Genomic DNA, 49,742 nt, shown 5'->3' on the forward strand with positions numbered 1-49,742 from the left:
TTTTAAAACAAGTTGGTCTTACTTTAGACGATATCGGCTTAGTCGAACTCAACGAAGCCTTTGCGGCTCAAAGTTTAGCTGTAATTCGCAAACTCGGACTTAATGAAGAGATTGTTAATGTTAACGGTGGTGCGATCGCTTTGGGACATCCCCTCGGTTGTACTGGTGCAAAACTTACAGCTACCTTATTTCACGAAATGAAACGGCGTAGCGTCCGTTATGGTTTGGTGACGATGTGTGTAGGCGGGGGAATGGGTGCTGCGGCGGTGTTTGAGAATTTGATGATTTAATTTTCTTTTTTTAACGCAGAGGGGCGCGAAGGTTAGCGCAAAGTTACGCGGAGGGTTTTTAAGGAAGATTTGCTCTTACTCTCTGCGCCTCTGTGCCTCTGGGTGAGATTTTACAACCTTTATTTATATGGGTGAAAGCATAATGAACTTTATTCATCCAATCATAATAGTTTCAACGCTAGTTTTTCTATTACTATTGCTTGGTTATATCGGTGTTCCTTTGTGGGTTTGGTCGCTTTATTTTGCAGCATTACTAGTAACTGTTCGCGCCCCTATTTGGACTTGGGTGATTTTTGGTGCGATCGCTCTTATTTTCAATATCCCAATTATCCGCCAAAATATCATCACATCACCGTTAATCAAAGCTATTAAAGCCTTTAACTTATTACCCAAAATCTCTGATACTGAACGCGCAGCTATTGAAGCGGGTAATGTTTGGGTAGATGGGGAATTCTTCTCAGGTAAACCAAATTTTCAAAGAATTAATCAAGAACCATATCCTTTAGTTACACCAGAATTGCAAGCGTTTCTTGATGGCCCCGTTGAACAGGTTTGTCGCATGGTGAGTGATTGGGAAATTTACCGTCGCAAAGATTTACCGCCGGAAGTTTGGGATTATCTCAAACAAGAACGCTTTTTAGGGATGATGATTCCCCAAGAGTATGGCGGTTTGGGATTTTCTAATTTCGCCTACAGTAATGTGATGACTAAATTAGCATCGCGTTCTTTTACTCATGTTGCAACTGTGGGCGTAACTAACTCATTAGGCCCTGCAAAATTATTACTCCGCTACGGAACAGAAGAACAGAAAAATTATTACCTACCCCGTCTCGCTAGGGGTGAGGAAATTCCTTGTTTTGCGCTAACAGAACCGACAGCGGGGTCAGATGCAGCTAGTATTAAGTCAGAAGGAACGGTATTTAGAGGTGATGATGGGAAACTGTATCTCAGGTTGAATTGGAAGAAACGATATATTACCTTAGCTGCGATCGCAACTCTTTTAGGACTAGCTTTTAAATTACGCGACCCGGAAAATTACTTAGGCAAAGGTAAAGAAGTTGGCATTACCTGCGTTTTAATCCCCACGGACACACCAGGCGTAATTATGGGTAGAAGACATGACCCAATGGGTGTGCCTTTTTACAATTCTCCTACAGAAGGACATAACGTTATTATTCCTGTTGAGCAAATTATCGGCGGTGTGGAACAGGCTGGTAATGGCTGGAAAATGTTGATGCAAAGTCTAGCCGCAGGTAGGGGAATTAGCTTCCCGGCTAGTTGTACGGGTGTGGCGAAGTTAGTAGCGAGAGTTACCAGCGCCCATGCTGTGGTACGACAACAATTTGGTTTATCGATAGGTCGGTTTGAAGGTGTGGAAGAACCTTTAGCGAGAATTGGCGGTTTGACCTACTTAATGGAAGCAGCGCGAACTTATACCTGTGGTGCGGTAGATAAAGGCGAACAACCTGCGGTAATTTCTGCGATCGCCAAATACAGTTTGACGGAAATTTCCCGCAAAATCATCAACGATGGTATGGATATTATGGGCGGTGCGGGAATTTGCCGAGGCCCCAGAAATTTATTGGCAAATATTTATACAGCAACTCCAATTTCCATTACCGTCGAAGGTGCAAATATTCTCACCCGCACCTTGATGATTTTTGGACAAGGGGCGATTCGCTGTCATCCTTATGTTTATCAGGAAATTACAGCCCTAAGTCAATCAGATGTGACTGCTTTTGATCAAGCTTTCTGGCATCATTTAGGGTTGACGGTGCGTAATACTTTCCGCGCCAAACTTCTCTATCTTACCCGTGGGAATTTAGCAGCTTCACCAGTGTCAGGTGCGACAGCTAAATATTACCGCAAATTACAGTGGGCTGCTGCTACCTTTGCCTTACTGACTGATATTGCCATGTTTTCCTTCGGTGGAACCTTGAAGCGACGAGAGAAACTGACAGGAAGGTTTGCGGATATTCTCACTTGGATGTACTTAGCTACAGCAACCCTAAGACGTTTTGAAGCCGAAGGACGCAAAGCGGAAGATTTACCTTTTGTGCATTGGGCGATGCAATATGCTTTTGCGCAGATGCAGGAAGCGTTTGAGGGGATTTTCCAAAATTTATTTGTACCAGTATTAGGTAATTTCTTGACTTGGTGGTGGCGACTTAATCCCATTGGTTCATTACCTGATGACAAACTTGGTGCTGAAGTTGCGCATAAATTACAAACTCCTGGACAAATACGCGATCGCCTCACCGCAGGTATTCATATTCCCCGCAGCAGCGATGAAGCATTAGGACGTTTGGAAAAAGCTTTTACCTTGTTATCCCAAGCTGAACCACTACTCAAAACTATCAAAAATGCTAGCCATGCAGGGAAATTACCACAGCTAAAACCCGATGAGTTAATTTCCGCAGCCTTGAAAGCTGGGGTAATTAGCGAGAAAGATGTTGAACTCATCTGTGAAGCTGAATTTGCCCGTAATGATGCGATTCAAGTAGATTCGTTTAGCTTAGAGGAGTATATGCAAGGAAGTCAAAGCTTTGGAGATAAAGTAATTAAACCACAGATCCTTTTCTAGGAGCACGGCACCGACAATCTTCTGGTATGTACAATCATCTTACTGATGCCGTGCCCCTACCGCGTGGTCTATTTACCTAAAAATTGCTGTAATTGGGCGATCGCTTCTTTGTGAAAATGGAATGATACTATGTAGTTGGCTCAGACTTAACAGCCGCCTGCTCTGCACCAGTTTTTATCCGAGTGTTAGTGCCTTTGCGAATGCGATCGCTCTTACGCACACCACCAGCCTTGACATATTCGGCGCTGTCTTTGCCGTATTTGCCTGCAACTGACATCAGCATATTTTCACACAAAACGCTCAAGCTTTTTTCTAGCTGTTCAATATCAGTTCTAGAAGCATCAATTACAGACAGAGCATTGTTGTGGGTGTTGAGCTTGTTGCGTAATTGCTCAATTTGTTGTTGCATATTTTGCAGGTTGTTAGAATCGCCAAAGTTAAGATTCGGATCGATAGTTTGCATTCCAGAAACTCTCTGTTGAGCTTTTTCAAGAATGCGAGATGAACGTTTGGGTAGGGTCATAGATTATACTCCTGATGAAATTTTCTCGTACAGCACGGCGTAAAAAAATCAACTTTGTTTTGAATTTTGAACTTCGCTTCGCAGTACTACTGTTAGCTTGTCTTAAAACAGCAATATTCCGGCTCAGGGAAAATCACAAATATTTGGCTTTTTTTAACAATTATTTAGGAATAAATTCTGTAATTATGCGTAATCGATAGCGATCGCCCCTTGGAGTTCCCCAACTTGGTGCAGTCTCTTAGCGCAGAAAATCAACTCGTTGGTTATGAATGCGATCGCCTTCTCTATGAATGAGTACTCATTGATAGACAACCCGATCACGTTGGTCATGAATGCGATCGCCTTCTCTATGGATGGGAACTCATTGATAGACAACCCGATCACGTTGGTTATGAATGTGATCGCCTTCTCTATGGATGAGCGCTCATTGATAGACAACCCGATCACATTGGTTATGAATGCGATCGCCTTCTCTATGGATGAGCGCTCATTGATAGACAACCCGATCACATTGGTTATGAATGCGATCGCCTTCTCTATGGATGAGGTAATTTTTGGAAAGAAGGCTGATTTGGTGTAGATGCTGCATCGGCTGGTGATAGAAATCGCAGTGAAGAGATGGAGTGCGAATCTTACAAGGTTAAGCGATCGCATTTTCTGAGTAGTGAACCGCGATCGCATTTTGTTGAGCAGAGATCGCATTTTCTGGAGTAGTGAACAGCGATCGCATTTTGTCGAGCAGTGATCGCACTCAATACTTTTGAGACTAGATGAATAGTACCAATTATTCACAATTACACCACTAAACCTGTAAATTACGAATTACGAATTATTTCCACCATCGCGCTACATCTATAATGGCACGGGCAATTTCTGCCGTTGCAACTTCACCACCTAATGCAAAGATAACTGGAAACAATGCCTTGATATCTGACAGTAAATTAGGGCGAGTGCGAAGAGATAGCTGATGAAGCGTATCTTGCCAGAGGGGGAAAAGTTTAGCAGATGGTATTTGTGACAGACCGGAAGCTATGATAGTCAGAGCTTTAGAACGAGAATTTTTATCATAAATTTTTCTTGCCGCAGTCAGCGCTTCTGGTAACACTTCTGGTGTTTTATTAGCTATCGAACTTAGGACATCGGCCAGATTTGACTCATCCTGAATCGCCCTTGCTATAGTCAGCGCTTCTGGTAAAACTTCCGGTATTTTGTTGGCTATCAAACTTAAAGCATGAGCGCGATAATAATCATTCTGAGTTGCCCTTGCTGTAGCCAGCGCTTCTGGTAAAACTTCCGGTATTTTGTTGGCTATCAAACTTAAAGCATGAGCGCGATAATCGTGATCCTCAATTGCTCTTGCAACCGCTAGTACTTCTGGCAATACTTCTGGAAGTCGCTCGGCTATTGTAGAAAGGAGATAGACGCGATCATAATGATCTTGAATTTCCTTGGCAGCTGCAAGTATTTCTGGCAAAAAGTGTGGCGGCACTTTTTTGACTATGGTAGCAAGGGTCTGGGCACGTAGATCTTCCTCCTGAATCGCCTTCGCCGCAGCCAGCGCTTCTGACAATACTTCTGGCAGTTGATCGGCTAAGGCTATCAGAGTAGAGGCACGTAAATTCATTTCCTGAATTGCCCTGGCCGCAGCCAGCGCTTCTGGCACTACTTCTGGTACTTTATCGGCTAAGACTACAAGGGCAGAAGCACGTAAATTTGCTTCTTGAATCACCTTGGCCGTAGTCAGTGCTTCTGGCAATACTTCTGATCGTTTGTCTGCTATTGCTACTATGGTAGAGATGCAAGAATACTCATCCTGAATAGCTCTCGCTGTAGCAAGAGCTTCTGGCAAAATTTCTGGTAGTTTATCTGCTAGGTTAGAAAGAGCAGAGGCACGGTAATTTTTATAATGAATCGTCCTGGATGCTGCTAGTGCTTCAGGTAAAACTTCTGGCAGTTTGTCAGCTATTGCAATTAAAGTAGAAGCACGAAAATAATCATTCTGAATTGCCCTTGATGCAGCCAGAGCTTCGGGTAAAACTTCTGGTAGTTTGTCGGCTATGGCTTTCAGAGCAAAAGCGCGAGAATTTCTATTCTCAATTGTTCTAGCAGTTGTCAGTGCTTCTTGAAACAGTTCTGGCAGTTTAGCAGCTAAGGCTATTAACGCAAAAGCACGAGAATTTTTATTCTCAATTGTTCTAGTAGCTGCTAATGCTTCTTGAAACAGTTCTGGTAGTTGATCTGCTAAAGCTATCAGGGCATCAGCACGAGAATTATTATTCTGGATAGCCCTAGTTGCCGCCAGGGCTTCGGGTAAAACTTCTGGTAGTTTTTTGGCTATCGCAATTAAGACATCGGTGCGATTTGACTCATTATGAATTGCTCTTACAACCACTAGCGCCTCTAACAACAACTGTGGCGGTAGTTTGTCAATTAAAGCTCTCAGAACATCAGTGCGATTTGACTCATCTTGAATCGCTTTAGTTGCCGCTAGTACTTCTGGTAACTGCACAGGCGATAGTTTGTTGACTAGAGCTTTTAAAGCATCAGCGCGAAAATACTCATTCTCAATGGTTGTAGACGTAGCCAATGCTTCTGGCAAAACTTCGGGAAGTTTGCCAACTAATGCACTCAAAGTATAGACGCGATCTCTCTCATCCTGAATCGCCCTAGCAGTAACGAGTGCTTCTGACAGTGCTAGTCTTTCTAAATTTGGCGGCAAATAGTTGACTAACTCTGCAAGGGCATTCACTTTCTCTTTTGGTTCTGGGTTTTGCAGGGCATAAGCTAATCCTTGTTCAGGAGTCCACACCTTTTTTTGAACCAGCGCCACCAGCAATTTTAATGGTAAATTAGCTGCCAAACTATTAAGAGAAGCCGTAATCAAAGCATAGCGACACTGCAAACTCACCACTAGTGGCAATGTTGACTCATCCCAATCCACTTCTGCTAATTCCCAAGCATGAGATATATCTGTGATGTAACCCCCAGTTTGCCCCAACTTCTCCCGCGCTTCAAACCAGCCATTATTGCCAGTTGCCGACTCCTCCCGCAATAAAGAGTGAATTTCTTCAACCCGTCCCGCTTTCTCTAAATGCCATACTAAACGCTGATGAATGTAACCATCATCAAGCAAGGTATGCCATAAATTATTGTGGGTTTTCTGCCGATACTTCTCCAACAAAGCAGTATGAGCATCAGCAAGTTTTAAACCTAACCCTGGCAAATCTCCTATCCGCTTTGGCTGTGGCACAGCAGTTAACAAATTACAGGCTAAATCATGGAATAAGTCATGTAACCGATAGGTAGGCGTACCATCAGCAAGGGGTACTCCTGTTAATAACAATGCTTTATTCCGTAAATATTGCAATATCTTGGCAGCATCACGCTCATCCATTGCCCACAGTGTCGCCGCCATCACCTTATTAATGTTCACATCCTCCGGCAACACCCCCAACCAAGCAAAATGCTGCTGCTTTTCTTGAGGCATTCGCTTGACACTCAAGTTTAATGATGCCGTTAAACTCAGGCGTTTTAAACTCGCCTCATCGGTAATTTCCTCTGCTTCCGGTCGGTCAAAACTGGTTAATCTGGCTACCTCTTGCCGAATATCCGCCAATAGTTCATCCCAAGTCGTACCACTAGCAACTTCGGCGGCTGCAAGTTCCAACGCTAGGGGGAGATAACCAACACCTTGAGCTAAATTTTCGGCTGACTGACGTTCTTTACCTGTAATTTCGCGTCTTAATTTCTTCGTCAGCAATGCCATCGCCTGACTTGGTTTCATGATATCCAGGCTGTAGGTATTGGCTGCTAAAGCTTCGGCAATTGCCCCTTCACGAGTTGTGACTAAAATCTGACACCGCAGCCCACCCACATTAAACGCTTGGGCATCTTGCGTATTCCAAGCATCATCCACCACCAGCAACACAGCTTTGTCATAAAGCAGCGTCCGTAAATGATTAGTAGTTGCTTCTACACTGGTAGGTTTAAAGCTATAGTCTCCTAATGCTTGCACCCAGCCACTAATTAAAGACAGCACATCAGGCTGTTGACCTAATGTAGCCCACAAAATCCCATCACAAAACCGAGTTTGTATTTCTGCATCTACTGCTAAAGCTGCGGCTAAGGTCGATTTACCCACAGAACCCAAACCGTGAATCGCCGTAATTACCAAAGTGCGATTATCTTCTGTGAGCAGGCGAGTCTTTAAATCATCGCTGTATTCTGGGCGTTCAACAAAGTGTGCAGGTAATGGTGGCGCTTGAAATATCGCCAGTTTAGTTTGGGGAACAACAGCAACACCCTCATCTTCAGTGTAAATCGCTTCTAGTTCTTTAGATTTCTTTGGTTTGTTGCTTTGCCATACCTTATTAAACTGTATCAGGTTCTTTTGTTTATCCCTTGACCATAGCTTTAATGTAAAGTGCCATAATCGAGAACCCTTGATTTGGGTACGGTTATCTTCCAGAATTTTGACAAAATCCTTGAGCAATTTCAGCGCTTCGCGAATTTGCTCTGTAGTTAACTTATCTGGATATTTGTCTTTTTGCGTCAACCACTCCAAAGTATGCAGAGTTGTTTTTATAGTCAGCTTGGGGTTAGGGCTATCTGCTTGTTTCCAGTCGTACTCAATCTTAAAGTCATCCTCAAATTCCCCAGCCACAAAACTAAGCAACGCCTCTAACAGACGCTTGACTCGCTTTTCATGATCAGGGCCTTTACTAGGTTCTCGCGCCATTGCATTGCCAAAATCGACCAGAAAGTTTGGGGCTACCCCAGTTTAAAACTACTACCCCAAGCTTCTTGAATCCTGATTTTAAAGCATTTCCCCAGAGTTTGGGGTATTTGCTTAAGGACACAACCCCAAAGAGATGCTTTAGCTACCAACTCTTTGAGGTACAAACACATGAAACGCCAACGCCAAGATATTCTCGGTAAAACTATTGCTTTGTTACTGGCAATGCAACTATTCCTAATTGGCTTACAAGCCAAAACCCGTATTGACCGGTGAAAAGGTAATAGTCTGTCAATTTTGTTATTGAGGGGTTTTTGGTAGTGCGGGCATCTTGCCCGCGTGAGCGAGACGCTCACACTACTGTCCCTCATTTCGACCCTGACAGACTAGTAATTAGTAATTGCGAAAGATTACACGGTAGGCGCACGCCGCTATTTATACGTGTCAACTTAAGCTAAAAGCTATATACAGCGCGTGTTGTACAAAAACCCTCGCCCTCATCCCCTCACCCCTTCTCCCCCAGGAGAAGGGGAATTAAATCTCTTGCTCCCCTCTCCTGCTGGGAGAGGGGCTGGGGGTGAGGGCAGAACGTTGTCGCCAAGAGGGTTTCATGTTAAGTTGACACCAATGGCCGCTAGTAACATAGTCAAAGTTCTTCTGCTTCCTGCTTTGTTCACAGAACTATTTCCCGTGTCAACTCCGCGTTAATTGGTTTAACCAGATAAATCCGCAACATATGCCAGATAATAGCGGTAATCGCTGGTACTTTCCGCCAGAACTTGAGAAACTTAGAGCGATCGCTCTTGTTAATCTCTGCCAATTTCTGATTATTTTCAAAACACTGTTCTAATCGCCAGAAAAATTCCGGGTGATTAGTATCTAAAATCAGGGGAAATGCACGGGCGGCGGTATTATTCGTCTCGCGAATCACTTGCTGATTATACTTGCGTGGATGTATACCGATGGATTGGTAAAAACTAGCGCGTTCAAAGACTGTAATTGTATGGGTAACAAACACCGTCAGCAAAAAGAACCGCACCCACAACCGTGCTTTCCAGTTCTGCCATAATTTTGGTTGTGACCTGAGTAATGCTTTAAAAAAATCTCCATGTCGATTCTCATCCTGACACCAACTCTCAAATTTTCGGAAGAGGGGATAGAATTGATATTGGGGATTTTTCTGCAAATGGCGATACATTAAAATATAGCGCCAGTACCCTATTTTCTCCGATAGGTAGACTGTGTAAATAATCCACTCTGGCGGAAAAAATGTATAGGTACGACTTTTGGTCAGATAGCTCAAATCTAAGGAAAGATTAAAATCAGCCATTGATTTATTGAGAAAACCTGCATGGCGTGCTTCATCTCTTGCCATTAATTGGAAAGCTTCTGCCAAAATTGGGTTCTTTTTTTTCAGGCGGCGCGACAGTTCTTTAAACAATAAAAACCCAGAAAATTCGGAAGTACAAGAACGTTCTAAAAAGTCAATAAAAGAACGTCTTGTTTCTCCTTGAATACTATCCCAACATTGTTTAAATTCATCATCTCGCACAAAATGATGGCGGTTATAATCAGCCCTTAGCTCCTCAACAATTGCTAATAACTCAGTCTCATTGGCGGAAATATCTAACTTCTCCATTGCGGCGAAGTCAGTAGTATAAAACCGGGGTGTTAATAATGTTTCCTGCACAGGCGCTTTAATACCTGGCTTCAGCATCTGCGGCTCCGGCGTTTCCAGGGACTTCACCATGCGAATCCTTTAGTAAGTTAATCTCCCAATAGTTATATAAGCATAAAATATTGTTCTGAATAGTTAAGTTCTGCAAATGGGAGGGTTGACGGTTGACACTTCGAGTGAGCTTCAGTGCGGCGCTGTTAACTGTTGACTGTTGACTGTTAACTGTTGACTGTTGTCCCATGCTCAATGCCCCATGCCCATTAATATGTGCCTACACACACAGACAAAGATAAAGAAATATTAATAGCTTAATAGTTATACAAAGAGAAATAGTTAAATAATTTTGGGAGAAAGAAAAATGGCAGCGATGCCTTAGGGCAAGAACCATTGGTTCTAAGCATCGGCATGATATGTGCTGGATAGAGTGATGCGAATCCTGCCTTACCCCAGAATAACAATTCTCAAGCTCTGGCATTGACTGTGAACTGTGGCTCATTTGCCGAGAGTGCTGACGATTGAACATGAAGGAAGCACAAATCTTCAACACCTGCGTAAGTCCTGAGTTCAATAAGTTATTCGATTCACACATGGGAAAAATGCGGACACAAGAGCAGATGAGCGCCTACAGCAGCAGGGTATCTCCCCATATCCTGATTGCTGAGTTTCGGCTCCGCTCAACTACCGCGCAGTCGAAGCATATCCCCATACAAGCAAAAGCCGCAAGGTCGCATTGTCGCATTACTTCGGAGGTTTTGATGGTTTTTCTCTTACCTGGTGTCAAATTCGATCTGGAGATGATCCAAAAGTATGATGCACCTGCACCCAGATACACCAGTTACCCACCTGCTACTGAATTAAGCGAAGCATTCACCTTAGATGATTTACAAAATGCGATCGCAGCTTCAAATCAAAGAAAAACGCCCTTATCTTTATATTTCCACATCCCCTTTTGTCAAAGTGCTTGCTACTTTTGCGGCTGTAATACGGTAATTTCTAACAACAAGAATATTGCCAAACCTTACCTAGTGAATTTGGTTAAAGATATTCAGCAAACCGCAGCTTTAATTGATTCTGAGCGCAAAGTCCTGCAAATTCATTGGGGTGGCGGTACGCCTAATTACTTAGAGCCTGAGCAAGTAGAATTTATCTGGAAACACATTACCCAACACTTTACTATTGACCCTAAAGCGGAAATTTCTATTGAGATTAATCCCCGCTATGTAGATAGAGACTACATTTTATTTCTGAGAAATATTGGGTTTAATCGCATTAGTTTTGGCATTCAAGATTTTAATCACGAAGTTCAAGTAGCAATCAATCGTATCCAGCCGGAGGAAATGCTATTTGATGTCATGAGTTGGATTAGAGAAGCTCAATTTGAAAGTGTAAATGTAGACTTAATTTATGGTTTACCTTACCAAACCCGGCAAACATTTCGGGAAACAATCAAAAAGACAATTGCATTAGATCCTGACCGAATTGTAGTTTTTAATTTTGCTTATATTCCCTGGATTAAACCAGCACAAAAAAATATTCCCGAATCAGCCTTACCCCTACCCCAGGAAAAGTTAGAAATTCTCAAAATGACCATCGAAGAATTAACCAATAATGAGTATATGTTTATTGGGATGGATCATTTTGCTAAATCTAACGATGAATTAGCGATCGCGCAACGCAATGGCACTCTGAAGCGGAACTTCCAAGGCTACACCACCCACGCGGAAACGGAACTTTTTGGGTTTGGTGCTACCTCTATCAGCATGTTAGAAGATGCTTATTTCCAAAATCACAAGCAACTGAAGGAATATTATCAGGCAATTTCTACGGATACTTTGCCTTTGAGTAAAGGTATCAAACTCAATCAAGATGACATTATTAGACGGGATGTCATCATGAGTATTATGTCTCACTTTCAGTTACATAAACAAGACATTGCTGATAAATATCAAATCTGTTTTGATGAATACTTCGCCCACGAATTAGAGATATTAAAGCCTCTAGAAGCTGATGGGCTAGTTAGCATCTCAAAAAACTACATTTTAATTACAGACATTGGTCGCTTGCTGGTGAGAAATATTGCTGTGATTTTCGATAACCACATGAGAGCGAAAGGAAAACACTTCTCACGCGCAATATGAATTAAAGCCAGCAAAGGCCAAATTGTAGGAGCGGGGTCACCCGCCCTTACAAGTTACAAGTTTGGTAAGTTAATGATTGGGATGTTTTTTATTTGCAAGTCGCTAAAAAGTATTACTTCCAAATTTACATGCTCTCAAAAAGTTACTTAGTAACAGCCAAAGGAATCATCTCATCAGCGGATATAACTTCCCAAGCAGTACCTTTGTAACCATAATCAAAAATATCTGGATGTAACAATTCTGCCAAAATTTCTAGAGAATCTACTAACCTTGGCCCTGGACGGTTGAAATAAGAATTACCATCAGTAATGTAGACTCTGCCACTTTGGGCAGCATGGAGTTCTTGCCACTCTGGACGTTGAGTTAACAATCGCGCTTCTTGGCGAGTGCGCTGTAAATCCCAACCACAGGGCATAAAGATAATCACATCTGGATTAGTGATTAGGAGTGTTTCCCAACTTATAGTAGCCGATGGTTGACCTGAGGCGCTAAAGAGAGTTTGTCCTCCTACCAAGTTGACTAATTCAGGAATCCAATTAGCGGCTACCATTAAAGGTTCTATCCATTCGATGCAGGCGACAGTAGGTAATTCTGTTAAAGACAGTCCTTGGATTTTTTGTTGACAAATCTTAACGCGCGCTTCGAGATTTTCCAGCAACTTCACCGAGTCAACTTCAAAGATGTTACCGATCCGCTCGATATCCTGCCAAACATCTTCCAGTAAATTGGGCTGCAAAGAAATAATTTGTGGTGAGGTGTCAATTAGATTGGCAACTGCCTTTTCTACTTCTTGCAGACTCACGGCACATACATCACACTGGTCTTGAGTCACAATATGGGTGGGCTTGACTTGCTCGAGAACCTCAGTGTTGATTTCATAGATACTCAAAGCTGATTGCAATAAATTATTCACCTGATTGTGAATTTCTTGACTGGCGGCCTTGCTATTTAATCGGGCTGCGGTACAAATAGGGCGATTTTGAATTTCTGGAGGATAATCACATTCATGCGATCGCCCAACAATAGCATCAGTCAAACCCAGTGCTGCTAAAATCTCCGTTCCACTGGGAATGAGAGAGACAATTCTTACACTGTTATCTTTCATCGCTCCACCTCTGCAACAGCTGCTCTAATTCAATTGTCGCAAAATATATGCGGTAGCGTATCTCTATCTAAAGGAATACCCCAGTTGGTATTGTCAAGATTGAGCCATAAACTGAGATGTCTGGGTAAAATATTAATCGTCAAAAGGCTTGAATTTATCCGTGAATGATGATAAAGATTTAAAAACCATCTCTGATGTGCGTTCGCTAACTCGCAATAGCGTTTTATGTCTGAAGCAACGTTTGAAGGCATAATGATACACGATCGGGGAATAATTGTAACTGCTAATTATGTCCTGGCAGAAATGACTGGTTATAAAGTTGCAGAACTGATCGGTAAAAATAGCCAAGAACTGATTGCGCTAGAATCACAAGAGTTAATGAAAAAAAATATACTTTCTGGCTCAGAGATTCCTTGTGAAGTCATTGTAGTTAGAAAAGATGGTTCTACCTTTTTGGCAGAACTCCAAGGCAAAGTTATTTCTTACGCAGGTCAAAAAATGCATGTTGTGGGGGCTAGAGATATTACAGAGTGCAAACAGTCCCAAGAGTTGTTACAAATCCGAGAACATGCTCGCAGAAAACAAAGCCAAACACTGGTGCAACTAGCAAGAAGTAAGACATTTCAACAAGGTAATCTCAAGGCAGCCTTCCAAGAGATTACAGAAGCGGCTGCACGTACAATTTCAGTACAGCGAGTAGGCGTTTGGTTATATAACCAAGACCACTCAACCCTAGAATGCATCGATTTGTATGATGTCAGGACAAAACAACACACCTGTGGCTTATCACTGCTAAAAGCCAATTACCCTAATTATTTCCAAGCCTTGGAAGCAGAACGTAGCCTTGCCGCCGACGATGCCATCAACGATAGCAGAACGCAAGAACTATCTCAGTCTTATCTTTGTAAATTAGGAATTGCATCTTTATTGAATGCGCCAATTTGGCTGGGAGGTAGGTTAGTTGGTTTAGTCTCCCATGAACACTGCGGAGAAGTTCGTCAATGGACATTAGAAGAAGAGAATTTTGCCGGCTCGATTGCAGATTTTGTCACCCTTGCCATAGAAGCCAGCGAACGCAACGCCGCAGAAGCCGCACTACGTCAGAGTGAAGCGCAATTTCGGGCAATATTTGAATGTTCTTCTATCGGTATCGGACTGATAGATATGCAAGCACAAATAGTTGATGCGAATCCAGCATTATGTCAAATGCTAGGTTACAGTCGCGATGAATTATGTGGTAAGCAGTTCACAAATTATGTTTCCCCACAAACCGGAGATTTAGAGCTTTTAGAACAATTGATTGTTGGAATTAGTTCAGATCCGCAAAAGTTGCTGGAAAGACATCGCATTGAAATGGAAAGGCTATTTTTACATAAAGAGGGAGGGTTAGTTTGGACTCAGCTATCGGTTTCCGTTATCCCCGATAGTTATGGTAAACCAGAGTTTTTCTTAACTATGATTGAGGATATTACCGAACGCAAGCAAACAGAATTAAAATTGCGTGCATCTCAAGCTGCGGCTGAAGCCGGTAGTCGTGCTAAAAGCGAATTTTTAGCTACGATGAGTCACGAATTGCGTACACCTCTAAACGCAATTATGGGATTATCGCAATTGCTGCAACAAGAAATGGTAGGGCCCCTCAATGAAAAACAAAAAGAATATATTAGTTGTGTATATAGCAGCGGCGAACATTTATTAGCATTAATCAACGATATTCTTGATTTATCGAAAGTAGAAGCAGGTAAAGAGGAACTTTTACTATTACCTTTATTAGTTACAGATATATGTAACTCTGTAATTTCTACCGTTGGCGATCAAGCGTTAGATAAAGGATTGCAAATCAAGAGTATAATTGCTCCCCAAGCTGATATTTGCGTTGCTGATGAGCGACGGATTAAGCAAATGTTACTGAATCTGCTGACTAATGCGATTAAATTTACTGCTAAGGGAGAGGTTTCTTTAGAGGTGGAAAAAGTCAGCGATGGAATTACGTTTACAGTTGCAGATACGGGGATTGGGATTGATGCTAATCAATTTCAATTTTTATTTGAACCTTTTAAACAGCTTGATAGTCGCTTAAATCGTCAATATGAAGGTACTGGTTTAGGTTTAGCTTTAACGCGCAAATTAGCACGGTTACATGGTGGTGATGTGAAAGTAGAATCTACTTTAGGTAAAGGCAGTAGATTTACCATTTTTCTCCCGGATCAACCATATTCGGTGGATGAGGATAGTAGATGTTAATAATTCAAAATTAAAGACATTTATAAGTAGGGTGTGTTGTCGCACAGCGCAACGCACCAATGCATAATTAATAATTTAAGGTGCGTTAGCTTACTGAATAACACACCCTACCAATAATTTATATTTACTTAGATGAATTCATACCAATTTAAATAGTGTTTGCGGCACATCAATATATTCTAGAGGGCATGGCAATGCCAATGCCCCTACCATCTGTCGCATTCTTTTTTCAAATTGGTATCACTGTTTTAACTACCAACTTTTAACACCACCAGGACTATTACTGCCATTATTACTATCAGGCCACGTACGCGCCCCGCCTACTACTATTTCTAAATCGCGATCGCTGAGTTCTGTTAAGTTTGGTAACTGTTTAATTGTGTTATTTTGTGTTTTTGTTAATCGCATTGTTGATTGATATCTCTGGATACATTTGTTTATAAATTAACGTCATTTTTTACAGATTGAAAAGACTTAGAAGCGCTTATTTACAGAATTTTTACGCTGATAAGCATCTTTATAAGAAATATTTTTTCTTGCCGTAAATTTACTAGGAATTTAGGCATACTTGTTTTTTTTGAAAAGTTAGATTATATATCTTTATATTATTATGATAATTTCTTTTTCATTTTTACATGCGGAATATCCGCTTCTATAAAGATTTCTCCTTCGGGTATAAAACCTAAATTTTCATATAAACTTTTGATATATGCTTGGGCATGAACTACAATTTCGGGGATATTTTGATTAGCAATAACTTTTATTGCTTGTTCCATCAGTTGTTTAGCAATACCTTTTCCTCTGGCGTGAGATAAAACAGCGAGTCTTTCTATTTTGGCTGTTTGATTATCTAAATATCTAATTCTCGTAGTACCGACAGCTTCCTGATTTAAATAAGCAATTAAATGTTGAGATGTTTCATCTTTACCATCAAATTCTAGGGCAGAATCTACTCCTTGTTCTTGTTGAAATACGGCGATTCTAATTGATTTGATTGCTGTAAATTCCTCTGGAGATTCAACTGTTTTAATGATTAAATCTCTGTTTGCCATTTCTCTGCGTTCTCTGTGTCTCTGTGGTTCAATAAAGCAAAGTTAAGGGCGGGGAAACCCCGCCCCTACGTTAATCTGCGCCTTCGATTGGTGCGAAACCTTGGCGTTGAATGTTTTCTGTGATGGTGCGCGGTTCTAGGAATTGTAGCAGGTAGTCGGGGCCGCCTGCTTTGGAACCAACCCCAGAAAGATTGAAGCCACCAAAGGGTTGACGGGCAACGATCGCACCTGTGATGGTACGGTTAATGTATAAATTCCCGACTTCAAATTCTTGCTGTGCTTGCTGGATGTGGGATGGGGTGCGCGAATACAGTCCCCCGGTTAAAGCATAGTTAGTACCGTTAGCTACGGCTAATGCTTCCTCAAAGTTTTTGACGCGAATTACAGCGAGTACAGGGCCAAATATTTCTTGTTGAGCAATTATCCCATTGGGCGGGACTTCACTAAAGATAACCGGGCCGATAAAATATCCTTGTGCTGGTGCTGGTAACTCTAAAGCTAATTTTGCTTCTGATTTCCCTTTTTCAATATACTCGCGAATGCGATCGCGGGCGTTGGCATCAATTACCGGGCCGACTTGGGTACCGGGTAACTCGGTTTCGCCAATATTTAAGGATTTTGTGGCTTCTACTAACCTTTCCACAAAGCTATCATAAATTGATTCCAGGACAATCACCCGCGAACAAGCAGAACATTTTTGTCCGCTATAACCAAAGGCTGATTGCACTACCCCGACAACAGCTTGGTCTAAATCGGCACTTTCATCCACAATGATGGCATTCTTCCCACCCATCTCAGCAATGACTCGCTTCATGTGCTTTTGACCGGGTTTGAGGATAGAAGCTTCTGCGTAAATTCTACAACCAACTTCTTGAGAGCCAGTAAAAGCAATTACATGGGTATCGGGATGATTTACCAAATATGCACCAACTTGGGAACCTTTACCGGGTACATATTGATAAACATCTTGGGGAATCCCTGCTTCTACTAAAATTTCTGTGAGTTTGGCGGTAATTACCGAAGATGTTTCTGCCGGTTTGAGGAGAGTACAATTACCAGCAACTAATGCTGCTACAGTCATACCACATGCGATCGCTAACGGGAAATTCCAAGGCGAAATTACTACTGCAATTCCTCGTGGTTGGTAAATATAACGGTTGGTTTCTCCCGAAACATCATAATTTACCCCTTTATCCAACCGTTCCATTTCATCGGCGTAGTACTTACAAAAGTCTATCGCCTCAGAAACCTCTGCATCTGCTTCCTTTACCGGCTTCCCAACTTCCAACACAATCCAAGCCGAAAGTTCAGCGCGACGTTGTTCCATCAAATCCCCAGCTTTGCGTAAAATATCCGCGCGTTGCTTCGCTGGAGTTTTCCGCCAAGCAGGAAAAGCCGCCTTTGCTGCTTTCATCGCCTGTTCAGCTTGTTCAATACTAATCAGTCCAACCTTACCAATTACCTGACTAAAATTAGAAGGGTTGAGAGAATCAATAAATATGGAAGTGTTAGCGTACTCACCATTAATCAACGGTAAATAAGTCCTTCCCAACTGCTGATGAACCGCCGCAAAAACCGCAGCAGACTTCCTTCTCGCCTCCTCCTCAGCATAATCAGTATCCGCCGCACCCACAAATCCTGCTTCTTCCTCTCTGCGCCTCTGCGTCTCTGCGTGAGCCAAATCCACCTTCGGCGGCGCTATCAATTCCTCAACAGGTCTATTCTCCAAATTTTGCCTTAAAAACGAACTATTCGCCGTATTTTCCAACAAACGCCGAATTAAATAAGCCATCCCCGGTAATAAATCGCCGTAGGGACAATAAACGCGAACTCGGTAACCCTTATCCACCAAAGCCTTCGCCAGTTTATCGCCCATACCGTAGAGAACTTGCATTTCAAAACAACGGCGGGGAACTTGTAAACTTTCGGCTATGGCAATAGCTCTAGCTTGCGATCGCACATTATGACTACCAATGGCAGCATACACATATTGATGATTCTCTAGCAATAGCTGAGTTATCGCCTCAAAGTTAGCATCGCTGGCGGCTTTGTCATTATATACAGGCTGAGGCCAATGTTTTTGGGCAGCTTTAATAGTTTCCTGATCCCAATATGCGCCTTTAACTAAACGAATTGTTAAAGGATAACCGCGCTGTTTCAACCAAGCGATGACATCTCTAGCATCTTGCTCGCTATCGCGTAAATATGCTTGGATGGTAATGCCAATATCTGTTCTTTGCCTAAACTCTTCCTCCATTAATAAATTTTTCAGGATGTGAAGAGTTATATCTTTATAAGCATACTGTTCCATATCAAAATGAACAGCTGCCCCTAATTCTTTAGCATGACGTAAAAGAGTACGAATGTGATCGCTAACTCTCGCCTCGCTACCCTCAGCATCTAAAGGATCGAATTGGGAATAAAACGCCGTTAACTTTACAGAAACCTGGACTTTTGCTAGCTGTTCCCCATCCGCTTCATCAATTGCGGGAATTGTTTTCCAATTTTGCGCAGCAGCTACCAATTGGGTAATTAATTCTGAATAGCGTTCTAAGTAAGATTTAGCTTCTGTTTCTGTAATTACCGCTTCACCAAGTAAATCAATGGTGAAAGCCATTTTTTCTTTACGTAACCGTTCAACAGTTTTGATAACTTGTGTAATATTTTCCCCAGCAATATATTTATGAGCGAGAGTTTCAACAGCTGTTGCAACTGTTGTGGCTGCGACTTGTCCCGGCATAGAATCAGGGTTAGCAAAATTCAGCATTCCCTTTAAAGCTGCGGGTAATTCTACAGATTCATCCCCTAAATATTCTTGTAAATGGGCAGCAATTTCCGGTTTGCTGCGTAAAGCTGGTAATGTATCGATAAAGCGAAATAATTGCACCCGTAAACCTGGATTGCTCATCGCCCAACCTAGTAATTTATCATCCCAGCGCATTTGATCGCGCAGGGAAGCAAAAAACGAGCGATTTTCTTGGGTTACTTCTAGAAGTTGTTTAGCAATTTCTTGGGTTTTAGCTTCGTAGGTGCTGGTTTGTACTTGTAATACCACGGATAGTAAACTCCTAATTCCAGGTAAGGCTTGTAATTCCAAGCCTCTGTATTCTATTTTGACTCTTAGATTTTGTACTCACCATATTTCCAGAGTGTAAAGTTCACTTCAGGAATCGCCAAACAGATATGCTACCCAATCGTGGTAGAAATTGGGGAGAGTTAGAGAAAAATCACATGATTAACAATCAGCCAGTGGATCTACCTTATTTTGACCAGTTATTAGCAGACATTGGTAAAGGAAATACAGAAGTTATCAAAGCTTTTGGTCTGCATGTACACTGGGGTTATTGGGCGAATCCTGCATTAGCAGATGGTTCCATTGATGACTTTGCTACCGCCGCAGAAAATTTAACCAGAAAAGTCTGCGATGCTGGTGGTGCTGCGCATGGACAAAGTATTTTAGATTGTGGTTGTGGCTTTGGGGGGACTATTGCCAGTTTAAGCGATCGCTTCCATCACTTACAGCTAACTGGTGTAAATATTGACAATCGCCAACTCGAAAGAGCGAGAGATCAAGTTAAACCCCGCAACCACAACCAGATAAAATTTGTCCAGGGAGATGCTTGTCAGCTAAGTTTTGCCGATAATTCCTTTGATTTAGTCTTAGCTGTTGAATGTATCTTCCATTTTCCCAGTCGGGAGCGTTTTTTCCAGGAAGCGTGGCGAGTTCTCAAACCAGGCGGAAAACTCGCTATCTGTGACTTTGTTCCCCAAGACTTTGTCAGTCCCCTGATGAAGATTGGCGGAAAAGTACTGCGCCCAGTAATTGGTAATACATACGGACAAGTTGATAGTACTTTTACCCTTTCTGATTACCGTCAACTAGCTAAAAATACAGGCTTTAAATCACTCATTGAAGAAGACATTACTACCAATACTATACCTACCTATCCACTGCTAAGACGACTGCAAACGGAAACAGGAAATCCAGAATCGGCAAATTCTACCTTTGTGACTGAAATCATCAGTCGCTTAGGAATCCTGCGTTATTTGATTCTGTCTTTTCAAAAGTAAAAAATACTAAGAGAAAATAACAATTCAAAATTCAAAAATATGGTGGGCAATACCCACCATACAAATACTAAATCATTTGTGAAATTTACCAACTCTCAGTTTTTTTTCTTATCCTTGGCGTTCTTGGCGTTCTTGGCGGTTCATTAAAAAAATACAGCAGATTTCAGGTAAATGCGCGCTTCGGGGCATGGCAGTGCCAGTGCCCCTACAATCAACGATATAATCTGTACTTCACCAACTAGCAATCTGCTGTATTTTCACAATTCAGATAGGATTGCTATATGCACCAAGAAATCTTACACAATATTTTATTATCTCGCTGGCAAGAAACAATTAAACATTTACCATTTAATCAAATAGCTGCTAATCAAATATTTAATGACATAATCACAGCCTATTCTACTCCTGACCGTTACTACCATACATGCAAACATCTTCTACACATTCTCATTACTATTGATAATCTAAAAACCTATACTAAAAACCTCCAAGCTGTACAACTTGCCGCTTGGTTTCATGATATAATCTATGATACCTCTGCTAAAGATAATGAAAAAAAAAGTGCAGAATATGCTGGTGAATTATTGCCAAATTTAGGTTTGAAAAATAACAATATTTCTGATATTCAAAATCTGATTTTGCATACCAAACACCATCAAGCGGCTGCGGATGATGTTGATAGCCAAGTCTTACTCGATGCAGATTTAGCAATATTAGCTGCTGACTCAATACAATATCAGGAATACGCCACAGCCATCCGCCAAGAATATGCATGGGTTCCACAAGCTGAGTATATTGTAGGTCGCCAGCAAGTTTTAGAGCGATTTTTACAACGCGATCGCATTTATTTTACCCCCTTGATGTATGCAACCGCCGAAGAAATTGCCCGCCGCAATCTTCAGCAGGAAATTGAGTATCTGCAAGAGAAAGGGGATAAGGCGGAAAAATAACTATTCTCAATGCCCAATGCCCAATGCCCAATGCCCTATGCCCCATGCCCAATATCAGCCCGTCTGCGCAAAACTTCCAGCAGTTTTAAAAATGTTGGCGGTGGGGGTGCTGTAACTTCAATGAGGTTTGCTGATAGGGGATGCTGTAACTTGAGTCGCCAAGCATGTAAGGCTTGTCCTGGTAAATTTACACCCACGGAACGACCAGAACCATAAACAGGGTCGCCAACTATGGGGTGTCCTATCTTGGCGCTGTGGACGCGGATTTGATGGGTGCGTCCGGTTTCGAGTTGGAAGTGAATTAAGGTATAGTTTCCCAGCCTTTCTTGAATTTGCCAATGGGTGACAGCATTACGTCCGCCTTCTTCAATGGGAACTACAGCCATTTTTTTGCGGTCTTGGCGGTGACGACCAACGGGTAAATCTATCGTACCACTTTCGGTTTTTGGCGCACCATAAACTACGCCTAAATATTCTCGTCTGGCTGTTTTGGCTTGGAGTTGGGCTTGCAAATGTTGATAGGCGATATCTGTTTTGGCGATCGCGATCGCGCCTGTTGTATCCTTATCTAAACGATGGACAATTCCCGGACGCTGTACGCCCCCAATTCCAGGGAGGTTGGGACAATGGGCTAATAAGGCATTAACTAAGGTACCATCAGGATGACCGGGCGCAGGATGAACAACTAAACCTGCGGGTTTGTTGAGAATTATAATTTGGTCATCTTCATAGAGAATATCTAAAGCAATAGCTTCTGCTTGCAGTTGGTGCGGTTGGGCTGCGGGAATTTCTAAATAAATGCGATCGCCTACTTTCACATTAATTTTTTTGGACGTACAAACTGTACCATTAAGTTGGACATTACCTTGTTCAATTAACTGTTGAATTCGGGAACGTGATAAATCAGGTAATTCTTGCGAAAGGTAGCGATCGAGGCGTTCGCTGTTGGCTTGGACTTGTAAATTAAATTCGCTCACAATTTATCTGAATTAATTCCCCTATCTTGAAGTGCTGCAAGTTGAGTTGATGTTAATTAATTCTAACAAATCAAAGCTTTTTTTCGGCGCTCGATTATAACTAATAAATCTTATTTAGCTATGAGGTGTCTCACCCCTCAGCGAACTAGCAATAATTTCTCTATAATTTCTAGGGCTAAATTTTATTTAACTTCTGATAAAAATTTTAACTTGTCTGTTGTTGGATTCTTGCATAAATATGCTTTAATAACTAAAAACTGATAATTCACTGTACATTTTTGACAGATCCCCATAGCAATCATTAAATAAATTTTTTTTCATATTTCCCAGATTTACTTATTATAAATTTCACATATTTTCTGTTCCAGTTTCTAAATTTTGCAGTAACCTAGTTTTTATTGAGCAAATTAATTAATATCTACCATTAAGCTGAAAAACCTTATATTTCAGCCACTTGCTATGTAAATCTCCTTTAATCTCTCACATCAGCCTATGGATCAATAAAAACTGCAAAAATTTCCTTGTAGGCGCTACTAACATCAATTTTTGTATGTTGTTGGAGTATCAAATCTAGATACACCAATTAAATGCAGAAAACAAGCCTCAGGAAAGGTAGCAAACTGAATTGAGAATAGCTATGTAATGCTGGGAATTTCCTGATAAATTCGAGAATTTAGCACTTAATATCATGCATATTAGCTAATTTCCTCTCATAACAGTTAAATCTGCTGAATGCTTGTAAAAGACTTAGTTTCTGCCAAGTCGGTCACGATACAATCTAATTCGCACAAACATCGCCTAAAATTTTAACTGACTCATCTTCGCTGCCTTAATGTGCATCTAAATTGCGCATTATTTAGCGGAAACTATCATCTACCTATTGTTTTGTGTCACCACAGAACATAACTTTCGTGAGTCAAGGTACAGTTTAAATGCGTCGCCTTTTATTGTAAAAGTAATAATTTTATCCCAGTAGACAGAGAAAATCTCCACAATCTCCCCCTGGAATAAAATTATTTAAGACTTACGCAATTGGCTTCATAAATCAAGGCGGAGGTTGTCAAAAGTCCACTGTGGACTATGGAATATTGACAGTCTCAACCAGAAATTAGCAGACACTTACGTAAGCCGGATCATCAATTGGTTCTTCACTTAGTTACAATAAATACGGCGAGTTTAAATGGAGCTAAAGCCAAGGCTGAATTAGCTGCAATCTAAGAGCGTAAAAACTCCTACCAGTAGCGCTGTATTTGGCTTCACACTGTGAAGGCGATACTCTACTTGTAAGGATTTGCGTAACTGCGATTTGAGCTAGATTAGCCAAAGATACAGAAAGTAAAGCTGATTTTTGGAATACTGTTTCCTAGCTACGAGTATAGCCATTTTGCTATTTTGCGATCGCATGGCTGTTTTACTTCAGCACGAGTGCAGGTTAATGCACTATAGTGTGACAGGGAGTGGGGAGTTGGAGATTGGGCAAATTGCCTACACTCATGCAATTGTCAAGCGCTATGTTTAACTGAAGGCGCTTGTGACTTTATCCCTGTGATGCTGAGAAAGGGTTTCCACAAAATTCAACTGCAAATATTGCTTTTATATTAGAGCCGTTCCCAATGAAGACACTTCCTATTAGTAGATATCGGTTTTTTCAAAAGATTCAGCCCCTATCGCTTTTAAAAAAAATCACTAATAAGTCTGTTACCGGATGCTTACAAGTATTTAGTACATCAGGTTCTTGGTCAATATATATAGATGAAGGTAAACTCATATATGCTTGCTATTCCGAAAAAATGTTTGAGCCGCTTTATCGGAACTTGCAGCGTTTAAGTAAGCAAATTCCCACGATTCCCCAAAAAATTGACGAGCAGTTACGTGCGATATTTGAAACGGGAATTGACAATCAAGCCATACCAAATCCAGATTATCTAGCTATTTGTTGGTTAGTCAATCAAAAGTACATCAGTGCGACCCATGCAGGAATTTTAATTGAACAATTAGCCCTAGAAGTTTTAGAATCATTTTTGCAAATAGAAGAAGGTAGTTACGAATTTATTCCCGAAAGCTTTTTAGATGATTTACCCAAATTTTGCCATTTAAATTTGCGCCTACTAGTTGAACAATGTCAACGATATCGGGGTGAATCTGTTGGGCGCGTATCCACACCAGGAGGAAATTTCTCTTCCCCAAATTCTCGCCAAAAAGTATCCCAACCTGCTGTGAAAGTTCCATCATCATTGAGTAATCCTAGCACTCAGGTAGCAGAAAGACCTCACTATATGCCGAATTATGGTTATAACCGCGGTCATAGTGTAGAACAAGTTTCTCCTCCTACTAATGACAAAAAAATCTACACAATTTTTTGCATTGATGATAGCCCCAGTGTATTGAATATCATCAAAAACTTTTTGGATGAGCAAATGTTTTCTGTTGTCGGTGTCACCGATTCCTTAAAAGCTTTAATGGAAATTCTCCGCACCAAACCAGACTTAATTTTATTAGACATTACCATGCCCAATTTAGATGGGTATGAGTTATGCTCCCTATTGCGAAAACATTCACAATTCAAAAACACACCTGTAATCATGGTGACGGGAAAAACCGGGTTAATTGATAGAGCCAAAGCCAAAATGGTGAAAGCTTCAGGTTATTTAACCAAACCTTTTACCCAAGGAGATTTACTCAAAACAATCTTTCAGCACATGGTGTAAGCATGGTGTAAGCAAGTGGTGTAATTTCCAAATCAGCAGTATAACCATACCAAGCCAACATATTTATGTGGGGGGTTGAGGGTTGAGTATTACTTGGGCTGGGAAAATTTTGATTATCAAAGATTCTTTGCGAGATTGGCAAATAATCAGTCATTATCTCGAAGATTGGGGTTACAAAATAATTAAAGCTTCTCATGCTCAAGAGGCTTTAGAAATAGCGTTAGAAGAAAAACCAGATGCGATAGTTACCGACGTAGTGAGTCCACAAAAGAGCGGTTTTGAATTATGCCGCTTTTTGAAAATCCATTTAACTCATCAAAAAGTGCCAATAGTTGTCTGTAGCAATAAAAATCAGGCAATTGATAATTTATGGGCGAGGAAACAAGGTGCCGATGTTTATTTAACTAAGCCTTTTACTCCTGAAGATTTACTGAGGGCAATTCAATCAGCAACCAGGTGGAATTGTATTGTATCACGAATAGTGACATTTTAACAATAGGTTATTGGGCATTAGTCCATAATTTATCTCCCCTGCTCCCTGCTCCCTGCCCCCTGCCCTCACTTTGGACGACAGTCAGATAAAATACTGTGCATGTTCACGACTGTGCCAATAACGGCGATCGCAGGGGCTTCAAATCCGGTTTTTTCGACTTGCTCAACTATTGTGCCGATTTTGCCAATTAATTCTTCTTGATCTGGGCGCGTACCCCAACGGACTAAACCAATTGGCGTGTCTAAACTTAAGCCGGCGGCGGTCAATTGCTCGACAATATAAGGTAAATTGTGAATCCCCATGTAAATTACAATCGTCTCTGAACCTTGAGCGATCGCACTCCAATTAATGCTCGGTCTATACTTACCTGCTGACTCGTGTCCAGTTACAAAAGTTACAGAAGAACTATACAGCCTATGGGTTAAGGGAATACCTGCATAGGCTGGGGCGGCGATACCCGATGTAATTCCGGGCACAACTTCTACAAAAATTCCCGCTTCTACCAACTCTGCCATTTCCTCGCCACCGCGACCGAAAATAAACGGATCGCCACCTTTGAGGCGTACAACTATGGCATGTTCTTGAGCTTTTTCAATTAGCAGCTTGGTTGTATCTTCTTGTAATAGCGAATGTCTTCCCATCCGCTTACCCGCATTGATTTGTTCTGCTTGGGGGTTAATCATCGCCAAAATTGCGGGACTCACCAATGCATCATAAATCACAACATCGGCACATTCCAGCAGACCTTTACCTTTGAGCGTCATTAGCCCTGGATCTCCAGGCCCCGCACCTAACAAATAAACTTTTCCCAAAAACTTGTTCTCCTGCGTATCTGTGGCGTTCATGTATTAATTGTATCCCAAATTAGCTGGGCTAATTCTTGTGTATTGGCACCCAAGGGCGGTGCTAAATAAAAATTTACAAGGGGAAATTGTAATTTTAGCGTGTCTATCGATTGGGCGATCGCATCAGTGATGCTACCGGGGAATAAAAAGTATGGCAAAATTGCAATTTCTCTTTTACCAACAGCAATCAAATCTTTAACTTTTGATTCTAAACTCGGAGTTATAGACCAATAAGCGACAACTGCACCTAAATCTTGTGCCATTGCTTCTACTTGCTCTTGAGAGCTAGGGCGACGGCTACCATGTGCTAAAATAATCCATGTAGCTGTATTTTTTTGCGTGATTTGCTTGGCGAGTAAGCATTTTAAATTTGGGTGAGTGCCTATATATGGTTGTAAGTCCACAATCATATCTTGACCAAGGGCTTGTTGTGCTAATGCTATTTCATCGGGAACATCTTTCATCACATGGACTCCCGGCGCGAGAAACAGGGGTATCACCTGGAGGCGATTGTACCCAGCAGCTAAAGCAGTGACAGCAAATTTTTTAATCTGCTCGTGCAAAGGTTCCGGCTGAAGTTCTAAACAAGCACTGTCAAATATATCTTCTTTTACTTGCTCTCGTATCAACCCCAGCAACTGCTGGATAGCAATTTCCGGACGGGGATCGCGACTTCCGTGAGATACCAGCAGATATGCAGAGGACATGGGCAAGGGTTGAAGTTTTAGTAGTTCTTCATAATATGTTACTAAATATTAAGTACGCGAACGCATTTTCCGCGAATCCCGCTTACCGCAAGGAACTGAAGTTCCTTGCTAATAGCCAAAGTCATCTAAAGATGGCTAAATATGCTCAAAATCTTGAGTCTACTTTAGTAGGGGCGGGTTCACAGATATGCTCCAATAATTCACGACTATCTCGCTTAACCCGCCCCTACTTGGACTATTAGCCTCTTCATTCATTCTCAGGCGGATAGCAAAGCTAAGACAAAGGCTATTTTTAACTTAAAAAAACACGTATGGGTTTCCCCGCCCTTTGCGACAACCCAGAAATAAATTAATTAGACACAAGCGTAATTCGATTAGCTCAACCCATTTATAAGTTTCATACAAGCGTTAATCAATTAGCTCAACCGATTTATAAGTTTTATTTAAGCGTAATTCAATTAGCTCAACCCATTTATAAGTTTTATTTAAGCGTAATTCGATTAGCTATAAGCATTTATCGATTAGCTCAACTCATTTCTAAGTTTCATTTAAGCGTAATTCGATTAGCTCAACCCGTTTATAAGTTTTATTTAAGCGTAATTCGATTAGCTATAAGCATTTATCGATTAGCTCAACTCATTTCTAAGTTTCATTTAAGCGAAATTTGATTGGATCAACGTATATATTGATTTTGTCTGAGCATTTACGAAAAATACCTATCCATGTCAAATTTAGCTCAACCCCAATCCTAGGACTGCATTGATTAATCTAAAATCCAAAATCTAAAATCTAAAATCTAAAATCGCTTAACAGTTCGCCAATTTTGCATTTAACGCACTCATATGTCGCCACAACTGAGTCCCAGCAGCCCAAGCATGAGAGGGTAAATGTCCTGGCGGTGCTGACAAGCGAAAGGATAATTGCTGTCCAGAAGAGGTAGCCAACACTAAATTCCAGCCAATAGCAGTGCAAAACTTGCCATAATCACCGTCTACGCTGTCATAAATTTGCTTCTGAATGCTAAAACCAAACCGTCCTTTACTATATTTTTTCCACAATTCGTCAATTATTTCTAAATCTTCACAAGGAAAATTTTCAATATCGCTAGTAAATAGATAACTGCCTATAGGCTTTTTAATAGCTTGGCACATCAGCGCCCAAGTTTGTTTATCTGCTGCTTGCCATTGTCGTAAAACTAGTAAATCTCTCAGGTGATGATAATCAACGCCAAATGGAGATTTTAAATTATCACCTGGCTTTGGCTTCCCAGCTTGGGAAGACTCAAGTTTGATGGCGCAGTTGAGTGCTACTAAGGCTTCCGCCGCCGATTTGTAGCGTTGAGGAAGGGAATTTTGGACTAGTTTATCGAGAATTGCGGCTAGGCGATTGCTGACCGCATCCTTATTTAAAATATAATCGCGCCACACCCAGCGATCGCTCGTTTCATCAAACAAATCAAAGGGAGAAATCCCCGTTAATAAGTAAATACAACTCACCCCTAAACCGTAAAGGTCGCTGGCTGGAAGCGCTTTCCCCCGCATTTGTTCCGGAGCCATATATCCGGGACTTCCCACCGTTGTCCCCGTGTAAAGCAAAGCTGTAGCTGTAATTTGTTTCGCCACACCAAAGTCAATCAACACCAAATCCTTCCCAGTTCCCCCAACAGCGGATCTACGCATGATATTTGCTGGCTTAATATCCCGATGGATAACTTGGCGGACATGAATAAATTGCAGCACTGGTAACAATTGCTGAAGAATTTCCCAAATTTGCGCCTCGCTAAAAAGTCCTTGGGTTTCTAATTCCTCTGCTAAAGTCTTCCCAGGAATCCATTCTTCCACCAAATATAAATCGGTGTCTAATTCAAAGTATTCCAGCAGTTGGGGAATTTGGGGATGCTGCAACTCACCCAAGCGGACTGCTTCTTGACGAAATAATTCTACCGCCTTCTCAAAGCTTTTCCCCGTTGCACTTTCACAGCAGAATTGTTTAATTACACAATGGGATTTGGTGGGATCTTGCTCATCCACAGCTAAAAAAGTTATGCCAAAACCACCGCGTCCAATCAAATGTAGCAAATGATAGCGGTCTTTGAGCAACAATTGTTTACCACATCTAATACAAAATCTGGCTGTGTCAACATTGTGGGGATATAAACAGTCAATATTAGGACAGAGTTTCATTACAAGGTAGAGCTTTCCTTGGGTCTACATAAAAGTATTCCCAACTAATTCCCGATTCTCCCCTTGTATCTAACTCTATCGCTGTTGTGCCGAGTAGGTATAAAAGTTATTAAACGCACCTACTGTCTCAAATTTGTAAGAAGGTATCAACGAACTCACTTTTAAGTCTGTTTGATAAATACTAAATAGCAGATAATCCTGTCTTTGTGTAGTCGCGGCAATAATGTCCCGCATTTGGGGGTTAATCGAATCTACAGTTTTTACACAATTAAACTTGACTAAACTTTCGAGAATACCCTGAGTTTTCTGGCAAACATCGGTTTTTAAATATTGTGTCAACCGTTGCACGGCATAGTCTTGATATTCCACCTGAGTCGGATTTGTCTTCGCCATGATCGCTCCCAAAACGGCTAGAGCTGCGGCTCCTAAACATGCAATAATTGTTGATGTTTTCATGTTTTTCAGCTATGATTTGTGTTGGTCATCAGACTGCAAATTAACTGAGTCCGTTCCAATAAAAAAAATTCTCTGGATCAAATTAGCACAGACGTGTTATACTCAGGTAGTTAATGGCGAGCGTAGCCAAGTGGTTAAGGCAGTGGTTTGTGGTACCACCATTCGTGGGTTCGAGTCCCATCGTTCGCCCTCTAAAAAAATAGACTTATACATTCTCACTAATTGGTCAGAAATAGACTGTTGTGAGCAATACTAACATGGGCATTGGGCATGGGGCATTGCTTAACAGTCAACCGTCAACCAATTGCCTTATAGTAGTTTCCAATTGTTTAAGTTTGACGGGTTTGGCAAGGTAATCATTAGCGCCAGCAGTAAGACAACGATCGCGATCGCCTGACATGGCTAAAGCGGTCAGGGCGATGATGGGGATATGGGCGATTTGACTATCTTGACGAATGCAGGCGATCGCTTCTAATCCATCTAATCTTGGCATTTGAATGTCCATGAGAATAATATCGGGATGTTGGCTTTGGGCAATTGCGATCGCTTCTGCTCCATTGTGAGCCACCAACAACCGGAAGCCTCTAGCTATCAGGTATTGGGAAATGGTGGTGATATTGTCTTCGTTATCTTCTGCCAATAACACCAAAGGCGTATATTCCCCAGTTATAGGTGTATCGGTTTCCTTGGGTGTTAAATTCTCCGATGTAGCTGGGGGATTCGCTAAGGAAATATCTATTTGCAAACAGCTAGCAGGTAAACGAATTGTAAAACAACTACCCTTTCCTAGTTCGCTGCTTAGACTGACTGAACCCCCATGCAATTCGGTAATTTGTTTCACCAAAGTTAATCCTAAACCAGTTCCTTCATACTGGCGGTTGAGTTTGCTGTCTACCTGGACGAACGGTTGAAAAAGTTTATTTTGATAAGATACGGGAATACCAATTCCCGTATCGCTAACGGCAAAACAAAGCAAGTTTTCCCCCTGGTTTTCTGTCTTTGTTTCCAGATAAATATCTAGGGTGACTCGCCCACCACTGGGGGTAAATTTAATCGCATTGGTGAGTAAGTTAATCAACAACTGACGCATCCGCAGTTCGTCAACAGCAATATATTCGCCACAATCCTTCCCTTGGCGAGTTTCTAGTTTAATTTCTTTTTGTAGTGCCTGTTGCCTCACAAATGCCAAGCTAGATTCACACAAATATGCGATCGCTACTGTGGTAATTACCAATTCCAAATGACCAGCTTCGATTTTGGAAACATCTAAAATATCATTAATTAAAGCTAAAAGATGTTGTCCGCTATTTTCAACGGTCAAAATTGACTGTTTTTGTAGCTCGTTCACTGCTCCATAAATTCCTTCGAGCAATAAATCACAATTGCCCAGAATTACATTTAGGGGAGTCCGCAGTTCATGACTCATATTAGCGAGAAATTCACTTTTGGCTTGGTTAGCAAATTCCGCTTGTCCTTTGGCTACAGCTAGTTCAAAGGTGCGTTCTTCTACCCGTTGTTCTAAAGTTTCTCGATCTAACTTCAATTGCTCGGCCATTGCGTTAAAAGTCTGAGCAAGAATACCGACCTCATTGTGCCCAATTACAGGCACGTACTGATTCAATTCCCCCTGGGTTAAACGTTCGGCGGCTTGGCTAATGTTGAGAATTGGCTGGGTAATCTGCCGTGATAGTAAGTAAATCGCCAACATTAACAGCCCGGATGCTAAACAGCCACACAGTAAAAAGCTAAATGCTAAACTATCAGCAGGCGCAAAGGCTTCAGCTTGACTCATTTCAGCAATAAATCCCAAGTTATATTTGGGTAACCAACGATACACGCCAATTACAGGCACGCCATATTGATTGCGGTATAAAGCCATACCATTTTCCTGAGCGATCACGCGATCGATAGCTTCGCTTTTCAGTGGTGCATTTACAGATGAATTTGCTGTATTCGGCAATTTATCCGTCGTTGTGTTTAAGAAAGTAACGGCTTTTAAGTTAGATTCTCCTACTAAATAAAAGGCTTGAGTTTCTGTTTTTAAGGTACTAGCTAATAATAAATGACGGAGTTCCGTAATATTGAGATCGATGGCTAACGCTCCCATCTGTATCCCAGAACGATCTTTTAAGGGCGTGGCTACTGTAATAACTGGGTTGCGTTCTGAGTTTAAATAAAAATTAGGTGTAATTGAACTGAGATTTTCTTTAGTCAGGAAAGTAACAGGATGACCCAATGGTAAATATTTATTTTCTTTGCCGGGATATTGGTAACAAAAAGCCACAAACCCGCTATTTTTGGTAATACAAACATTACGCAGATTAGTTTTAATTTTTGCGGTTTGATGTAAATATTGTTTCAGGCGATTGTAAGCAGCTTGGCGACTGGGAGAATTTGGCGCTTCTATGAGTTTGGGTACAGCTTCGCGAATCTCAGTTTGTTGTGCAAGTTGCAGCACATCGCGCAATTGAAAGTTAATCCAGTAGTTGAGTTCTTGGGACTTAAAATCTAGAGAATTGTTTAAGCGAGCGACAACTTCTGTTTGCAAATTATGGCGAGAATACCAGGAGGCGCTAGCAGCTGTTACCCCAATTGCCACCCAAGAAATAATCGAAAATCGATAGACTAACTGATACAATAAACTGTGGCGATGCCAAATATGCCAAATGCTCATGGTTTTTTCTCAAAGCTGTGCCAAATATTGCGGATTTGTTCAATAGCCCAATCAGCAGCTTGCGTAGGCGAAGCATTTGCTTGAATCACGCGATGAAAGATTTGTGCCCAAAGTTGTTGGATGTAAATTTGGCTCCAAACGGGGTGGAGTTTTTCATATTCAGGTAGGCGAGACTGATTGTAAATAGTCAGCGCTGCGGCGGAATGATGATCGCGCGGATCTTGCCACAGGGAATTTTTTAACAGTTGGGGTATAGTTGGCAAAATTCGCCCATTGAATCCATCAATTAAGCGCTGGAGATGATTCGGTTGTAGCAGATAGTGCAGAAATTCTAAGGTGTCTTTGGATTGGTGCTGATGTTTAATTACTAGAATTTGATTCAGGACTTTAGGTACTTGCAAAGTTGTACCGTCTATTTTTTTGGGGTATGTTGTTAATGTGCCAATATCTCGATAGCGCTTTGTCGCACTTTGATTATATTGGTTATTCTCTAATTTTTGGCTTCTGGGAATAGATAAAGTCATGTTGACGGTCATCAGAATTTGATGATTGAGAAATGCATTATTATTACCTGAACCTGACCACTCTAAAGCCTCTGGCGGTACATAACCTTGGCGGTAAAGGTTGGTAAATTCAGCAATCGCTTCAATAAACTGCTGTCGGTTCTTGGTATCACCGAGGACAAAATCTTGCTGATGATTGACGATCGCTACATTATAAGCATCTAAAAACAGTTGAAAAGCGGCGGTGGTGTCGAAACCACTTGCAGACATACACAAGCCTAATCCATAGATTTCCGGATGTTGACGCGATCGCAATTTGGTTTGCGCCGTTTGCCAAAATTGCCAAAATTGATGCCATTCTTGGGGAATATCGCTGTCTTTATAGCCGATTTCTGCTAGGGAGTTTTTCCAATAATGAATGTAAGCGTCTGATTGACCAATGGGTAAGGCATAAAAACTGCGATCGCCCAGGACTCGATTTTGATAACGTACTTGAGGTAATACGTCAGGTTGAAAATTTGACGCGATCGGCTCAATCACCTCAGATAAATCCAACAGCTTATCTTCCCATGCCAATAGAGGTGCAATTATTTTATTAAAGGTAATTGAAAATACAATATTTGGCTCCTTGCCATTATTGGGATTTTTCAAAATTTCCTTTAATGATTTTTCAATAAACTCATCAGAAACCAATTTTAAATTAACTTTCTTACCCGTATGAAGCTGCCATTGTTCAACTAACTGAAGTATGCCTTGATTTTCTACCGATAAGTACCCACGTTCCCATAAAATAAACAGTTCCGGGCTAGCATCAGCATTCAATTTGACATCAGTGATGTTTACATTGACACAACCTTTGAGACCAGATAAAAAAAGGCTCCAAAAAGATATTTTTTTGAATTGTCTCCTGGTTAGCATTGCAGTTTACCATTAAGGTTCAATGAAAAATAACCCTGCATTATGGCATTAAAATTTCTTGGGAGGTTAATTGATCTTAGACTACTACTCTATCTTGCCAAGGTAGTTACTGGCTTAAACCTGTGTATTTTCTGGGTTAGAAAATGTTTACCCTTGCGCACAATAAAAGTGTTTTTCTTAACTTTAAAGCTGCACTAATCAATCAACTTAATCTGCATTTTTGTATAGGGAATAAGGTTTTTCTAGCCTTTCACCGTCTTCCAGAGACTTTTATTATCTGCTTGATGACTTTTTAAATATTATCTAAAAGTAATAAATATAAACCTAATTTAACTTTAGTTGTGGTGCTTAGTCATAGTAAAACTTAATCTTAGTTCATCTAATTGTCATCTCATCGCCAATTTGGCACATATAGCAATCCTCAATGAGTCACAAATATTTGTCTTCCTTGTGTTCGCATCTCAAATAAGATTGCTAAACTTCGTCCATGTTGCAATCTGGAGTAGTGCAGGCAGCGTTCAACTGAACACTCACGCCGAAGTCTTGCCCGCTACTACCATCAGGGAGCAAGATGCTCCCACTAGCCATGAAAAACGATGGTTCTCAAAATAGATATGGTTTATACCATCATTAACTTTTATTGAGGCAATATTTAATTGAATGCAATTATCGCTAATAATGACTATTCATATTGGGTGAATAATTAAGTATCAGGGTTACTCATTAGAAAATCAGCTTCAGCCTTTTTCCCTGATAAAATTTTACTTTGATGAAAGCAATCAGGGAAAGTAGATTGATTGATTGATTGATGAATAAGACTCTTTGCCACTAATCTTAAAAGTTTATTTGTCTTGACTCTGAGGCCTAGAATACATTTAAAATTAATTTAACATAACAAAAATAAATATCACAAAACCATTATATAGCAAGACTTTGAGCGAATATAGCTAGAAAAAATATGTGCAAGTCTCTGCCTTTAGTTAGAGTTAAAAGAATTGAGCAATAGATATTTTAAGTAAAGTAACGCAAGTTTTAAGGAGATGCTATGTCTGAATTAATCCAAACAGTTCTCAATAGTGAAGAAAAGAGTGATTTGCGTTCCTTTATCAGCGAGTTGCGCCATCAAGAAAAAAAATACCTTTTACGTAATGATATTATTAATTCATATACTGAATACTGCTCAAAATATGATAAGGCTGAAGAATATCGCAATTCTTCTCATTTAGCAAAGTTAATTTACTATACTCAAGAAATTATTCAAGAGGACTCAAATCTCTGTTTTATTATTCGTCCAAAGATAGCTAGCCAAGAAATTTATCGGCTAACAGAAGACCTAAAAGTTGATAAAATGACTATTCAGGAATTGTTAGATATGCGCGATCGCATCGTCAACAGATTCCATCCCTATGAAGGGGACTTGCTAGAACTAGACTTTGGCCCGTTTTATGACTATTCGCCAACAATTCGCGATCCCAAAAACATCGGAAAGGGCGTAAACTTCCTTAACCGCTATCTCTCCAGCAAATTATTACAAGACGCTAAACAGTGGCTAGAGAGCTTATTGAATTTCTTGCGGTTACATCAATATAATGGTGTGCAACTGCTGATTAACGATCGCATCAAATCACAGCAACAACTTTCCGAACAAGTTAAGAAAGCTTTAAGCTTTGTGAGCGATCGCCCCAGCGATGAACCCTATGAAGAATTCCGCTTTACCCTACAATCAATGGGTTTTGAGCCAGGTTGGGGAAATACAGCCCAGCGCACCCTAGAAACTTTAAACATTCTCGATGAACTGATCGATTCTCCCGATCCCCAGGCTTTAGAAGCCTTCATTTCTCGGATTCCGATGATTTTTAAAATCGTCCTCGTATCTCCCCACGGTTGGTTTGGACAAGAAGGAGTATTAGGGCGTCCCGATACTGGTGGACAAGTAGTTTATGTCCTCGATCAGGCTAAGTCTTTAGAAAAGCAACTCCAAGAAGATGTCATTCTAGCTGGTTTAGAAGGATTAAATGTCCAGCCCAAAGTGATTATTCTTACCCGCTTAATTCCTAACAGTGATGGTACTCTTTGTAACCAACGCTTAGAAAAAGTTCACGGAACAGAAAACGCTTGGATATTGCGCGTACCCTTGCGGGAATTTAATCCCAATATGACACAAAACTGGATTTCCCGGTTTGAATTTTGGCCTTATTTAGAAACCTACGCCATCGATGCAGAAACAGAACTCAAAGCAGAATTCCAAGGAAGACCAGATTTAATTGTCGGTAACTATTCTGATGGTAATTTAGTCGCATTCCTCTTGGCGCGGCGCATGAAAGTTACCCAGTGTAATATTGCTCACGCCTTAGAAAAATCTAAATATTTATTCAGTAACTTGTACTGGAACGATTTAGAAGATAAATATCATTTTTCCTTGCAATTTACGGCTGATTTAATTGCCATGAATGCTGCTAACTTTGTCATTAGCAGCACCTACCAAGAAATTGTGGGTACGCCAGATAGTGTAGGGCAGTATGAATCATATAAATGCTTCACAATGCCCGATTTATACCATGTAGTCAATGGCATTGAATTATTCAGTCCTAAGTTTAATGTCGTACCGCCAGGGGTGAACGAAAATTACTATTTCCCCTATACCCGCGAGCAAGACAGAGTAGAGAGCGATCGCCAACGGATTAAAGAACTGCTTTTCACCCTAGACGATCCCAGTCAAATATTTGGTAAACTTGATGATCCAGACAAACGCCCTATTTTTTCAATGGCACGTTTGGATAGAATTAAAAACCTCACAGGTTTAGCAGAATGCTTCGGTAAAAACCAAGAATTACAAGAGCGTTGTAACTTAATTTTAGTAGCTGGTAAATTGCGCGTTGAAGAATCTTCCGACAACGAAGAAAAAGACGAAATTGTTAAACTTTACCAAATTATTGATCAATACAATCTTCACGGTAAGATTCGCTGGTTAGGCGTGCGCTTATCTAAATCTGAGTCTGGGGAAATATACCGCGTCATAGCCGATAGTCAAGGAATATTTGTCCAACCAGCTTTATTTGAAGCATTTGGTTTGACAATTCTTGAAGCCATGATTTCCGGAATACCAACTTTCGCCACCCAATTTGGCGGCCCCTTAGAAATTATTCAAGATAAAGTCAATGGATTTTATATTAATCCAACTCACTTAGAAGAAACAGCCACGAAAATTTTAGAGTTTGTCACTAAGTGCGAACATAACCCAGATTATTGGCACAAAATCTCTCAACAAAGCATTGAGAGAGTTTACACTACCTACACCTGGAAAATTCACACAAACAAGTTGCTTTCTTTATCGAGAATTTATGGTTTTTGGAACTTTACCTCTCACGAAAATCGAGAAGATTTGCTGCGCTATATAGAGGCTTTATTCTATTTAATTTACAAGCCCAGAGCGCAACAACTATTAGAGCAACATAAGTATCGTTAATTGGTCAATAGTCAGTTGTCAGTGGTCAGTTGTCATACCAATTTAATGTGAAGTTGCACATATAGCAATCCTATTTCAGTTGTGAAAAATATTGGTTTTGACTGTTGAATGTTGACTGTTAACTGTCAACGGTTAACAGTCAACAACCCTACATGTAATGGATATCTTTTCATCAAATCAAATCGGATTCCTATAGTAGGGTGAATAATATCTACAAGATAAAAATTTGTAGGGAATTATCATCCTATTTTTTCAATTTGAGTATATTAATTACGAATAATAAACTACAAATTTGTACTGAGCGAAGCCGAAGAACCCGAATTATTTATAATGTTAATTCACGCCAGGTTCTTTGACCGACTATTCCATCTACTAATAAACTCCGCCGATTTTGAAATGCTTTAACAGCAGCTTCTGTCAAAGGGCCAAATATCCCATCAACGCGCATTCCATAGCCGTTAGCAACGAGCAACCTTTGTAATATCCTGACTGTAATACCTGAACTACCAAAACGTAGAGTTGGCAAAGTTTGGCTATTATAATTTTTAACTCTGGCTCTGACTATTAAACTATCGGCAATAACAGACCGAGAATACTGTGATAGATTCTTGTCAAGTTCTTTCAATAAATTTTCTTGATTGGATTGAGAAAATGATGGCTTACTTAGAGAAGCCCCATCTGTCTCCATAAATTCTGGTGGTGTAATTTGAACCTTGGAAACTACCTGAGGTGAGGGACTGTGGATGGAATTCTGTATGTCGTTTTCTTCATGAAGCGTTTGTTGCTCCGGTATATCCGGTAAATATACTTGTCCTGTTGTTAACACGCCCGTCATCAGCAGGCCAATTTCACTCATATAGTTCGTTCTACTAACACCGATATTCCTTTTGACAATACAAAGTCCTGTTATTCCGGAATAAAGTATAGGAAAGAATGACAAAAATCAAGGAATAATCGCCGTTCATAATTTGTAATTTTTAATTTGTAATTAAGAAATATCGCTGAAAATCTGGATTTCTACAGATTAGATTTTTGATTGGCAAAAATTGTTACTATTTGCCTAAAAAATATGGTAAAGAAATAACAGTTTATGTTCTCGAAACTGCTAAAAATCTAGATATTCTAGTATAGATACTTAATGATTCAATTTTAGATTTTGTAATTTTACGGTGATTAGCATACAGTTACTTGATGGTTAATCTTTGGCGGAGGAATGTATAAATAATTGTTGAGAGTGACTGATGCTAACCTGCTAACTCGCGCCAAGTTCGTTGACCGACTATTCCATCTGTTTTTAAATTTCGCTGGTTTTGAAAAGCTTTGACAGCGGTTTCAGTTAATGCACCAAAAACTCCATCAACTTTGACAGCATAGCGATTATTTAGTAACAGCCGTTGTAAAACTCTAACAGCATCACCTGTGTCACCAAAACGTAAATTGGGCAAACTAGCGTTAGAAGTAGCTCGTGCGTTCAAAGGTTGTTCCATAGAAAGGGGCTAGGGGCTAGGGTAAGAAGGAGATAAATAACCAATGACAACTGTACGGGCGGGTTCACAGATACTCAAATATCCATAGCGATCTCCCATAAACCCGCCCCTACTGACAACTGACCAATAAAAAAACGATCGCTCTGGATCAAAGTTTAGGCGATCGCTCATAAAATTGATGTTTGTTGGTAACTAACCGATACCCTCAATAATGGGATGGAAGTAGAAAGCTATACCTAATACTGTATAAGCAGCTAATAATAATGTGCCTTCTAGCCAATTAGATTTACCATCAGAACTAATACTATTGGCAATTAACACGGATACTGCCACAGCTACTAATTCAAAAGGTTGAAAATTTAAATCCATCGGTTGACCTAGCACCCAGCCAGCTATCACTAAAACGGGAGCGACAAATAAAGCTATTTGCATACTCGATCCCACAGCTACAGAAACAGAGAGATCCATCTTATCTTTCATAGCTACAGTAACTGCGGTAGCGTGTTCCGCAGCATTACCTACAATCGGGACAATAATCACCCCAGTAAACAGTGCTGTCAAACCTAACTGAGATGTAGCTACTTCCAAAGAGTCAACTAGCATTTCTGACTCTAGGGCTACTAAAAGCGTACATACTAGCAGTACACCACTCCATAACCAAATATTTGGCTTTTTATGGGGGATTTCTTCTTCTTCTGTTTCTGCCATACCCACATCATATAAATAAGAATGGGTTTTCATCGAAAATAGCAGGGTGAGAGCATAGACCAAAATTAATACTATAGCCACAGCAACGGAAAAATTTTGGATGGTTTCTTCTCCAATCCCTATAGAGGTAATTTGCATCGCTGTGGGTAGCAGGATAGCAATTACCGCCAAATTCATGGCAGAAGCATTTACCCGCGCTACAATTGGCTGAAATGTCTGTTCCTTATGACGCAGCCCGCCTAAAAGCATAGAAAGACCCATCACTAGTAGTAAGTTACCAATAATCGACCCTGTAATACTGGCCTTGACTACATTGACAAATCCCGCATTCAGCGCCACCAAAGCAATAATTAGTTCTGTAGCATTACCAAAAGTTGCATTCAATAACCCCCCTAAGGAAGGGCCAACTACTACAGCTATTTCTTCTGTGGCTGTACCCATCCAAGCTGCTAGGGGCAGAATTGCTAATCCAGCTGTGATGAAAACTACCAGTTCTCCCCATTCCAAATAGTGGGCAGCCAAGGAAACTGGTATAAATAACAACAGTACGAGAAAGACAATGTTTTTTACTGACATCGATCGCTTTAAGTAGAAGGTATCTAGTCACAGATTTAATAGTCAATGGTCAATGGTCAAGGGGGAATAGTCAATAGGTATTGGGCATTGGGCATTGGGTATTGGGCATGGGGCATTGGGTATTCATTGTTGCAACTGACAACTAACAACTAACAACTGACAACTGACAACTAACTATTAACAATTCCGAAATTTTACGGTTTCTATTATTGCGTGAGATATGTAATATAAGATTGCGTTTTAAGTAGGTTTTGCAATGTTTTGTAGCAAAACTATAACTAGAGGTCGATATTTTACTGTAAAAATGCGGTTTAATATATTAAAAGACAATTAAGTTTATTGGCTCGACCAAATAAGCTCCCCAATCAGGAGTTTTTCGATGGATAATGATTTAGTTGCTTTTGGGAAAGGTCTGTGCGATAACGCAGATTTCCCGCTATACTAAAACCGCTTTCTTGGAAGGGCTGCATATCACAGTTGTTATCGGTACGGATTTTATATTTGAGCCTGTGAAGAAAGCTTATAAAGACCCGATTTGTCACAGTTGCAAGTTTTTTTTCGATTTTGGATAAATATACATGACATCTGCTGCTGAACTGCCAGCTAGTTCTGGCTCTAAATTCACGTCACAATACGATTCCAAACATACCCCGCAAAGCGATCCCCTGAGAACAGCAACGGGTGTATATGTCACGGTGCATGGTCATTTTTATCAGCCACCACGAGAAAACCCTTATCTAGACGCCATTGAACGCCAACCTAGCGCGTCGCCTTTTCACGATTGGAATGAGCGCATTCACTGGGAATGCTATCGTCCGAATGCCTTTGCTAGGGTGTTAAATGACCGGGGCGAAGTCATAGATATCGTCAATAATTACGAGTATTTGAGCTTTAATATCGGCCCCACGTTGATGTCGTGGCTAGAACGCCACGATGTGGAGGTTTATCAGCGAATTTTGGAGGCTGATGCTAAGAGTTGCCAACGCTTGAACGGTCATGGTAATGCGATCGCGCAAGTATACAATCACATCATCATGCCTTTGGCTAACGAACGGGATAAATGTACCCAAATTCGCTGGGGTAAAGAAGACTTCCGCTCCCGATTTGGACGCGATCCCGAAGGTATGTGGTTGGCGGAAGCGGCTGTAGATTACGCCACTCTCGCAGCTTTGGTAGACGAAGGAATTCGCTTTATTGTCCTCGCACCATCGCAAGCACAACGCTGTCGTCCTCTACCCACAAAAGATGATCCCCAGCCACAATGGCACGAAGTTGGCGGTAGTCAGATTGATCCCACCCGTCCCTATCGTTGTTATTTAAAGCCCACACTCAGCATTGCATCCTCACCTCTCGATGCAGTCTCTGACAAGGGAACATTAGATGATGCAGAATCTTTAGCTGGATTACCTTATATTGATATTTTCTTCTACGATGGCCCCATATCACGGGATATGGGTTTTAGTGATGTTGTCTATAGTTCTAGTCACTTTGCTGGACGCATCGGTTCTGCTGTCCGTGGGGATCATCGTCCAGCACAATTAATTTCTGTCGCCACCGATGGGGAAACCTTTGGACACCATAAAAAAGGAACTGAGAAAACTTTAGCCTACGCCTTTATCGGTGAGTTTCCCAATCACGGTTGGACAGTAACTAACTATGCACATTACTTGAGTTTAAACACTCCCACCTGGGAAGTAGAATTAAAACCCATCACAGCTTGGAGTTGTGCCCACGGTGTCGATAGATGGCAAGATGACTGTGGTTGCGGTGGAGAAGGCGGTGTTTGGCATCAAAAATGGCGTCGTCCGCTGCGTAATGCCTTAAATTGGCTGCGGGATCGGTTAATTGAGGTGTATGCAGAGTATGGGAAGCAACTTTTCTCTGATCCCTGGCTAGCAAGAGATGAATATATTGAAGTAATTCGCGATCGCTCTGCTGCTAATGTTACTCGTTTTCTCAGTCGCCATCAAACCCACAAACTCACCGCCGTCGAACAGATAGATGCTTTGCGTTTATTAGAAATGCAGCGTCACGCTTTGTTCATGTTTACCAGTTGTGGGTGGTTTTTTGAAGAACTTTCCCGCCCTGAAGGGACACAGATTCTGCGTTATGCTTCCCGTGCCTTAGAATTAGCGGGAGATGTGGCGGGCGTGCAGTTGGAAAAAGGTTTCCTCAAGCGCCTAGGTTTAGCCCCTAGTAATGTTGAGGAGTTTAAACATGGTTCTGAAGTTTATCGCCAACTAGTATTAACTGCCCAGATTAGTTTAAAACAAGTAGCCGCCCATTATGCGATTACTTCTTTGTTTGCCAATCATAAACCTACAGAGAGTTACAATTTTTTATCTGCACAAGATACTAATGGCAAACATCCTCATGTTTCCCAAAAACGGGTTTACTGTTATACGGCAAATGAATTAGATTACCAGTTGCAACGTATGGGATCGCTGACTTTGGCTGTCGGTCATTTGCGATTGGTGTCAGATATTACTTGGGAAAGCGAAGATTTAGTATTTGCAGTTCTTCATTTAGGCGGCTGGGATTTTCACTGCTGCATTCAGCCATTTGCCGGCAGACGAGACTACAGTCAAATCAAAGAAAAGCTGTTTGCTGCCTTACAACAAGCTAGTGCTGCCCAAACCATCTTGACGATGACTCAGGTATTTAGTGACGAAACCTTTAGCTTAGAAAATCTCTTTGCCGAGGAACGCCACCGAATTATGCGTTTGTTGAGTCAAGAAACACTGACAAGGTTAGACCAGCTATATACTCAAACATATCGAGATAATTACGGGATTATTGCGGCGTTTCACCGGGATGAATTAGCTGTACCGCGAGAATTGCAAGTAGCAGCGGAGATTGCTTTAGGTTATCGATGCATGACAACATTGCGATCGCTTGAGCAAGATATGGCTGAAGTGAAATTAACTCTAAATCACATCCTAGAATTAGAAGCGATCGCCAACGAAGCCAAGCATCTACGCTGTCACCTGGATATTCCCGAAGGCAAACAGATATTAGAACAGTTGATTACGCGCTTGCTTTGGCAATTATTGCACGATCCCAACGGTAATTGGGATGCAGATATCCAAGTTTTAGAACGGTTAATTGATACAGGATCTCAGCTAAATGTGGGTATCTCTCTGCATCGATCCCAAGAACTTTACTTCAGCTGCTTGCAAACTCAAATATTACCCCTGTGTATCTCAAATATTAATCATGGGCGAGGTAATTCGCAATGCAATCACTTGCTGAAACTAGGACAAAAATTAGGCGTCGACATGAATGGCATAATCAATCAATTACGCTAGTGGTTCGAGGTAAAAACCTTTCACTTATCCCATGACAACTGTACGGGCGGGTTTACAGATATCCTCAAATATCTATAAAAATCTCTCATAAACCCGCCCCTACGGACAATTGACAACTGACAACTGTACGGGCGGGTTCACGGATATCTTCGCCGATCAACGATGATCTAAATAAACCCGCCCCTACTGACAACTGACACGCAAAGTGCAATAAATAAAACCCCGGTGACTAGCCGAGGCTGATGGGAGAAGTTTTAATGACGATTTGATATAGCGATTAAGAAGGAAAAATTTTAGCTAACACCAAAAGCAAACAACAATAAAGCAGCAACTAATAAAGTTGCAACTCCAGCTTGAAAAGCGTAGCGATTTTGCTGCTCAGGTGAAGGGTACGCAGCGTAGTAAATTTCTGGTTCAGTAGAGTAGTTGTTGAGGATACCGTCTTCGTTAATTGTTGTATACATGGTTTGCTGTTCCTGGTTATTACCTTATGTAACTAAATTTAACGATTTTGTTACGAATGGTCAATAGGGGTTGACAACAAAAGCCTGATAGTATCAATAAGGGTGACTTATTAGGCAATTGCGATCGCACAGAAGCATCCAAGGTGTTGGGATTGCTTTGTTATCAGGGATTTTCAAATAAAAAACCAGGTCTGTAAGGGCACGGCAGTGCCGATGCCCCTACGGGCAATGATATAATTTTGTGCTGGATATTAAGTGATAAAGGCTATATCCGATAGGTGAAGGAAGAAAATGCGTAGGTTGGGTTGAGGAACGAAACCCAACGTTACCGGGGTTTTATTGGGTTTCACGATCTTCAACTTAAACGGGCACGGTAGTGCCGATGCCCCTACGGGCGATGATATAATTTTGTGCTGGGTATAAGTGATAAAGGCTATACCCGATAGGTAAAAGAAGGGCGGAGAAAGATTTTAGGTGAGACAGATATGCGATCGCAGTCTTGCCCCTAAAATAACGGTATTTTTGGAATTTAATATCTCTAATGAAGTTTTTTTGCTCGTGAATGAGACTCTTAAGGCTCAATTAGGTGTAAATTTAATGTAATCTTTGCAAGTAGAGCATCAAGCATAGAGTAGATAAATGCGATCGCGCTGCAAATTATTCCCTCACAAAAAAATCTCTTCCCATGCCCTATGCCCCATACCCATTTTTAAACTGTTGCGTAAATTGTAAAAAATTTTCTACCAAAGGCGTTAAACAGTTTTGCTGCCAAATCAGCGCAGTTTCTATTACAGGTGCTTCTTCCAATAAAGGACGATAAGTAACACCAGGCCTTTGCAGATTTTGTAGTGAAGATGGAGTAATCGCCAAACCTATTCCCGCCGAGACTAGTCCAATAATTGTCTGCATTTGCACTGCTTCTTGCGTAATGTGCGGTTTGATATTTCCCTGACTAAAAATATTCATAATCAAATCGTAAAGTCCTGGTGCGAGATAACGAGGAAAGACAATTAAAGGTTCATTGAGGAGATTTTGCACGGAAATATGTTCTGTTTGTGCTAATGCATGAGTTGGCGGTAAAGCCACAACTAAGGTTTGTCTGTGAATACACTGGTATGATATGGTATCATCTTCTAAAGGTGGATGAGCAAAACCTACATGAATTCCCCCATCTCTCAAGGCTTGCTCTTGTTGACTTGTGGTTAACTCCCTTAACACTAGTTCTACTGCGGGAAATTTTTCGCGAAATTGTCGCAAAATCAAGGGTAATAGGTCATAAATCACCAAACTAGTAAAGCCGATGCGCAGTTGTCCTGTTTGTCCTCTACCAATCCTTTGAGTTAAGGCGACTGCGGTATCTAATTGCATCAGTAGTTGATAAGCTTCTTGTAAAAACACCTTACCTGCTTCTGTTAGCTGTACTTGTCGCTTGGTTTGGCGATGAAAAAGTTTAACTCCGAGTTCTGCTTCTAGCTGCTGAATTTGTTGGCTGAGAGGCGGTTGTGCTATGTGCAGTCTTTCTGCGGCTTTACTGAAATGTAGTTCTTCCGCTACAGCAATAAAGTAGCGCAGGTGTCGTAGTTCCATATTTTTAATACTTTAAAAGTCTTAATTGCTAACTAATATATATTGGACATCTCAAAACAGCCTACATATCATACTCATATCGAGATCCCAGGAGTAGTAGAAAAAGCAATGTCAGAGAATTTCCGTAGTCAAGCAATTACACAGGGAGTACAGCGATCGCCTAATCGCGCTATGCTACGGGCAGTAGGTTTTGAGAATGAAGACTTTAACAAAGCAATTGTGGGTGTAGCTAATGCCTATAGCACCATCACGCCCTGTAACATGGGAATCAATAAATTAGCACAAAGAGCGGAAGCCGGAATTAAACTGGCGGGTGCAATGCCGCAAATTTTCGGCACAATTACCATTAGTGATGGGATTTCGATGGGAACTGAGGGAATGAAATATTCCTTAGTTTCCCGAGAAGTAATTGCAGACTCCATTGAAACAGTCTGTAATGGACAAAGTATGGATGGGGTGATTGCCATCGGTGGCTGTGATAAAAATATGCCAGGGGCGATGATTGCCATAGCGAGAATGAATATCCCGGCTATCTTTGTTTATGGTGGGACAATTAAACCCGGACATTATAACGGTAAAGATTTAACAGTTGTTAGTTCCTTTGAAGCTGTAGGTGAATATAGCGCTGGCAAAATTGACTCTGAAGAACTATTAGCAGTTGAACGTCAAGCTTGTCCTGGTGCTGGTTCTTGCGGTGGGATGTACACGGCTAATACTATGTCTTCAGCTTTTGAAGCAATGGGTATGAGTTTACCCTATTCTTCCACAATGGCGGCGGAAGATGAGGAAAAAGCCGATAGTACGGAAGAATCAGCCAAGGTATTAGTAGAAGCAATTCGCCATCAACTGTTACCCCGACAAATTATCACCCGTAAATCTATCGAAAATGCCATATCTGTAATTATGGCGGTGGGTGGTTCAACTAACGCCGTGTTACATTTTCTGGCGATCGCTCGTGCAGCTGGTGTAGAACTTAATTTAGATGATTTTGAAACTATTCGCGGTCGTGTCCCGGTTTTATGCGATTTAAAGCCCAGTGGTAGATATGTCGCCACAGATTTACATCAAGCTGGCGGTATTCCCCAAGTGATGAAAATGCTATTGGTACATGGATTACTTCACGGTGACTGTATCACCATCACAGGTAAAACCATCGCCGAAACCTTAGCACATATCCCCGACGAACCACCCGCCAATCAAGATGTAATTCGTCCTTGGAATCATCCGATGTATGCGCAAGGCCATTTAGCTATTCTCAAAGGAAATCTGGCGACAGAAGGAGCAGTAGCAAAAATTACCGGGGTGAAAAATCCCAGCATTACTGGCCCTGCAAGAGTATTTGATTCTGAGGAAGAATGTTTAGATGCCATCCTTGCAGGTAAAATTAAAGCTGGTGATGTGATTGTCATTCGCTACGAAGGCCCCAAAGGCGGCCCCGGAATGCGGGAAATGCTAGCACCTACCTCAGCAATAATTGGTGCGGGTTTGGGCGATTCTGTAGGTTTAATTACTGACGGACGCTTTTCTGGCGGGACTTACGGAATGGTAGTCGGACATGTTGCGCCTGAGGCTGCTGTTGGTGGTGCGATCGCTTTAGTCCAAGAAGGCGATAGTATTACTATTGACGCTCATGGGCGCTTGCTACAAATCAACCTTGACAATGCCGAATTAGCTAATCGTCGCGCTCAATGGCAACCCCGTCCACCCCGTTATACCAAAGGTATCTTAGCCAAATATGCTAAGTTAGTTGCTTCTAGCAGTGTTGGGGCTGTGACAGACTTAGATTTATTTAATTAAGTCATTTGTTAGAGACGCGATGAATCGCGTCTGTACAATTTCTTGTCCCTCTTCCCTGCTCAATGCCCAATGCCCAATGCCCCATGCCCATTTTAATTGAATGCGATCGCCTACTTAAACTATCCATAAAAAATGGTCACTTCCGGCTACGTCTTGTATCGTAAAAAGTAATGGCATCATCACAAATATAAAAATTATGGATAGTAGACAGCTGGCTCAATACATGGAAGCCACGGATAGCATCGCTAAACCTTGGCTATTAGTACAACTGCGCCTAAAAAAACTCCAAGAACGTCAAGCTCAGATTCCTCAAGAAGTTTATGTTGAGGAATTAGAAGATATCTTCCAAGATATGATGAACTTGGGCGAATGGTGGCAAGGTATCGAAGATGAGGTATTTTGATTAGTTAATAGTCAAAATTACCCAGAGTTAGCAGTTGTGTGTACTCTAGAGGGATGTTGTACACGCGATCGCACTTCAAGTTAACGTAATACTACAGTGCAATTAATTGAATCATCTCTCACAGATCCTCCCTGGCTTACCTTTATCAGGCTAGCAAGGGGGGATCACTTGTTGCTAGGGGTTAGGGACTAGGGACTAGGGACTAGAGGCTAGGGACTAGAGAATAGAAGAGGAAGTAGAGATGAAAAATGCCCAATGCCCAATGCCACTCGCCCTGAGCGAAGTCGTTCGCGTAGCGTCTCGAAGAGAAGGGATGCCCAATGCCCAATGCCCCATGACCTGATATAATCTCATCAAAAGACTCGCAGAATTTTCAATGGACTGGATTACTTTACTGCGATCGCTACAGTCTGATTTTATTAAGAGGTTAACATCTGGTTGTCTGCTTCATTGTGAAACAGAAGGTCAATATAGTGAGTTAACTATAATCTCTGGAGAGAGGTTAAAAGCACTCAGAGATTTTTGTTGGCAGATGGCTGAAAAATATAAACGTACTTCGCCAGTGCGGGATGTTTTTATTAATAATTTAAAAGGGAAACTCGGTGAGGAAGTTATTAAAGAGCGTTTAGGTGATTTTATTACAGAAGTTGATTATGAAAAACGTTTCGGTGGTGATGGTAAAATAGATTTTACTTTAACTGCTGACCCAGCAATTGGGGTTGAGGTAAAATCTCGTCACGGTACTATTGATAAGGTAAGATGGTCGGTTAGTTCGGAAGAAGTGGAAAAAAATGCAGTTGTTGTCTGTGTTTTAATCCAAGAAGAAGTACATGAAGCGCAAAGCGAATATCATCTTTTTTTAGCTGGTTTTTTACCAACACAAATGATTAAACTCAAAAGGGGGAGAATTGCTTTTGGGATTAATCAATTACTTTATGGTGGTGGTTTATATGCTTATTTGGAACAGTTACAAGGTGATAAACCGCTTCAACAAGCATCTACCAATAATAATTACCATCCGCCGCAAGTTACAGCAATTAATCAAAATAATCATCAGCTAACTAAGCTGTTTGCATATCCAAAAAAAGAAGAGGTTTTTTTAGAACCAGAACCCGATTTAAATTTAATATATGTAAATCTAGGCGATAAATCGTTTGAGCAAGGCGAATCTGATAAAGCGATTATCAACTATAATCAAGCCTTGCAACTTGACCCTGAGAATGCAGAAGTTTATTACAAACGAGGAATGGTGCGCTATCACTTGGGAGATTACGAAGGTGCGATCGCAGATTATACTCAAGTTATCCAAATTAATCTCAATCATACCAAAGCTTACCACCAACGGGGTTTAGCTCGTTATCAGCTAGGAGATTATCATTCAGCAATTGATGATTATACTCAAGCGATTAGAATTAATCCCCATGTAGCCGTAACTTACAGAAACCGTGGTGATGCTCGTTCTCATTTAGGCGATCGTCAAGGAGCTATTGAAGATTACTCCCAAGCTATCAAAATTAATCCCCATTATGCCGTTACAGATAAAAATAGCAGTATTTCTCGTTATTTACTGATAGAACAACAAAAATTTACCCAAACAATTAAGATTAATCCAAATGATGCTCTTGCTTATTATAACCGCGCCAAAGCCCGTGCTGATTTAGGCGATTATGAGGGTACAATTGCCGATTATACCCAAGCAATCAAGATTAATCCTAATTATGTGGATGCTTATTATAGCCGTGGTAACGCTCATTTTGATTTAGGCGATTATCACAATGCGATGAAAGATTATTCTTTGGTAATTAAGCTAAATTCTAACTATGTTGATGCTTATTATAATCGCGGTCATGCTCGTTTTGGTATTGGCGATAAGCAAGGCGCATTAGAAGATTTCCAAAAAGCAGCAGATATTTATTGGAAAGAAGGAAAGATAGCAGAACACAACGAAGCTAGAGAAAAAATTTTAGATTTAGAAATTGAAGAATCTTTGGATATTTTAAGTTTCTAATTTTGGTTCTTTAGTACTTGTTATGCTAAACTAACAATCAAAATGCCAGTTTAACAAGCATCTAATTCGGAAGTTTTCAAAGTTTCTAAATCCATAAGCCGAGC

34 protein-coding genes, 1 tRNA gene and 1 pseudogene (1 of these 36 only partly in view) are annotated in these 49,742 nt (G+C 41.0%); 15 read left to right on the forward strand and 21 right to left on the reverse strand.

Annotated features, from left to right (window positions below):
- Both H6G41_RS17995 and H6G41_RS18000 read left to right on the forward strand, forming a co-directional pair.
- Positions 1-290, forward strand: partial view of an acetyl-CoA C-acyltransferase gene (locus H6G41_RS17995; protein WP_190747553.1) — the 3' end only. 892 nt of this gene lie to the left of the window's left edge; the window shows 290 of its 1,182 coding nt (coding positions 893-1,182); its start codon lies beyond the left edge, outside the window; its stop codon occupies positions 288-290.
- Positions 291-432: 142 nt separating this feature from the next.
- Positions 433-2,874 (forward strand): acyl-CoA dehydrogenase, encoded by a 2,442-nt coding sequence (locus H6G41_RS18000; RefSeq protein WP_190747554.1) that lies wholly within the window; start codon positions 433-435, stop codon positions 2,872-2,874.
- 127 nt (positions 2,875-3,001) lie between these two features.
- Here H6G41_RS18000 and H6G41_RS18005 read toward each other — a convergent pair whose 3' ends face one another.
- The gene (locus H6G41_RS18005; protein ID WP_190747555.1) at positions 3,002-3,397 is read right to left on the reverse strand and encodes a hypothetical protein; all 396 of its coding nucleotides are present in this window, start codon (positions 3,395-3,397) and stop codon (positions 3,002-3,004) included.
- A 265-nt stretch (positions 3,398-3,662) separates the two neighbouring features.
- On the opposite strand from H6G41_RS18005, the gene H6G41_RS18010 reads away from it, so the two are divergent.
- Positions 3,663-3,977 carry a hypothetical protein gene (locus H6G41_RS18010; protein ID WP_190747556.1) on the forward strand — a complete coding sequence of 105 codons (315 nt, stop codon included), beginning with the start codon at positions 3,663-3,665 and terminating at the stop codon, positions 3,975-3,977.
- A 249-nt stretch (positions 3,978-4,226) separates the two neighbouring features.
- Here the strand turns inward: H6G41_RS18010 and H6G41_RS18015 are convergent, their stop codons facing one another.
- From H6G41_RS18015 to H6G41_RS18025, 3 genes are all read right to left on the reverse strand, one after another.
- A complete protein-coding gene (locus tag H6G41_RS18015) occupies positions 4,227-8,135 on the reverse strand; it encodes an NB-ARC domain-containing protein (RefSeq protein ID WP_190747557.1) in 3,909 nt (1,302 codons plus the stop codon).
- Between the two features lie 670 nt (positions 8,136-8,805).
- The gene (gene acsF / locus H6G41_RS18020) at positions 8,806-9,882 is read right to left on the reverse strand and encodes a magnesium-protoporphyrin IX monomethyl ester (oxidative) cyclase (RefSeq protein ID WP_190747558.1); all 1,077 of its coding nucleotides are present in this window, start codon (positions 9,880-9,882) and stop codon (positions 8,806-8,808) included.
- Positions 9,830-10,051 carry a hypothetical protein gene (locus H6G41_RS18025; protein WP_190747559.1) on the reverse strand — a complete coding sequence of 74 codons (222 nt, stop codon included), beginning with the start codon at positions 10,049-10,051 and terminating at the stop codon, positions 9,830-9,832. The genes acsF and H6G41_RS18025 overlap by 53 nt, the downstream gene beginning before the upstream one ends.
- Before the next feature lie 514 nt (positions 10,052-10,565).
- Here H6G41_RS18025 and hemN point away from each other — a divergent pair.
- Positions 10,566-11,948, forward strand: coding sequence for an oxygen-independent coproporphyrinogen III oxidase (gene hemN, locus H6G41_RS18030; protein WP_190747587.1), 1,383 nt, complete (start codon positions 10,566-10,568; stop codon positions 11,946-11,948).
- A 142-nt stretch (positions 11,949-12,090) separates the two neighbouring features.
- On the opposite strand, the gene H6G41_RS18035 is transcribed toward hemN, so the two are convergent.
- Positions 12,091-13,053 carry a cobalamin-binding protein gene (locus H6G41_RS18035; RefSeq protein ID WP_190747560.1) on the reverse strand — a complete coding sequence of 321 codons (963 nt, stop codon included), beginning with the start codon at positions 13,051-13,053 and terminating at the stop codon, positions 12,091-12,093.
- 225 nt (positions 13,054-13,278) lie between these two features.
- Between H6G41_RS18035 and H6G41_RS18040 the strand changes: the two genes are divergently transcribed.
- The gene (locus H6G41_RS18040) at positions 13,279-15,297 is read left to right on the forward strand and encodes a PAS domain S-box protein (protein ID WP_190747561.1); all 2,019 of its coding nucleotides are present in this window, start codon (positions 13,279-13,281) and stop codon (positions 15,295-15,297) included.
- A 252-nt stretch (positions 15,298-15,549) separates the two neighbouring features.
- On the opposite strand, the gene H6G41_RS18045 is transcribed toward H6G41_RS18040, so the two are convergent.
- The 3 genes from H6G41_RS18045 to pruA form a co-directional block, all read right to left on the reverse strand.
- Positions 15,550-15,705 carry a hypothetical protein gene (locus tag H6G41_RS18045; protein ID WP_190747562.1) on the reverse strand — a complete coding sequence of 52 codons (156 nt, stop codon included), beginning with the start codon at positions 15,703-15,705 and terminating at the stop codon, positions 15,550-15,552.
- Positions 15,706-15,905: 200 nt separating this feature from the next.
- Entirely contained in the window at positions 15,906-16,349 is a 444-nt protein-coding gene (locus H6G41_RS18050) for a GNAT family N-acetyltransferase (protein ID WP_190747563.1), read from the reverse strand.
- 70 nt (positions 16,350-16,419) lie between these two features.
- Entirely contained in the window at positions 16,420-19,404 is a 2,985-nt protein-coding gene (gene pruA, locus H6G41_RS18055) for an L-glutamate gamma-semialdehyde dehydrogenase (RefSeq protein ID WP_190747564.1), read from the reverse strand.
- Positions 19,405-19,532: 128 nt separating this feature from the next.
- Here pruA and H6G41_RS18060 point away from each other — a divergent pair, with 128 nt between their 5' ends.
- Together H6G41_RS18060 and H6G41_RS18065 are read left to right on the forward strand one after the other, a co-directional pair.
- Positions 19,533-20,420 (forward strand): class I SAM-dependent methyltransferase, encoded by an 888-nt coding sequence (locus H6G41_RS18060; protein ID WP_242037963.1) that lies wholly within the window; start codon positions 19,533-19,535, stop codon positions 20,418-20,420.
- A gap of 281 nt (positions 20,421-20,701) precedes the next feature.
- A complete protein-coding gene (locus H6G41_RS18065) occupies positions 20,702-21,370 on the forward strand; it encodes a hypothetical protein (RefSeq protein WP_190747565.1) in 669 nt (222 codons plus the stop codon).
- A gap of 35 nt (positions 21,371-21,405) precedes the next feature.
- On the opposite strand, the gene H6G41_RS18070 is transcribed toward H6G41_RS18065, so the two are convergent.
- Complete coding sequence (locus H6G41_RS18070) at positions 21,406-22,350, reverse strand: RluA family pseudouridine synthase (protein ID WP_190747589.1); 945 nt, start codon at positions 22,348-22,350, stop codon at positions 21,406-21,408.
- A 1,610-nt stretch (positions 22,351-23,960) separates the two neighbouring features.
- Between H6G41_RS18070 and H6G41_RS18075 the strand changes: the two genes are divergently transcribed.
- Both H6G41_RS18075 and H6G41_RS18080 read left to right on the forward strand, forming a co-directional pair.
- Positions 23,961-25,055, forward strand: a complete 1,095-nt coding sequence (locus H6G41_RS18075) for a response regulator (RefSeq protein ID WP_190747566.1) — start codon at positions 23,961-23,963, stop codon at positions 25,053-25,055.
- Between the two features lie 82 nt (positions 25,056-25,137).
- The gene (locus H6G41_RS18080) at positions 25,138-25,548 is read left to right on the forward strand and encodes a PleD family two-component system response regulator (protein ID WP_190747567.1); all 411 of its coding nucleotides are present in this window, start codon (positions 25,138-25,140) and stop codon (positions 25,546-25,548) included.
- Between the two features lie 65 nt (positions 25,549-25,613).
- Here the strand turns inward: H6G41_RS18080 and cobA are convergent, their stop codons facing one another.
- From cobA to H6G41_RS18100, 4 genes are all read right to left on the reverse strand, one after another.
- A complete protein-coding gene (gene cobA, locus H6G41_RS18085) occupies positions 25,614-26,393 on the reverse strand; it encodes a uroporphyrinogen-III C-methyltransferase (protein WP_190747568.1) in 780 nt (259 codons plus the stop codon).
- Positions 26,390-27,100 (reverse strand): sirohydrochlorin chelatase, encoded by a 711-nt coding sequence (locus H6G41_RS18090; RefSeq protein ID WP_190747569.1) that lies wholly within the window; start codon positions 27,098-27,100, stop codon positions 26,390-26,392. The genes cobA and H6G41_RS18090 overlap by 4 nt, the downstream gene beginning before the upstream one ends.
- Before the next feature lie 806 nt (positions 27,101-27,906).
- Complete coding sequence (locus H6G41_RS18095; protein ID WP_190747570.1) at positions 27,907-29,283, reverse strand: serine/threonine-protein kinase; 1,377 nt, start codon at positions 29,281-29,283, stop codon at positions 27,907-27,909.
- 75 nt (positions 29,284-29,358) lie between these two features.
- Complete coding sequence (locus H6G41_RS18100) at positions 29,359-29,739, reverse strand: DUF4359 domain-containing protein (protein ID WP_190747571.1); 381 nt, start codon at positions 29,737-29,739, stop codon at positions 29,359-29,361.
- Between the two features lie 116 nt (positions 29,740-29,855).
- On the opposite strand from H6G41_RS18100, the gene H6G41_RS18105 reads away from it, so the two are divergent.
- Positions 29,856-29,928 (forward strand) — tRNA-His (locus H6G41_RS18105).
- Positions 29,929-30,028: 100 nt separating this feature from the next.
- On the opposite strand, the gene H6G41_RS18110 is transcribed toward H6G41_RS18105, so the two are convergent.
- Together H6G41_RS18110 and H6G41_RS18115 are read right to left on the reverse strand one after the other, a co-directional pair.
- On the reverse strand, positions 30,029-32,413 hold the full coding sequence (locus H6G41_RS18110; RefSeq protein WP_190747572.1) for a hybrid sensor histidine kinase/response regulator: 2,385 nt from the start codon (positions 32,411-32,413) through the stop codon (positions 30,029-30,031).
- The gene (locus tag H6G41_RS18115; protein WP_190747573.1) at positions 32,410-33,834 is read right to left on the reverse strand and encodes an ABC transporter substrate-binding protein; all 1,425 of its coding nucleotides are present in this window, start codon (positions 33,832-33,834) and stop codon (positions 32,410-32,412) included. Before H6G41_RS18115 ends, H6G41_RS18110 begins: the two co-directional genes overlap by 4 nt.
- A gap of 1,045 nt (positions 33,835-34,879) precedes the next feature.
- Here H6G41_RS18115 and H6G41_RS18120 point away from each other — a divergent pair.
- A complete protein-coding gene (locus H6G41_RS18120; protein ID WP_190747574.1) occupies positions 34,880-37,300 on the forward strand; it encodes a sucrose synthase in 2,421 nt (806 codons plus the stop codon).
- 325 nt (positions 37,301-37,625) lie between these two features.
- On the opposite strand, the gene H6G41_RS18125 is transcribed toward H6G41_RS18120, so the two are convergent.
- The 4 genes and pseudogenes from H6G41_RS18125 to cax form a co-directional block, all read right to left on the reverse strand.
- Entirely contained in the window at positions 37,626-38,156 is a 531-nt protein-coding gene (locus H6G41_RS18125; protein WP_190747575.1) for a peptidoglycan-binding protein, read from the reverse strand.
- Positions 38,157-38,544: 388 nt separating this feature from the next.
- Positions 38,545-38,748, reverse strand: a pseudogene (locus H6G41_RS18130) (peptidoglycan-binding protein); the annotation flags it as partial.
- Positions 38,749-38,796: 48 nt separating this feature from the next.
- Positions 38,797-38,958, reverse strand: coding sequence for a hypothetical protein (locus H6G41_RS18135; protein ID WP_190747576.1), 162 nt, complete (start codon positions 38,956-38,958; stop codon positions 38,797-38,799).
- A 21-nt stretch (positions 38,959-38,979) separates the two neighbouring features.
- A complete protein-coding gene (gene cax / locus H6G41_RS18140; RefSeq protein WP_190747577.1) occupies positions 38,980-40,071 on the reverse strand; it encodes a calcium/proton exchanger in 1,092 nt (363 codons plus the stop codon).
- Between the two features lie 578 nt (positions 40,072-40,649).
- On the opposite strand from cax, the gene H6G41_RS18145 reads away from it, so the two are divergent.
- Complete coding sequence (locus H6G41_RS18145) at positions 40,650-43,379, forward strand: DUF3536 domain-containing protein (protein WP_190747578.1); 2,730 nt, start codon at positions 40,650-40,652, stop codon at positions 43,377-43,379.
- 293 nt (positions 43,380-43,672) lie between these two features.
- On the opposite strand, the gene psb34 is transcribed toward H6G41_RS18145, so the two are convergent.
- Positions 43,673-43,843: a photosystem II assembly protein Psb34 gene (gene psb34 / locus H6G41_RS18150; RefSeq protein WP_190747579.1), complete on the reverse strand. Its 171-nt coding sequence runs from the start codon at positions 43,841-43,843 to the stop codon at positions 43,673-43,675.
- Positions 43,844-44,533: 690 nt separating this feature from the next.
- Positions 44,534-45,430, reverse strand: coding sequence for a LysR family transcriptional regulator (locus H6G41_RS18155; RefSeq protein ID WP_190747580.1), 897 nt, complete (start codon positions 45,428-45,430; stop codon positions 44,534-44,536).
- A gap of 108 nt (positions 45,431-45,538) precedes the next feature.
- Here H6G41_RS18155 and ilvD point away from each other — a divergent pair, with 108 nt between their 5' ends.
- The 3 genes from ilvD (at position 45,539) to H6G41_RS18170 (ending at position 49,638) form a co-directional block, all read left to right on the forward strand.
- Positions 45,539-47,227 carry a dihydroxy-acid dehydratase gene (ilvD, locus tag H6G41_RS18160; RefSeq protein ID WP_190747581.1) on the forward strand — a complete coding sequence of 563 codons (1,689 nt, stop codon included), beginning with the start codon at positions 45,539-45,541 and terminating at the stop codon, positions 47,225-47,227.
- 196 nt (positions 47,228-47,423) lie between these two features.
- A complete protein-coding gene (locus tag H6G41_RS18165; RefSeq protein WP_190747582.1) occupies positions 47,424-47,630 on the forward strand; it encodes a hypothetical protein in 207 nt (68 codons plus the stop codon).
- Between the two features lie 376 nt (positions 47,631-48,006).
- Positions 48,007-49,638 (forward strand): tetratricopeptide repeat protein, encoded by a 1,632-nt coding sequence (locus tag H6G41_RS18170; RefSeq protein WP_190747583.1) that lies wholly within the window; start codon positions 48,007-48,009, stop codon positions 49,636-49,638.
- Positions 49,639-49,742 lie beyond the last annotated feature (104 nt).

Origin of the sequence: Tolypothrix sp. FACHB-123 (assembly GCF_014697075.1) — a bacterium.
Lineage (GTDB): Bacteria > Cyanobacteriota > Cyanobacteriia > Cyanobacteriales > Nostocaceae > Aulosira.

Bases quoted from the DNA above. Each gene is read 5' to 3' on its own strand.
- H6G41_RS18000 (WP_190747554.1), top strand. From the start codon at position 433: ATGAACTTTATTCATCCAATCATAATAGTTTCAACGCTAGTTTTTCTA.
- H6G41_RS18005 (WP_190747555.1), bottom strand. From the start codon at position 3,397: ATGACCCTACCCAAACGTTCATCTCGCATTCTTGAAAAAGCTCAACAG.
- H6G41_RS18010 (WP_190747556.1), top strand. From the start codon at position 3,663: ATGAATGCGATCGCCTTCTCTATGAATGAGTACTCATTGATAGACAAC.
- H6G41_RS18015 (WP_190747557.1), bottom strand. From the start codon at position 8,135: ATGGCGCGAGAACCTAGTAAAGGCCCTGATCATGAAAAGCGAGTCAAG.
- acsF (WP_190747558.1), bottom strand. From the start codon at position 9,882: ATGGTGAAGTCCCTGGAAACGCCGGAGCCGCAGATGCTGAAGCCAGGT.
- H6G41_RS18025 (WP_190747559.1), bottom strand. From the start codon at position 10,051: ATGGGACAACAGTCAACAGTTAACAGTCAACAGTCAACAGTTAACAGC.
- hemN (WP_190747587.1), top strand. From the start codon at position 10,566: ATGGTTTTTCTCTTACCTGGTGTCAAATTCGATCTGGAGATGATCCAA.
- H6G41_RS18035 (WP_190747560.1), bottom strand. From the start codon at position 13,053: ATGAAAGATAACAGTGTAAGAATTGTCTCTCTCATTCCCAGTGGAACG.
- H6G41_RS18040 (WP_190747561.1), top strand. From the start codon at position 13,279: ATGTCTGAAGCAACGTTTGAAGGCATAATGATACACGATCGGGGAATA.
- H6G41_RS18045 (WP_190747562.1), bottom strand. From the start codon at position 15,705: ATGCGATTAACAAAAACACAAAATAACACAATTAAACAGTTACCAAAC.
- H6G41_RS18050 (WP_190747563.1), bottom strand. From the start codon at position 16,349: ATGGCAAACAGAGATTTAATCATTAAAACAGTTGAATCTCCAGAGGAA.
- H6G41_RS18060 (WP_242037963.1), top strand. From the start codon at position 19,533: ATGCTACCCAATCGTGGTAGAAATTGGGGAGAGTTAGAGAAAAATCAC.
- H6G41_RS18065 (WP_190747565.1), top strand. From the start codon at position 20,702: ATGCACCAAGAAATCTTACACAATATTTTATTATCTCGCTGGCAAGAA.
- H6G41_RS18075 (WP_190747566.1), top strand. From the start codon at position 23,961: ATGAAGACACTTCCTATTAGTAGATATCGGTTTTTTCAAAAGATTCAG.
- cobA (WP_190747568.1), bottom strand. From the start codon at position 26,393: ATGAACGCCACAGATACGCAGGAGAACAAGTTTTTGGGAAAAGTTTAT.
- H6G41_RS18090 (WP_190747569.1), bottom strand. From the start codon at position 27,100: ATGTCCTCTGCATATCTGCTGGTATCTCACGGAAGTCGCGATCCCCGT.
- H6G41_RS18095 (WP_190747570.1), bottom strand. From the start codon at position 29,283: ATGAAACTCTGTCCTAATATTGACTGTTTATATCCCCACAATGTTGAC.
- H6G41_RS18100 (WP_190747571.1), bottom strand. From the start codon at position 29,739: ATGAAAACATCAACAATTATTGCATGTTTAGGAGCCGCAGCTCTAGCC.
- H6G41_RS18110 (WP_190747572.1), bottom strand. From the start codon at position 32,413: ATGAGCATTTGGCATATTTGGCATCGCCACAGTTTATTGTATCAGTTA.
- H6G41_RS18115 (WP_190747573.1), bottom strand. From the start codon at position 33,834: ATGCTAACCAGGAGACAATTCAAAAAAATATCTTTTTGGAGCCTTTTT.
- H6G41_RS18120 (WP_190747574.1), top strand. From the start codon at position 34,880: ATGTCTGAATTAATCCAAACAGTTCTCAATAGTGAAGAAAAGAGTGAT.
- H6G41_RS18125 (WP_190747575.1), bottom strand. From the start codon at position 38,156: ATGAGTGAAATTGGCCTGCTGATGACGGGCGTGTTAACAACAGGACAA.
- H6G41_RS18135 (WP_190747576.1), bottom strand. From the start codon at position 38,958: ATGAGCGATCGCCTAAACTTTGATCCAGAGCGATCGTTTTTTTATTGG.
- cax (WP_190747577.1), bottom strand. From the start codon at position 40,071: ATGTCAGTAAAAAACATTGTCTTTCTCGTACTGTTGTTATTTATACCA.
- H6G41_RS18145 (WP_190747578.1), top strand. From the start codon at position 40,650: ATGACATCTGCTGCTGAACTGCCAGCTAGTTCTGGCTCTAAATTCACG.
- psb34 (WP_190747579.1), bottom strand. From the start codon at position 43,843: ATGTATACAACAATTAACGAAGACGGTATCCTCAACAACTACTCTACT.
- H6G41_RS18155 (WP_190747580.1), bottom strand. From the start codon at position 45,430: ATGGAACTACGACACCTGCGCTACTTTATTGCTGTAGCGGAAGAACTA.
- ilvD (WP_190747581.1), top strand. From the start codon at position 45,539: ATGTCAGAGAATTTCCGTAGTCAAGCAATTACACAGGGAGTACAGCGA.
- H6G41_RS18165 (WP_190747582.1), top strand. From the start codon at position 47,424: ATGGATAGTAGACAGCTGGCTCAATACATGGAAGCCACGGATAGCATC.
- H6G41_RS18170 (WP_190747583.1), top strand. From the start codon at position 48,007: ATGGACTGGATTACTTTACTGCGATCGCTACAGTCTGATTTTATTAAG.